The organism is uncultured Hymenobacter sp. (assembly GCF_964242765.1).
Taxonomy (GTDB): Bacteria; Bacteroidota; Bacteroidia; order Cytophagales; family Hymenobacteraceae; genus Hymenobacter.
In genome coordinates this window covers 1-57,671 of sequence record NZ_CAXTBM010000006.1, presented here as the reverse complement: position 1 = coordinate 57,671, position 57,671 = coordinate 1, and the positions used below count along the sequence as shown (strand labels likewise).

General features: G+C 58.1%; 48 protein-coding genes, 2 tRNA genes and 1 pseudogene (1 of these 51 running past the window's edge). 31 read left to right on the top strand and 20 right to left on the bottom strand.

Annotation, left to right across the window (positions count from 1 at the left end; genetic code table 11):
* From ACFE7X_RS03960 to ACFE7X_RS03950, 3 genes are all read right to left on the bottom strand, one after another.
* On the bottom strand, nt 1-203 hold the 5' portion of the coding sequence (locus ACFE7X_RS03960) for a DEAD/DEAH box helicase (RefSeq protein WP_375434360.1). The gene continues 1,180 nt to the left of window position 1, outside the view; the window shows 203 of its 1,383 coding nt (coding positions 1-203); the start codon lies at nt 201-203; its stop codon lies beyond the left edge, outside the window.
* Nucleotides 204-315: 112 nt separating this feature from the next.
* The gene (locus ACFE7X_RS03955; RefSeq protein WP_375434416.1) at nt 316-678 is read right to left on the bottom strand and encodes an endonuclease domain-containing protein; all 363 of its coding nucleotides are present in this window, start codon (nt 676-678) and stop codon (nt 316-318) included.
* 133 nt (nt 679-811) lie between these two features.
* Nucleotides 812-2,062: a class I SAM-dependent RNA methyltransferase gene (locus ACFE7X_RS03950; RefSeq protein WP_375434359.1), complete on the bottom strand. Its 1,251-nt coding sequence runs from the start codon at nt 2,060-2,062 to the stop codon at nt 812-814.
* A gap of 112 nt (nt 2,063-2,174) precedes the next feature.
* Here ACFE7X_RS03950 and ACFE7X_RS03945 point away from each other — a divergent pair, with 112 nt between their 5' ends.
* The 4 genes from ACFE7X_RS03945 (at nt 2,175) to murB (ending at nt 6,547) form a co-directional block, all read left to right on the top strand.
* Nucleotides 2,175-3,200 (top strand): hypothetical protein, encoded by a 1,026-nt coding sequence (locus ACFE7X_RS03945; RefSeq protein ID WP_375434358.1) that lies wholly within the window; start codon nt 2,175-2,177, stop codon nt 3,198-3,200.
* A gap of 168 nt (nt 3,201-3,368) precedes the next feature.
* Nucleotides 3,369-3,845, top strand: a complete 477-nt coding sequence (locus ACFE7X_RS03940) for a hypothetical protein (protein WP_375434357.1) — start codon at nt 3,369-3,371, stop codon at nt 3,843-3,845.
* Between the two features lie 152 nt (nt 3,846-3,997).
* Complete coding sequence (locus ACFE7X_RS03935; RefSeq protein WP_375434356.1) at nt 3,998-5,419, top strand: sugar MFS transporter; 1,422 nt, start codon at nt 3,998-4,000, stop codon at nt 5,417-5,419.
* Between the two features lie 114 nt (nt 5,420-5,533).
* On the top strand, nt 5,534-6,547 hold the full coding sequence (murB, locus tag ACFE7X_RS03930; RefSeq protein WP_375434355.1) for a UDP-N-acetylmuramate dehydrogenase: 1,014 nt from the start codon (nt 5,534-5,536) through the stop codon (nt 6,545-6,547).
* 114 nt (nt 6,548-6,661) lie between these two features.
* Here murB and rlmF read toward each other — a convergent pair whose 3' ends face one another.
* The 6 genes from rlmF to ACFE7X_RS03900 form a co-directional block, all read right to left on the bottom strand.
* Nucleotides 6,662-7,600 (bottom strand): 23S rRNA (adenine(1618)-N(6))-methyltransferase RlmF, encoded by a 939-nt coding sequence (rlmF, locus tag ACFE7X_RS03925; RefSeq protein WP_375434354.1) that lies wholly within the window; start codon nt 7,598-7,600, stop codon nt 6,662-6,664.
* Nucleotides 7,601-7,634: 34 nt separating this feature from the next.
* Entirely contained in the window at nt 7,635-8,276 is a 642-nt protein-coding gene (locus ACFE7X_RS03920; protein WP_375434353.1) for a Pr6Pr family membrane protein, read from the bottom strand.
* A gap of 148 nt (nt 8,277-8,424) precedes the next feature.
* Nucleotides 8,425-10,842: an endonuclease MutS2 gene (locus tag ACFE7X_RS03915; protein ID WP_375434352.1), complete on the bottom strand. Its 2,418-nt coding sequence runs from the start codon at nt 10,840-10,842 to the stop codon at nt 8,425-8,427.
* Nucleotides 10,843-10,947: 105 nt separating this feature from the next.
* On the bottom strand, nt 10,948-11,628 hold the full coding sequence (locus ACFE7X_RS03910) for a hypothetical protein (RefSeq protein ID WP_375434351.1): 681 nt from the start codon (nt 11,626-11,628) through the stop codon (nt 10,948-10,950).
* Between the two features lie 26 nt (nt 11,629-11,654).
* Nucleotides 11,655-12,413, bottom strand: coding sequence for a TIGR02757 family protein (locus ACFE7X_RS03905; RefSeq protein ID WP_375434350.1), 759 nt, complete (start codon nt 12,411-12,413; stop codon nt 11,655-11,657).
* 336 nt (nt 12,414-12,749) lie between these two features.
* The gene (locus ACFE7X_RS03900; protein ID WP_375434349.1) at nt 12,750-13,796 is read right to left on the bottom strand and encodes a LysM peptidoglycan-binding domain-containing protein; all 1,047 of its coding nucleotides are present in this window, start codon (nt 13,794-13,796) and stop codon (nt 12,750-12,752) included.
* Nucleotides 13,797-14,020: 224 nt separating this feature from the next.
* On the opposite strand from ACFE7X_RS03900, the gene kdsB reads away from it, so the two are divergent.
* The gene (gene kdsB / locus ACFE7X_RS03895; RefSeq protein WP_375434348.1) at nt 14,021-14,785 is read left to right on the top strand and encodes a 3-deoxy-manno-octulosonate cytidylyltransferase; all 765 of its coding nucleotides are present in this window, start codon (nt 14,021-14,023) and stop codon (nt 14,783-14,785) included.
* Here the strand turns inward: kdsB and ACFE7X_RS03890 are convergent.
* The 4 genes from ACFE7X_RS03890 to gap all read right to left on the bottom strand — a co-directional run bounded on the left by ACFE7X_RS03890 (nt 14,782) and on the right by gap (nt 17,985).
* Nucleotides 14,782-15,228 carry a DUF1622 domain-containing protein gene (locus tag ACFE7X_RS03890; RefSeq protein ID WP_375434347.1) on the bottom strand — a complete coding sequence of 149 codons (447 nt, stop codon included), beginning with the start codon at nt 15,226-15,228 and terminating at the stop codon, nt 14,782-14,784. The genes kdsB and ACFE7X_RS03890 overlap by 4 nt on opposite strands.
* 163 nt (nt 15,229-15,391) lie before the next feature.
* The gene (locus ACFE7X_RS03885; RefSeq protein ID WP_375434346.1) at nt 15,392-15,736 is read right to left on the bottom strand and encodes a translation initiation factor; all 345 of its coding nucleotides are present in this window, start codon (nt 15,734-15,736) and stop codon (nt 15,392-15,394) included.
* 102 nt (nt 15,737-15,838) lie between these two features.
* Nucleotides 15,839-16,705, bottom strand: a complete 867-nt coding sequence (locus ACFE7X_RS03880) for a diacylglycerol/lipid kinase family protein (RefSeq protein WP_375434345.1) — start codon at nt 16,703-16,705, stop codon at nt 15,839-15,841.
* A 272-nt stretch (nt 16,706-16,977) separates the two neighbouring features.
* Nucleotides 16,978-17,985: a type I glyceraldehyde-3-phosphate dehydrogenase gene (gene gap / locus ACFE7X_RS03875; RefSeq protein WP_375434344.1), complete on the bottom strand. Its 1,008-nt coding sequence runs from the start codon at nt 17,983-17,985 to the stop codon at nt 16,978-16,980.
* Nucleotides 17,986-18,235: 250 nt separating this feature from the next.
* Between gap and ACFE7X_RS03870 the strand changes: the two genes are divergently transcribed.
* Together ACFE7X_RS03870 and ACFE7X_RS03865 are read left to right on the top strand one after the other, a co-directional pair.
* Nucleotides 18,236-18,307 (top strand) — tRNA-Glu (locus tag ACFE7X_RS03870).
* A gap of 459 nt (nt 18,308-18,766) precedes the next feature.
* Entirely contained in the window at nt 18,767-20,941 is a 2,175-nt protein-coding gene (locus tag ACFE7X_RS03865; RefSeq protein ID WP_375434343.1) for a bifunctional alpha,alpha-trehalose-phosphate synthase (UDP-forming)/trehalose-phosphatase, read from the top strand.
* 101 nt (nt 20,942-21,042) lie between these two features.
* Here ACFE7X_RS03865 and ACFE7X_RS03860 read toward each other — a convergent pair whose 3' ends face one another.
* Together ACFE7X_RS03860 and ACFE7X_RS03855 are read right to left on the bottom strand one after the other, a co-directional pair.
* Nucleotides 21,043-22,827 (bottom strand): glycoside hydrolase family 15 protein, encoded by a 1,785-nt coding sequence (locus ACFE7X_RS03860; protein ID WP_375434342.1) that lies wholly within the window; start codon nt 22,825-22,827, stop codon nt 21,043-21,045.
* A 108-nt stretch (nt 22,828-22,935) separates the two neighbouring features.
* Entirely contained in the window at nt 22,936-23,061 is a 126-nt protein-coding gene (locus ACFE7X_RS03855; RefSeq protein WP_375434341.1) for a hypothetical protein, read from the bottom strand.
* On the opposite strand from ACFE7X_RS03855, the gene ACFE7X_RS03850 reads away from it, so the two are divergent.
* Nucleotides 23,060-23,758, top strand: a complete 699-nt coding sequence (locus ACFE7X_RS03850) for a TVP38/TMEM64 family protein (RefSeq protein ID WP_375434340.1) — start codon at nt 23,060-23,062, stop codon at nt 23,756-23,758. The genes ACFE7X_RS03855 and ACFE7X_RS03850 overlap by 2 nt on opposite strands.
* Before the next feature lie 66 nt (nt 23,759-23,824).
* A tRNA-Glu gene (locus ACFE7X_RS03845) sits at nt 23,825-23,896 on the top strand.
* A 100-nt stretch (nt 23,897-23,996) separates the two neighbouring features.
* Here ACFE7X_RS03845 and ACFE7X_RS03840 read toward each other — a convergent pair.
* The gene (locus tag ACFE7X_RS03840) at nt 23,997-24,506 is read right to left on the bottom strand and encodes a DUF421 domain-containing protein (protein ID WP_375434339.1); all 510 of its coding nucleotides are present in this window, start codon (nt 24,504-24,506) and stop codon (nt 23,997-23,999) included.
* Between the two features lie 642 nt (nt 24,507-25,148).
* Here ACFE7X_RS03840 and ACFE7X_RS03835 point away from each other — a divergent pair.
* The gene (locus ACFE7X_RS03835; protein ID WP_375434338.1) at nt 25,149-27,257 is read left to right on the top strand and encodes a hypothetical protein; all 2,109 of its coding nucleotides are present in this window, start codon (nt 25,149-25,151) and stop codon (nt 27,255-27,257) included.
* A 62-nt stretch (nt 27,258-27,319) separates the two neighbouring features.
* Here ACFE7X_RS03835 and ACFE7X_RS03830 read toward each other — a convergent pair whose 3' ends face one another.
* A complete protein-coding gene (locus ACFE7X_RS03830; protein WP_375434337.1) occupies nt 27,320-29,302 on the bottom strand; it encodes a PAS domain S-box protein in 1,983 nt (660 codons plus the stop codon).
* Nucleotides 29,303-29,697: 395 nt separating this feature from the next.
* Nucleotides 29,698-32,742 carry a chemotaxis protein CheB gene (locus ACFE7X_RS03825; protein WP_375434336.1) on the bottom strand — a complete coding sequence of 1,015 codons (3,045 nt, stop codon included), beginning with the start codon at nt 32,740-32,742 and terminating at the stop codon, nt 29,698-29,700.
* A gap of 227 nt (nt 32,743-32,969) precedes the next feature.
* Here ACFE7X_RS03825 and ACFE7X_RS03820 point away from each other — a divergent pair, with 227 nt between their 5' ends.
* The 11 genes from ACFE7X_RS03820 to ACFE7X_RS03770 all read left to right on the top strand — a co-directional run bounded on the left by ACFE7X_RS03820 (nt 32,970) and on the right by ACFE7X_RS03770 (nt 44,192).
* On the top strand, nt 32,970-33,977 hold the full coding sequence (locus ACFE7X_RS03820) for a chemotaxis protein CheB (protein WP_375434335.1): 1,008 nt from the start codon (nt 32,970-32,972) through the stop codon (nt 33,975-33,977).
* A 248-nt stretch (nt 33,978-34,225) separates the two neighbouring features.
* Nucleotides 34,226-34,492 (top strand): hypothetical protein, encoded by a 267-nt coding sequence (locus ACFE7X_RS03815; RefSeq protein WP_375434334.1) that lies wholly within the window; start codon nt 34,226-34,228, stop codon nt 34,490-34,492.
* A gap of 703 nt (nt 34,493-35,195) precedes the next feature.
* Complete coding sequence (locus ACFE7X_RS03810; RefSeq protein WP_375434333.1) at nt 35,196-35,636, top strand: hypothetical protein; 441 nt, start codon at nt 35,196-35,198, stop codon at nt 35,634-35,636.
* Nucleotides 35,637-35,787: 151 nt separating this feature from the next.
* The gene (locus ACFE7X_RS03805; protein WP_375434332.1) at nt 35,788-36,102 is read left to right on the top strand and encodes a hypothetical protein; all 315 of its coding nucleotides are present in this window, start codon (nt 35,788-35,790) and stop codon (nt 36,100-36,102) included.
* Between the two features lie 67 nt (nt 36,103-36,169).
* A complete protein-coding gene (locus ACFE7X_RS03800; RefSeq protein WP_375434331.1) occupies nt 36,170-36,409 on the top strand; it encodes a KGG domain-containing protein in 240 nt (79 codons plus the stop codon).
* 302 nt (nt 36,410-36,711) lie between these two features.
* Complete coding sequence (locus ACFE7X_RS03795) at nt 36,712-38,403, top strand: MFS transporter (protein WP_375434330.1); 1,692 nt, start codon at nt 36,712-36,714, stop codon at nt 38,401-38,403.
* Nucleotides 38,404-38,591: 188 nt separating this feature from the next.
* Nucleotides 38,592-40,379, top strand: a complete 1,788-nt coding sequence (locus ACFE7X_RS03790; protein WP_375434329.1) for an ABC transporter ATP-binding protein — start codon at nt 38,592-38,594, stop codon at nt 40,377-40,379.
* Nucleotides 40,380-40,649: 270 nt separating this feature from the next.
* Entirely contained in the window at nt 40,650-41,576 is a 927-nt protein-coding gene (locus ACFE7X_RS03785) for a membrane-binding protein (protein WP_375434328.1), read from the top strand.
* A 276-nt stretch (nt 41,577-41,852) separates the two neighbouring features.
* Nucleotides 41,853-42,752, top strand: coding sequence for a PhzF family phenazine biosynthesis protein (locus tag ACFE7X_RS03780; protein WP_375434327.1), 900 nt, complete (start codon nt 41,853-41,855; stop codon nt 42,750-42,752).
* A gap of 145 nt (nt 42,753-42,897) precedes the next feature.
* On the top strand, nt 42,898-43,728 hold the full coding sequence (gene mutM, locus ACFE7X_RS03775; RefSeq protein WP_375434326.1) for a DNA-formamidopyrimidine glycosylase: 831 nt from the start codon (nt 42,898-42,900) through the stop codon (nt 43,726-43,728).
* Between the two features lie 89 nt (nt 43,729-43,817).
* Nucleotides 43,818-44,192, top strand: a complete 375-nt coding sequence (locus ACFE7X_RS03770) for a hypothetical protein (protein ID WP_375434325.1) — start codon at nt 43,818-43,820, stop codon at nt 44,190-44,192.
* Between the two features lie 48 nt (nt 44,193-44,240).
* Here ACFE7X_RS03770 and ACFE7X_RS03765 read toward each other — a convergent pair whose 3' ends face one another.
* Complete coding sequence (locus ACFE7X_RS03765) at nt 44,241-45,269, bottom strand: SDR family NAD(P)-dependent oxidoreductase (protein ID WP_375434324.1); 1,029 nt, start codon at nt 45,267-45,269, stop codon at nt 44,241-44,243.
* Between the two features lie 350 nt (nt 45,270-45,619).
* On the opposite strand from ACFE7X_RS03765, the gene ACFE7X_RS03760 reads away from it, so the two are divergent.
* Nucleotides 45,620-46,114, top strand: a complete 495-nt coding sequence (locus tag ACFE7X_RS03760) for a hypothetical protein (RefSeq protein WP_375434323.1) — start codon at nt 45,620-45,622, stop codon at nt 46,112-46,114.
* Nucleotides 46,115-46,317: 203 nt separating this feature from the next.
* On the opposite strand, the gene ACFE7X_RS03755 is transcribed toward ACFE7X_RS03760, so the two are convergent.
* Entirely contained in the window at nt 46,318-47,085 is a 768-nt protein-coding gene (locus tag ACFE7X_RS03755) for a sulfite exporter TauE/SafE family protein (protein WP_375434322.1), read from the bottom strand.
* Between the two features lie 428 nt (nt 47,086-47,513).
* Between ACFE7X_RS03755 and ACFE7X_RS03750 the strand changes: the two genes are divergently transcribed.
* From ACFE7X_RS03750 to ACFE7X_RS03710, 9 genes and pseudogenes are all read left to right on the top strand, one after another.
* Nucleotides 47,514-49,088 (top strand): MDR family MFS transporter, encoded by a 1,575-nt coding sequence (locus ACFE7X_RS03750; protein ID WP_375434321.1) that lies wholly within the window; start codon nt 47,514-47,516, stop codon nt 49,086-49,088.
* A gap of 201 nt (nt 49,089-49,289) precedes the next feature.
* A complete protein-coding gene (locus ACFE7X_RS03745) occupies nt 49,290-50,336 on the top strand; it encodes an LLM class flavin-dependent oxidoreductase (protein ID WP_375434320.1) in 1,047 nt (348 codons plus the stop codon).
* A gap of 360 nt (nt 50,337-50,696) precedes the next feature.
* Nucleotides 50,697-53,282, top strand: a complete 2,586-nt coding sequence (locus ACFE7X_RS03740) for a TonB-dependent siderophore receptor (protein WP_375434319.1) — start codon at nt 50,697-50,699, stop codon at nt 53,280-53,282.
* Nucleotides 53,283-53,401: 119 nt separating this feature from the next.
* On the top strand, nt 53,402-54,682 hold the full coding sequence (locus ACFE7X_RS03735) for a PepSY-associated TM helix domain-containing protein (RefSeq protein WP_375434318.1): 1,281 nt from the start codon (nt 53,402-53,404) through the stop codon (nt 54,680-54,682).
* Between the two features lie 379 nt (nt 54,683-55,061).
* A complete protein-coding gene (locus ACFE7X_RS03730; protein ID WP_375434317.1) occupies nt 55,062-56,096 on the top strand; it encodes a bile acid:sodium symporter family protein in 1,035 nt (344 codons plus the stop codon).
* 101 nt (nt 56,097-56,197) lie between these two features.
* Nucleotides 56,198-56,371: a hypothetical protein gene (locus ACFE7X_RS03725; RefSeq protein WP_375434316.1), complete on the top strand. Its 174-nt coding sequence runs from the start codon at nt 56,198-56,200 to the stop codon at nt 56,369-56,371.
* An 84-nt stretch (nt 56,372-56,455) separates the two neighbouring features.
* A complete protein-coding gene (locus ACFE7X_RS03720; RefSeq protein ID WP_375434315.1) occupies nt 56,456-56,698 on the top strand; it encodes a hypothetical protein in 243 nt (80 codons plus the stop codon).
* A gap of 65 nt (nt 56,699-56,763) precedes the next feature.
* Nucleotides 56,764-57,216 carry an ankyrin repeat domain-containing protein gene (locus tag ACFE7X_RS03715; protein ID WP_375434314.1) on the top strand — a complete coding sequence of 151 codons (453 nt, stop codon included), beginning with the start codon at nt 56,764-56,766 and terminating at the stop codon, nt 57,214-57,216.
* A 208-nt stretch (nt 57,217-57,424) separates the two neighbouring features.
* A pseudogene (locus ACFE7X_RS03710) lies at nt 57,425-57,671 on the top strand (urease accessory protein); the annotation flags it as partial.

The window sequence follows — 57,671 nt, the reverse complement described above, 5'->3', positions numbered from 1 at the left end:
TTCTTCAAATCAACCTGTTGCAACAGGCCAAGACCATAGGCGGCCGTCTTGCCGGAACCGGTGGGCGCCTGGCCGGCCACGTCCTGCCCATCCAGCGTGAGGGGCAATACTTGCTCCTGCACGGGCGTGGGCGTAGTGAACTGGAGTTCTTCCAGGGCTTGCAGAAGGGCGGGCGCGAGGCCAAGGTCAGCGAAAGAGGGCATGAGGCTATATTTTTTGCAAAGGTACGCCCTTGCGGGGGACCTCACCCCTAGCCCCTCTCCAAAAGAAAGGGGGACTAGCTTTTAGTTTTTTATTTTTAGCTCTAACTGCTTCCTACCTGATAACCTCGGGTAGTTTCCAACTGCTTAGCTCTAGCTGTTGGCGGATAGTTTGCAGTACTTGCGGCAGAGCGTGGACAACCTGGTGATGGCTGAATCTTAGTGGCGCATAGCCTAACGCCCGCAATTCGTGCGTGCGGCCCGTGTCGTATTCCACTTGCTCGGCTTCTTGATGCACTTCGCCGTCAACTTTCACAATCAGCTTTGCGCTAAGACAGACAAAGTCCACGATAAACCCACTGATGGCGTGCTGCTGGCGAAACTTAAAGCCATTCAGCTTTTGCCCGTGTAGCTCCTGCCAAAGCAGATTCTCGGCTTTCGTTGACACTTTGCGGTTAGCCCGCGCATAAGTCTTCAGCTTTCCCGCCGCTTTATATCCGTCGTAAATACGTGCTCCTGCGCGCCAGACAGTGTTATTCTGGCTATCGTCGTTAGCGGTGATACTCCTGCTTACTTGTCTCTCGCTATAAAATAGTAATAATAGCAACCTCTTAGCCTGCGTCTGGCCCCCCCTCTCTTTTATTCCGCGCATCAGGCGGCGAAAGGGGGCCAGCCCCGGAGGGGTCCCGTGAGGTCCGCCGGCTGCCTTGGTACAGCTCGTACTTCAACAAGCGGCAATCGATGGGGCCGTTGAAGAGGGGAATACGGCGTGACGCTTTCAGGCCCACGCGCTTGGCGGCTTCCAGGTTGCCGGTGAAGACGTAGGCGTCGTAGCCGGGAAAGCCGGATTTGAGCGTATCACCAATGGTTTTGTAGAGGGCATCCATTTCCGCTTCTTCGCCAATTCGCTCGCCGTAGGGCGGGTTCATCACCACCAGGCCCGGTTCCCCCTTGGGGGCGGTGGCATCCTTCACGTCGCGCACAGCGAGGCGAATGAAATCCTCCAAGCCAGCCGCCGACACGTTTTCGCGGGCCAAATCAATGTACTCAGCGGAAATATCGGAGCCGACGATGAGGGCCTGCGGCTCTTCGAGGCGGGCTTGTTCGGCGTCGAGGCGCACGGAATCCCACAGGGCCTGGTCGAAATCCGGCCAGTTCTGGAAGCTGAATTTGCCTTGATGATACAGGCCCGGCGCAATACGTTGGGCAATCAGGGCCGCTTCGGTGAGAATGGTGCCCGAGCCGCACATGGGGTCAACGAGCGTTTTGTGGCCGTCCCAATCGGCGAGCAGCAGGATGCCCGCGGCCAGGATTTCGTTGAGCGGGGCCACGTTGGTTTGCTGACGGTAGCCGCGCCGGTGCAAGGAGTCGCCGCTGGAATCGAGGCTCAGTACCACCTCGTTTTCAATCATGTGCAGGTGCAACCGAATATCGGGGTTCTTCACATCCACGCTGGGCCGCTCGCCAGTGCGGTTGCGGAACTGATCCACAATGGCATCCTTGGTGAGCTGGGCCACGAAGAGCGAGTGCTCCAAGTTGGATTTGTTGACGACGGCCGTAATGGCAAAGGTCTGGTCGGGTTGGATGTAGTCGGCCCAGTTGATGCGGCCGGCTTCCCGGTAGAGCGTTTTCTCGTCGGGTGCGTAGAAGCCGGCGAAGGGCCGCAGGATGCGGATGGCGGTGCGGCACCACAGGTTGGCTTCGTAGCAAAGCTGCATGTCGCCGCTGAATTCTACGGCCCGCTGGCCTACTTTATCAATGGTGGCGCCGAGCTGGTGCAGTTCTTCCGCCAGTACTTCTTCGAGGCCAAACTGGGTGGTGGCCGTCATGTAGAACGGAGCGGAGCGGCGAGATGGGGCCATGCAAGTGCGTAGTGAGGTGAAGCCGCAAAGGTCGGTATTAGTAGCGGGCAACCTAGGCGTCAGGGCAGAAAACTCGTACTTGGGTGCAGTCCTGTTCCTGTTCCCTCCTTGTATGGCCCGCGGTTCTTTTCTCTTCGACCCCAACAAAAGCTCCCTGTTTTATCTGGCCTTGTTTGTGAGCTTGATGCTGCTTGGCCTCACGGCATCAGAAGCCATGGGCGGGCACTACTCTATTATTGGCAGCGTAGCTTCGTTTCTGGGGCTATTTGTAGCCTTCCAGAGCTGGAAAGCCGCCGACGACGCCTCGCGCAATGCCGACAAGGCGCTTGAAGAAATGCAGCAGCTGGCGCAGGAAACCCGCCAACTAGTGGAAAGAAGCACGGCAGTGGAAGAGCAAATCAAAACGGCCGTCACCACTATCAGCGACGCCACCCGCGAGCTATACAAAGGGTTTCAGCCGATTATGACGGAGGTTCGGAAGTTTTTAGCGGAAGCCGAAAACAGCAAGTATTTGGCCCTGATGACGGATTCGGCAGCCATTGGCACATTTTACGCCCGCCATCATCAGCCGGCGCTCAACCAGCGGGAACTGGACGCCCTCACCAACCAGATTCACGATTTGCTGCTCGCGCGTGCCCGCGATGCCCGCGAATTTTACATGGCCACGCTGGCCGCCGCCGAAACCCCCGAAGCCTTCCCTCCCGCCCAAGACCACAACGGTCTGTTTCATCACTACGTGCAGGGCGTGTGGCAGCAGTTTCACCCCGATGCGCCCATCACGGCCGACACCTGGGACGAGCACCGCGCGCAACACGTAGCTACGCTGCACCAGCTGCAAGAAACCTTCGCCTCCCTCTCCGACCACCGCGAGCAGAAAGCGGCCGGCCTGCCCTTGCACCGCACACTACCCGTGCTGCCGCTGCAACTCTTCATCCGCTTCAATGCCGAATCGCACGAGCCATTTCGGGCCCTGGTGGTGTTCTTAGGCCAGTATAACCTCGACCGGGTAGCCGATGCCCGCGCCATGCAAACCACCGACCCAGAGCTGGTCCGCACCTTCATCAGCATGTTCGAAAGCCTCACCAGCCTCGACGACACGCCCGCGTATCAGGCGTTGCGGAAGCAGTTTCCGCTGTGAGGAATAGTAAAGTAGTAGGGTTGCTCTGTCGTTTGTAGCGATGATGTCCGTTATAAATCATTGAGCCCTATGGATGTTATAACGGCGAATAAATATCTTGATGTGATTTCTTAACTGTGAAAACGACCTAGTAATTGAGCACACACGCTCTTTGGAATTCCTAGCTCTATGAACTTGTCAGAACAAATAGCAAAGCAATTCAGAGAGGTTTATTTCGGAGGAAACTGGACTGCCGTAAACTTGAAAGAGAGTTTGGCTAACGTAACCTGGCAACAAGCTACAACCAAGGTTCACTCGTTCAATACTATCGCCGCTCTCGTTTACCACACAACGTACTACGTAAGCGCCGTTCTGAAGGTACTTGAAGGAAAACCGCTTGAAGCTAAGGATGCCTACAGCTTCAACCACCTCCCAATTCTCACTCCCGAAGACTGGGAGAAATTATTAAGTGAGACCTGGACCGATGCCGAACACTTTGCCTGCTTGGTAGAACTGCTGCCAGAAAGCACGCTCTGGGAAAACTTCTCGGATCAGAAGTACGGGAGTTACTACCGAAATATTCAGGGTATTATCGAGCATACCCACTACCATTTAGGACAAATAATTCTGATAAAGAAAATGCTTTTACTGGCTGATGAGAATTGATATACTGCCTGCCACTGGCGCAGTTTCACCTATGGTCTGCGCTAGTGGCCTATTGATTATTTCGGGAGATTCTCCCCGCTGCCTCCCAAGCTATTTTCTTCTCCTGCGCTGGCCTAAAGCCAGCTTTTCTTTTTCCTGCCTATTTTGCCGGTATGGCTACTCCTCTCACCACCCCTTCTCCTACCGATACCTCCGCTCCCGCCCGCAGCTACGCGCTGCCGATGGTGGCCATGACGGCCCTGTTCTTTTTGTTCGGGGCCGTCACCAATTTCAACGATGTGCTCATGCCCTACCTCAAGGACGTGTGCCAGCTCACCGATTTGCAGTCGTCGGCGGTGCAATCGGCATTTTTTGGGGCGTATTTTCTGATGTCGTTGCCGGCGGGTTGGGTGCTGAAACGGCTGGGCTACCAGCGCGGTATTGTGGCGGGTTTGCTGGTCATGGCGGTGGGGGCGCTCTTGTTCGTGCCGGCCGCCAACACCCGCGCCTTCGGGCTGTTCCTGACGGCGCTGGCAGTGCTGGGCGCGGGTATCACGCTGCTGCAAGTGGCCGCCAACCCCTACGTGAGTGTGCTGGGGCCGGCCCGCTCGGCGGCGGCGCGGGTCAGCATCGTGGGCGTGGCCAACAACTTTGGCGGCGCGCTTTCGCCGCTGGTGGGCGGGCTGGTGCTGTTTGGCGGTTCGGTGGCGCTCAAGGCCCGGCTGGCGGCGCTGCCGCTGGCCCAACGCCTGGGAGAGGAATCACAGCTGGTAAAAGCGCCGTATCTGGGGCTGGCGGCGTTTCTGGTGCTGTTGGCGGGTTTGTTCTTTTTCGTGGTGAAGCTGCCGGAAATCGAGAGCCTGCCCGTAGAGGAAGAAACGCGCGGGGCTGAACGGGACGAAGAGGGTCATCTGCGGATTGTGCGCCGAAAAAGCGCCCTGGAGTTCCCGCATCTGCTGCTGGGCATTGGGGCTATTTTCGTGTATGTGGGCGTGGAAGTCGGGCTCGGCTCGTTTCTAATTCGCTACGGCGAAGCGCAGGGCATTCAGCAGCTTTCCGCTTTCACCCAAAGCCTGGTGCGCGGCTTGAACGTGGCCACCAACTACGCCATTACCCTTTTCGGCCAATCCCCGGCGCCCATTGACACCACGGCCGGTTTCACGAAGGCCGTGGGCGCGGTGCTGGTATCGTCGTACTGGTTTGGTTCGTTGGTGGGCCGGGTGGTGGGCATTCCGCTGCTCCTCAAGTTTCACAACCGCGCCTTGCTGGTGGCGGTGTGCGCGGCCGGCGTGGCACTGGTGGGGGCTTCCATTATGAGCAGCGGCGAAACGGCGCTGTGGCTTGTCGTGCTTTGCGGTTTGATGAACTCTATTATGTGGCCGGTTATCTTTCCGTTGGCCATTACGGGGCTCGGGCGTTTCACCAAGCAAGGCTCGTCGTATCTGGTTATGGCCATTGTGGGCGGCGCCATTATTCCGCCCCTCATGGGCTGGTTGGCTACGCACGGCGGCGGGCTCCGGGTAGCCTTTGTGGTGCCTTTGCTGTGCTACGCTTATTTGCTGTTCTACTCGCTGAGTGGATACCGGGTGCGGTAAGCCGTAGCGCGAAGCCTTGGCTTCGCGTATCATTGCCCGACTGTCGTTGCGCATAAACCACTTCAGCAACGCTACGCGAAGCCAAGGCTTCGCGCTACAGCCTATCTTTGCCTCATGCTCGAACACAACGTTTCCCTTCGGCCCTACAATACTTTCAATCTGGAGGTGAAGGCCCGGCTGTTTGCCCGCTTCACTTCCACCGATGAACTGCGGGCCTTGCTGGCCCTGCCCGAAGTGCAGCAAACAGAACAACTAATCCTTGGGGGAGGGTCCAACTTACTTTTCACCAAGGATTTCGATGGCGTGGTGCTGAAAAATGAAATCCGCGGCCTAGAGGTTATCAGCCAGGACGAGGACACCGCGCTGGTGCGGGCGCTCGCCGGCGAGTCGTGGCACGGGCTGGTGCAGTATGCCCTAGATCAGGAGTTGAGCGGCATCGAGAATCTGTCGTTGATTCCGGGTACGGTGGGCGCGGCGCCCTTGCAGAACATTGGGGCGTATGGCGCGGAGCTGAAAGACACCTTCGAGGAACTGGAAGCACTGGAAACTGCCACCGGCCAGCTGCGCACGTTTTCAGTGGAAGAATGCGGCTTTGGCTACCGGGAAAGCGTGTTTAAGGGGCCACTCAAAAACCAGTACATCGTCACGAGCGTGGTGCTGCGCCTGCACCGCCGGGCCCAAACCAACGTGAGCTACGGCGCCATTCAAACCACCTTGCAGGACCTAGGCATCACCGACGAGCCCACGCCCCGCCACGTGAGTGAGGCCGTCGTGCACATCCGCCGTAGCAAGCTCCCCGACCCCGCCGAAATCGGTAACGCGGGCTCGTTTTTCAAAAACCCGGAAGTTTCCCAGCACAAATACGACGAGTTGAAGGCGCTCTACCCCGATCTACCCGGCTATCCTGTACCCGGCGGCGTGAAGGTGCCTGCGGCCTGGCTGATTGAGCAGTGCGGCTGGAAAGGTCTGCGCCGCGGCCCCCACGGCGTCCACGACCGGCAGGCGCTGGTGCTCGTCAACCACGGCGGCGCGCAAGGCCAGGACATCCGGGATTTGGCCTTTGAAATTATTGCGTCGGTGCGCGAGAAGTTTGGGGTGGAGCTACATCCCGAAGTGAATATTATGTAGCGGGTTTTCGCAAGGCCTTCCTGCTGAGCCTGCTAGCTAGGCCCGCGTTGCTACCAGTAGCTCACGTAGCGTAACCGGCCGCGTAGCATCGGAACAGGCGCACTTCTTGAATGGTCAGGAAGCTTTTTGTTGCTTCCAGCGCCGTTCGCGCCACTGCTGTTGCTGTGTTTCGTCCTGAAACGTCCAGGCTACAAGGCGGCTAACTTTCTGACCCTGGCTCATATCTATCGTTTTTACGTCCACGGCGTTGGCTTGCTTGAGGAAGTGGTAAGCGCTCGGCAACGTCTCCTTTTTGGAAATAAGGGAGGTGAACCACAACACCCGTGCGGCCAGCGGGGCACTTTGCTCTACCATGTGCCGCACAAAAGCTTCTTCGCCGCCCTCGTACCAAAGCTCGGTGTTTTTGCCGCCAAAGTTGGGCGAAGGCTCCAGGGAGTGGGCATGCCCCAGGTTGCGGGTTTTGCGCTGGTTGCTGGCGGCGGCTTCTTCGGCCGAAGCATGAAACGGCGGGTTGCAGACCGTTAAATCAAACTCTTCCCGCGGCTTTACTATGCCCTCAAAGATGTCCTGCGCGTGATTCTGCAACCGAAAGTCGATGCGCCCGGCCAGCACCGGGTTGGCGGCCACCATGTGCTTGGCCGCTCGAATAGCCACCGGATCAATGTCGGAGCCGACGAAGCGCCAGTTGTACTCCCGCGTCCCGATAATGGGATACACGCAGTTGGCGCCCACGCCAACATCGAGCACGTGCACTGACTTACCGCGCGGCACCTCTTCCCCGTTGCGAGTTGCCAGCAGATCAGCGGCGTAGTGGATATAATCGGCGCGACCGGGAATGGGCGGGCAGAGGTAGCCCGCCGGAATATCCCAGTTCGCAACGCCGTAAAACTGCTTCAGCAGCGCTTTATTCAGGGCTTTTACCGCGGCCGGGTCAGCAAAGTCGATGCTTTCGTCGTTGTAGGTATTGCGCGTCACGAAGGGCGCGAGGTCGGGACTATGCGCTATGAGTTGCGGGAAATCGTAGCGGGCGGCGTGGCGGTTGCGGGTGTGCAAAATGCGGTTGGAAAAAGGTAAAATCAGTATCGGGCTACAACTGCGTGGCGGCCGGCTGGTTGCGGTGGCGCCAGTTGGCTACCGCCCCCAGGAGCAATGACAAGAGCAAAAAGACCAGCAGTACCAGCATGCTATTGACCAGCACCTGCCGGTATCCCAGCGCCTCCACATCCACAAACGGATACGGATAGAAACGAGTAGCCAGCCCGTGCCACAGCGTGTACGCCAAGTAAACTGCAGGATACACCAGCCAATACGGCAGCGTCCGCAGCTTCACCGGCCGCCCCGACACGAACCAGAGCCAGTAGCCCAGCATGTACAAAGGTACGAGGCCGTGAATGATGTTGTCGGCCACGCGCCCCCACTCACTTAACGGCACCAACCCGCGCAGCACCGCTTGGTACACCACCCCCACTACCAGAATATACACCGTAACGGCCGTCCCGACCTCGGCCCGACCAGCAAAACGCCCCAGTTTGGTGGTGGTTCCGAGGCTAGCTGCCAGGAAATACAGCGCCACCAACGCATTGGTGAGAATAGTGAAGTAGCTGAAAAACCGGATTACCGTTTCCAGCGCTGGCAGTTGCCGGTTGGCGAAGGTTAGGTAGAACTGCAAGCCGATACCCAGTAGTCCTAAAGCCGCGCCGCCCAGGGCTGGCATAGTTGTTCTACGCAACTCATTCATAGCTTATTATTGTCGCTAAGCCCTGCCACAAGCATTAATATAGACACAATTCAATACCTGCAAAAAAAGTCACCCCTCCACTTGCCTTAGCGAATGGAGGGGTGGCTTCAAATAGACGCTTATGTAAGCAAAAGGAAAGCTACTTCAGCACGGCTACCGTGGCGCCGTCGCCACCCCGGTCGGCGTGCTCGTCGGCTACGCTGGCCACCTGGCGGGTGCGGTGCAGGTAGTCGCGCACCACTTGGCGGAGTACCCCGTTGCCGCGGCCGTGCAGAAACTTGATTTCCGGCACGCCCAGCATCACGGCATCATCCACGTAGGCCATGACTTTGTTGAGGGCATCTTCGGCCCGCTCGCCGCGCAAATCCAGCGTCGGGCTGAAGTTCGACATCTTGCCAGTGGTATCGAAGCCGGAATACTGCGCCGGTGCCTTACGGGCCGCTTCCTTTTCCCGCTCCCGGATTTCGTTGCGCGTGAGCTTTTCGAGCTGGTTGACCTTGACGATGGTTTTCATGCCCCCGAAGCTTACCTCGGCCGTCTTGCCTTTCACGCTCATCAGTTCGCCGTAGCCTTCCTGCCCGATCAGGGCCACTTTGTCGCCCAGCTTCAGCGTGCCGGGTTCGGCTAGCTCCCGCGTGCCCTTGGGTTTGGGCGGCTCGATTTGCAGCTTTTCGCGCACGAACGTATCCAGCTTGCCGCGGGCTTCTTTGGTGCGCTCCTTGTCGGCCTGGCCCAGGCGGATTTCCTGGATGGTCGCTTCGATCTGCTGGTTGGTGTCCTTGAGCAGGGCCTTAGCCTTCTGTTTGGCATCACGCAGCACGTCGAGCGTGGTATCGTCGAGGTACTTCTTGAGGTCCTGGTACTCCTGCGCCGCTTTTTTGAGGCGCCGCTCCTGCTTGATGGCTTCGGCGGTGCGCGCTTCGAGGTCGGTTTTCTCTTTTTCGAGGCCTTCCAACAGCCGGTCGTAGCGGATCTTGTCTTTGCCGACGAGCTGCGTGGCCCGTTCCACAATCTGCTTGGGCAAGCCAATTTTGCGGGCAATTTCAATGGCAAACGACGAGCCGGGCTTGCCGATTTCCAAGCGGTAGAGGGGCTGCAACTGCTCGGGGTCGTAGCGCATGGCCCCATTCACGATGCCGGGCGTGCGCTCAGCGAAGTTCTTGAGGTTGGTGTAGTGCGTGGTGATGACGCCGAAGCTGCGCGTCCGGTTTAGCTGCTCCAGCACCGATTCGGCAATGGCGCCGCCTAGCATCGGCTCGGTGCCCGTGCCGAATTCGTCGATGAGCACCAGGCTGCGCTTGTTGGCCAGCGTCACGAATTGCTTCATGCTAAGTAAGTGCGAGGAATACGTGCTCAAGTCGTTTTCCAGGCTCTGCTCGTCGCCGATGTCGAGGAAGATGTCGTCGAACATGCCCGCCTCCGAGTTTTCGCCTGCCGGTATCAGCAAGCCGCACTGAAGCATGTACTGCACCAAGCCCACCGTCTTCATGGTCACCGACTTCCCCCCGGCGTTTGGTCCCGAAATCAACAGGATGCGCTGCTCGTAATTCAGCTCCATATCGAGCGGTACCACTTCGCGCGGGTCGTCTTTGGCGTGCTTCTGGAAAGTAAGAAACAACAACGGATGCCGCACCTGTTTCCAGTGCGCCAGCGGCCGGGCACTCAGCGTGGGCAAGGTAGCTTCTAGCTGCAACGCCAGCCGCGCCTTGGCCCGAATGAAATCCAGCAAGCCCAGATACTGGTACGCCTTGCGCAAATCCGGGATGTGCGGCCGCAACTGGTCGGTGAGGGCCGTCAAGATTCGGATTAGCTCGCGCTGATACGCATTTTCCAGGTCCTTGATGTCGTTGTTTAGCTCGAACACCGCCTCCGGCTCGATGTAGACGGTTTGCCCCGAAGCTGATTCATCGTGAATCAACCCCTTCACTCGCCGCTTATGCTCGGCAACGACGGGCAGCACAAGGCGGCCGCCGCGGATGGTGGGCTCGGCATCACCGGGCACCCAACCCTCCGATTTGGCATGGCGCAGGATGCCCGCAATCTGCTTGCGCAGCTGCACCTGCCGCGCAATCAGCTCCTGCCGGATCTGGCTCAGCAGCGGCGAGGCATTGTCGCGCACCGCGCCTTCGTCGTCCACTACTTTATCCAGGGCCGCCAGCAAGTTGCGGTCAACCTGCACGCCAATACCGAGCAGGCGCAAGGTCGGGTAGAGCTCTTCGGCCGCTTGGCTGAAGAAGGTAAGGGCCTGCCGAATCGTGCGCAAGCTCATCTTCACGGCGAAGAAAGCCGCTACATCCAGGTAGGCGCCGGGCAAACTAGCCCGCACCAGTTGCGGATTTACGTCGTGGTAGTGCTGGCTCGGAAAATCGGCGCCGCTGTGGAGCAGGCCGCGGAATTCATCGGTTTGGAGCAGGAGCTTCTCTAGCTGATCGTGCTTGGTTTGGAACGTCATCTTGGCCACAAACTGGCGGCCCAAAGCGCTCAGACACATAGATTCCAGCATCTCGCGCAGTTGCGCGAAGCCTATTTTCTGCTCGAAGTTGGTAGGGAGAATCAAATCAGGTAGTTGGTAACAGGTAAGCGGTATTCAGATTAGATTGTAAAGATAAACAGTTGAAAAGGCGGGAAAGATTCAGTGGAGTTAATAAACCTCGCCCTACACTCATAGCCACACTTTGCTTCTGGCTCGTCGAGCATTCCACCAGGCGCTCAAATAAGCAAGGCCATTTCCATACATCATAAATACTGAGCCTGTCTTTCCAGTTTTGATTCCGCGCAGTAGTAGATAACCAGTGAGATATAGCAACGACACCACAACTATCCAACCCAAGATGTTAGCTATCGGTTTCTCGAAAAAGGTCTTTTCGCGCTTGATAATTACTTGATCTGATGCGTCAACAGTAGAAAATAAAGCTATTCGCTGCATTTCAAAGTCAGCCGCCAATACTTCTATATCATCTTTTGCGCACAAAGCACCTTGGTGTCTTAATACTACTTTCTGACCTGAATGAAGGCGAAATATCAAATGTTTGTTTTCATTGTAATTATGATAAGCATAAGAGGCAATCTGATTCAATGGAATCTGCTGAACCGCAACTGACGGAGAGGCTTGGATAAGCAATGTTTCTGCCGTTAAAGTCACAATAAGTTTCTTCCTCGCTACTTTCTTTAGCAAATAATAACCAAGAGCACCACAAACGCTAGTCCAGGCTAGGAGGAATATTATGGGAACACCAATGGTTTTACGCACTAATACTATACCACCAAAATACAGGAGCAAACCACCAACAAGAATTGCAATAGATATCCACGGTCGTATGAACCGAATTGTGTAGTTCTTCATACATAGTTAGTTGTCCCCTATTAATATTACATCTCGCCTTCCACTCCTAGCCCGAATAGCGCGAAGTCGTACTTCACGGGGTCGGTGGGGTCGAAGGTGCGCAGGTGGGCGGTGAGGTCTTCGGCGGCCAGCCAGTCCATCTGCTTGCGTTCCAGCAAACCCAGGCGGCGCGCCACGCGCTCCACGTGCACGTCGCAGGGGCAGATTAGCTCGCTCATCGGCAGGCGGGTCCAGAGGCCGAAATCAACGCCTCGGTCGTCTTGTCTTACCATCCAGCGCAAATACATGTTCACGCGCTTGCAGGCCGAGCCGCGGGCGGGCGTGGCCACATGCTTGCGGGTGCGTTGCGGCGCGTCGGGCAAACTGAAGAACAGATTATGAAAGGTTGAGAGCCGCTCCTTTTGCGTGTTGCCGATGAGGAAGCCGTCTTCCAGCGTGTCGTGGCTGGTGTAGAACCAGCGCAGCCAGTGCACGAAGTACAGCAGGTCGGTGTCGCAGAAGGTGCGGTGGCAGAAACCGAGCAGGCGCTTCAGGTCCTCGTCGGAGTGCTGGGTGACAAACTGGTAGGGCGCATCATCCATGCGGCGCATCAGCTCGTGGCATTTGCTGATGATGGTCGGCCGCCGACCCCAGGCTAGCAGCGCCGCAAACAACCCGCTGATTTCCACGTCCTGCCGCTGCGTGAAGCGGTGCGGGATGCTGATAGGGTCGTTGACGACGAAGGCCGGGCGGTTGTAGTGGTCGTACTGCTCCTCCAGCAGAGTACGAACCTGAGCGTGGTTCATTGTTGAAAGCAAGATAGAAGTGAGGAGGTAAAATAGTCAGTGACGACGTGGTGTCAAGAAAGCCCGTTCAGTACTATTTTTCTTTGTTAGGGCTCTGCAAAGGCGCAACTAAACTCATCGGTCATGCTGCGCGGGGTTGAAGCATGAGAGATACTTTGGCAACGTGAGCAGGCGAGATACTTCGGTAAGCAGACGCCGGAGCAAGCAGGACGACCTTGCGTTTTAGGACGCAGCCCAACAAAGCAAAACCAGTAAGAGGTGAAACCTGCGTTCTGGAAGCTAGTCAAGCGTCAGAACGAAAGGCTCACCTCTTACTTCTTGCAACTTATTTCTCGGCTACGGCACGTAGCTGGTTTCGACGCGGAAGCGGGCATCGGGCGTGGCTAGGCGCTGCACGGCGCGGGGCGAGAGACGCACCAGGATGTTGTTGTTTTCGCCGGTGTTGGGCAGCACCCCAATCACGCGCACGTACACCGACTGTCCGTTCATGATGTTGCGCACCTGCATAATGGTACCCACGGCCGCCGTTTTGTGCAGGGCCAAGTACTTGTCGGTGTTGCTGTTGGCAATGCTGGTCGCTAAGCCGCTCTCCGTTACCCGGCGCACAATTTCACTGGCCCGCTCCGGAGCCCGCTCTTCCTCTTTCTCGGGGAGGACAGGCGCTACGGTTGACGTGGTAGCGGTATCCCGGGGACGCTCATTCTGGGCGGACTGCTCTGGGCGAGTAGGAGTTGGCCGAACGGGCGTAGGCGTAGAAACCGGCGCGGGGTTTGGCGCGGGATTGGCGGGTGCCGCTGCTACTGCGGGCTCCCGGGTAACGGGTGCGGCGGGCTTAGGCGCGGGCGTTGCAGGGCGGGCTGGTGCCGCCGCAGCGCGCGATATGAAAATCGTTTGGCCTATGCGCACGTTGTAGCTGGGGGCGAAACCGTTGAGCTGTGCCAGCGCCTGCGGCGTGGTGCCGTATTGCCGAGCAATAGAAAACAAAGTTTGGCCGGCAACTACTTTGTGCACGCGGTTGCCGCGAGTAGCAGGGGGCAATGTGCGCACGGCACCGGTTGCGGCGGGCGCCTTGGCTGGGGCGGCCTGCTTGGGGGCGGCTGGGTTGGGCATTACGGCCCGCTCACGCGGCACCAGCACCACCTGCCCCGTTACCAGAGCGCCTTGGAGGCCAGTGTTAGCTTCCACAATTTGCTCGACGGGCACTTTATAACGGCGCGACAGACCGTAGAGCGTTTCGCCGGGCGCCACCCGGTGCTTGATAAGCATTTTGTTGTTGCGGTACTCCACCCCAATAGAATCGGGAGGAGCAACGAAACCCGGAATTGCCAGAGCCGAGAAACCAGAAAACACAAGCGCGACGGACAGCAAGGAAAATCGAAACATAAAACAAACCAGCCGAAGCCAGCGGCAACCAGAAAAATCCAAAGAAAACCATGCAAAGCCGGGAGTACCCCGGCGTGAGTTATAATCAGCCAAAAAGCCTAAACGCCCTGGCGCAGAAACTCTGCCGAAAGTTAGGGATTCGGGCGCAGTCCTGTGCCTGGATATGACGACGGAAATTTTTTATTGCTTGTTTTGCTGATTATCCTGCTCTTCTTCCTCTCCTCATGCACGCCATCGGCATTATTCCCGCCCGTTACGCTTCCACCCGCCTGCCCGGCAAGCCGTTAATTGACTTGGGCGGTAAGTCCATGATTCGGCGCGTAGTAGAGCAGGCCCGCCGCTCTAGTTTAAGCCGGGTGGTAGTGGCCACCGACGACGAGCGAATTCAGCGCCACGTAGAAAGTTTCGGGGGCGAGGCCTTGCTCACGGCCGCCAATCACCCCAGTGGCACCGACCGAGTGCGCGACGCTTACCAGCAGCTTGCTGTTTCGGCCGACTGCATTATCAATATTCAGGGGGATGAGCCGTTCATCCACCCCGCTCAGATTGATGCCTTGGTGCAGCTTTTCAACCGTTCCAACCCGCCGCAACTAGCCACCCTAGTAAAACCAGTGGTCAGCGACGAAGAGCTGTTCAGCCCGCACCTGCCTAAAGTTGTGCTCGATACGCAGGGCTACGCCATGTATTTCAGCCGCCACCCGCTGCCCTATCAGCGCCAGTACCCATCCGCCGACTGGCTGCTGCATCACCGCTACCTGCGCCACATCGGGCTTTATGCCTACCGCCCCGACGTGCTGGAAGAAATCACGCAGCTTTCCCCTTCGCCGCTGGAGCTGGCCGAAAGCTTGGAACAGTTGCGGTGGCTGGAAAACGGCTACCGTATCCTGACGGCCGAAACCGAGCTAGCGACCCTCGGCATCGACACCCCGGAGGACGTGGAGAGAGCCCTCATGCAACTGAAAGCAAACGGCGAGGAAGTAAGCAGCTAGTTGTTCAAGGGCTGCCCCGCCGATTGCAGCTCAACTGTATCCTCATTGCTTTCGGCCTTTCGTGCTACGTGCTGCTCAGCCGTGTCGCGCTGCTCTTCTTGCATTTCCTTGGACAGAAAGAAGTTGAGGGCTGTCCGAATGACAGCTACTGCCCCGAGCTTGCCGATCTGGTCCCAGCTGGGCGCAATGGCCGTGGAGAGAATGTCGGCGCCCAACTGAAATTCCAAAGCCAGCGCCAGATACCGGGCCAAGGTGAGGCGGATGGCCGTGAAGTCGGCGGTGCGGCGCGCCAGCAAGGCTTGCGTGAAAAGCTTGGCCGCTAGCAAAATGCCGATGGCAATGGTGAGGGCACCAATGGTTTCCACTCCCAGCTTCAGCCATTGCACCACCGTTACGACGCCAGTTTCGGCCTGAGAAAACAAAGTAACGGGCTCAGTGGGCATGTATTTCCGGAAAATGACGGGAGCAGGAAGTGTTGCTGAGTAACGAAGACAAGCTACTATATATAGATACCTAGAGCCTCGCCACAACTCGGCTACTACCACTACCCACCAGCAACGCATACGCAGCCGACCGTGACGAGGTAATGCGGAGCACCAATCTGTTCTACCCGCCGGCTTTCTTGGCTTTGTATTTCTGCTCGAGCAGTACGGCCAGCACTTTGTCGCGGAAGTCGCCTTGAATCAAAACTTCGCCGTCTTTGGCATTGCCTCCCACACCGCACTTGGTCTTGAGCAGCTTGCTCAGCGCCTGCAAATCGGCATCCTGCCCCACGAAGCCGGTAACGAGCGTTACTTGCTTGCCGCCTCTGGATTTCTTGTCGAGCTGCACGCGCAAATTCTGCTGTTGCGGGGGCAGCGTAGTAACTTCCTGGTCGCCGGTAGACTGGTATTCGAAATCTGGATTAGTGGAGTACACCACTCCTTCCCGGCGGTTTTTATCGGCTTTCATGAGTGAAGTTGTGAAGGATGAAGTTGCAAAGTTGCCGTTTAATCGGTGCATACGGACTAATAGGCTACCGGCAACTCACAAATTCGCCTTCGCACAAGTTCGCTACACCGCTACTTCCAGGGCCAGTGGCGTCAGCTTCACTTCAAAGGCGGTGGCATCTTCTATGTAGTCACCATCGATGTGGAAGCCAATGGGCGCAGTGGAGCGCACCAGAATGTGGTGCGAGGTATGATAGACGGCCCCGCCGGAAGTAGCCAGCGTGCCCAGTGCCAGCCCCAGTCCCACCCGCACGGCCCGCGTCAACGACAAGCCATCAATCAAGCACACATCGAGCAGGCCATCCTCGATGTTGGCGAGGGGCGCGATGTAGGCGTTGTTGCCGTATTGGGCGGCGTTGGCGAAAGCCAGCACGTAGCAACTCGTATCAATAATTTGGTTGTTGAGTTCCACCTGGATGGGGGTCGGCCGGAACCGGCGGTACTCGCGCAGCGCCACCTTCACGTAGGTACTTAGGCCCCGGGTGCCGGCTTGGGCAAACATCTTGCTTACGTGGGCGTCGAAGCCTAACCCGGCCGTGCAGAAAAAAGGCCGACCATTGAGGTAGCCCACATCAATACGCTGAAATGCAGGGCGGCAGGCCCGGCGTACGGCGCCGGCAATATCGAGCGGAATCTTCAGGTGGCGGGCCAGCCCGTTGCCGGAGCCGCGGGGCACCACGCCCAAGGCCGCCGCCGTGCCGAGCAGTCCCCGCCCTACTTCGTTCACCGTTCCGTCGCCCCCCACGGCTACCACCACCCGAAAGCCCTCGGCCGCGGCCTGCTGGGCCAACGTTTCGGCGTGGCCGGCAAACTTGGTTGGCCAGACAGCAAACTCCGCTCCGGCCTCCGTGGCATAGCGCGTTAGCAAAGCCAGCACATCTTGCGTGCGGTTGGTACCAGAAGTTGGATTCAGAATAAAGCAGATGCGCACCTTAGAAACGAATAACAGAGTGGCGAAACAGCTAAATAAGCCGTTGGACTGGACAAAGGTACGGCTGCTAGCTGCCGGAGTAGCATCTTTCGACAGCATGCAGCCTGGCTAGAGTCAAACCAGCCCGGCAGCTGCCAGTCACCCATTGCTTGCGTGTTTGTTTCTGCCAGCTACAAGTAATGGAGTATAACCGCAAAGCAATACTATTCAGCCTAACAACAAAAAAGGCCTTCCTAGTAGTAGGAAGGCCTTTTTGATGATCTTGAAACAGCTTAGCCGTTCATCTTCTCGCCTAGTTTCTGGATGAGGTCGGCGGTGCGGGTGCTGTAGCCGAACTCGTTGTCGTACCAGCCGACCACTTTCACCAACGAGCCGTTGCTCGAAGTCAGCTGCGAGTCGAACACGCACGAGTGGGGGTTGCCCACGATGTCGATGCTCACCAGCGGGTCGGTGCTGTATTCCAGGATGCCTTTCAGCGGGCCTTCAGCAGCGGCTTTCATGGCGTCGTTGATTTGCTCTTTGGTTACTTCCTGCTTCAGAATTACGGTTAGGTCGGTCGTAGAGCCATCCGGAATAGGCACGCGCATGGCAATACCGTCCAGCTTGCCCTTCAACTGGGGCAGCACCAGCCCTACGGCTTTGGCAGCACCGGTACTGGTCGGGATGATGCTATACGCAGCGGCCCGAGCCCGACGCAGGTCTTTGTGCGGCGCGTCTTGCAGATTCTGGTCGGAAGTATAGGCGTGCACCGTGGTGATGTAGCCTTTCTCGATACCGAAAGCATCATCCAATACCTTGGCCATCGGGGCCAGGCAGTTGGTGGTGCAGCTGGCGTTGCTGAGGATGGTTTCGCTGCCGGTCAGGATGTCTTCGTTCACACCGAGCACCACGGTTGGGATGTTGCCGGTTGCGGGAGCCGAAATAACCACCTTCTTGGCGCCGGCCGTGATGTGCTGACCTGCGCCCGCCTCATCCACGAAACGGCCCGTCGATTCGAGCACTACGTCAATACCCATCTCACCCCAGGGCAGTAGCTTGGGGTCACGCTCGGCCAGGGCCTGAATGCGCTGACCGTTGACGGTCAGGCTGTTCTCGTCGTACGCTACCGTGCCATTAAAGCGGCCGTGTACCGAGTCGAACTTGAGCAAGTGAGCCAGCGTCTTGTTGTCTGTGAGGTCGTTGATAGCTACGACTTCCACGTTGTCGCGCTCGAGCAGCGACTTGAACGTCAGACGGCCAATCCGGCCGAAGCCGTTGATGGCGACTTTGATTTTAGCCATATTGTTAGGGGAATGGGGTGTTTAACGGCCTGCAAAGGCCGGGTGAAAAACGCGCAGCGAAGGTACAGGGCTCGGGGTACTTCGCCAAATCACTAAGCTTTCTACGATAGATTCAATTCAAATGAAAGTTTTTTCTCTTGACAATCAATTGGTTTACCTTCCCAAGCCAAACTTTTTAGTGCCGGGTAGTTGCCCAGAAGAAGGCAACCTCTATCTTTGCACCACCAAAACGGAAAACGCCTTCTTATCTGGTCCGTTCGTCTAGGGGTTAGGACAGTAGATTTTCATTCTACCAACAGGGGTTCGATTCCCCTACGGACTACTCGCCTCCCGTTTTGGCTTTCTTTTAAAACCCGCTTATCAACTTGATGAGCGGGTTTTTTGTTTACCCTCCCTCATGGGAAAGTTCGCTCCAACTATACGGCCCCAGCTCCTCACGACGTAGGTACGGCAGCTTAGTGGTGGATTTCGCCATCAATATTGGCTCTTGACTGCTTGGCTGATGGTAGTTGCAGGCGCTAGTGCCACTCAGCGCGGCTTTCAAGCAGTCGAGAGGCCATAAACTCAAGCTCTCTTCCATTTCGAGCACCGACGTTTGGGAGTTACCGGCAACTCCTGGCAAACGCTTAGCATTGAATGGATTGTCTTCTCAGAGCTTAGGTGCAAAAGGGCAATCCGAAGCTTAACTGAGCGCCCTTTCTGTGGAGATGCGCTAAAAAAATAATGTCTGTGCCTGGTTTTCTCTCGTAAACCAAGAAGTGTATCATCTGAAAAACGGCTCATGTCCCGCACCATTATTGTTTCCAACCGACTCCCTACCAAAATATTACGCACTGAAAACAGCCTTACATTCCAGCCTAGTGAGGGTGGCTTGGCCACGGGCCTAGGCTCCATCTACCAGCAAGGCGACAATGTGTGGGTGGGCTGGCCAGGATTGTTCGTTGAAGACGAAACAGAAGAACAACACGTGCAAGAGGAACTCCTGAAGGACAGCATGGTGCCGGTATTTCTGACGGAAGCAGAAATCCGGGATTTCTACGAAGGCTTCAGCAATTCCACGCTCTGGCCCACTTTCCACTACTTCACCCAATACGCCACCTACGAGCAGCAGCATTGGGACGCCTACGTGGCCGTCAACGAGAAATTCTGCCAAGCCGTGCTAGAGCAAGCCGGCCCCGAAGACACCATCTGGGTGCACGATTATCAGTTGCTGCTGCTGCCGGAACTACTTCGCCAGGCCCGACCCGACTGCACCATCGGCTTCTTCCTGCACATCCCGTTCCCTTCCCACGAGTTGATTCGGGTGCTGCCTTGGCGCAACGAGTTGCTGCAAGGCATGCTGGGCGCCGACTTGATTGGCTTCCATACCTACGGCTACATGCGGCATTTCTTGAGCGCCGTTTCGCAATTGCTCGGGCTGAACTCGCAAAACGGTCAAATTCAAACCCCCACCCGGACGGTGTTGGTTGATGCCTTCCCCATGGGCATCGACTACGACCGGTACGCTAGTGCGGCGGCCTCAGAGGCAGCGTTAACCCACGAGGCCCAGTATCGAGAGGCGTTGCGGAGTTCCCGCGTTATCCTTTCCATCGACCGGCTCGACTACACCAAGGGCATTGCGCAGCGGCTGCGGGCCTTTGAGGTGCTGTTGCAGCGCTACCCCGAGTGGCGCGACCAAGTAAGCTTGATTATGGTGGTGGTGCCCTCGCGCGACCAAGTGGCGCAATACGCGGCGTTGAAAGAAGAAATCGACGAACTGGTAGGCCGCATCAACGCCCAGTTTAGCTCTATTTCCTGGACGCCGATTCACTACTTCTACCGCTCGTTTCCGCTGGAAGAGTTGGCCGCCCTCTACCGGCTGGCGGAAGTGGCGCTGGTAACACCCATGCGTGACGGTATGAACCTGGTAGCCAAGGAGTTTGTGGCCAGCAAAGCCGACCAAAAAGGCGTGCTCATCCTGAGTGAGCGGGCCGGTGCGGCGCGCGAGTTGTCCGATGCTCTCATCATCAACCCCACCGACACTGGCCAGCTAGCCGAAGCCATGCACGATGCGCTGGTGATGCCCGAAGACGAGCAAATGCAGCGCATGGCCGCCATGCAAGCCTTGGTGCAGCAATACAACGTATTTTCGTGGACCAAGCTGTTCATGGACCGACTGTCGTACGCGAAAATCAAGCAGCTCACCCTGGCCACCGAAACCCTGGACGCGGTTACCGTAACGCAGCTAACCACCGAATACGAAGCCGCCAACAGGCGCTTGTTCCTGCTCGACTACGATGGTACGTTGGCCGGCTTCAACACCAACCCGCAACGCGCCAAGCCCGACGAGGAAATGCTGCTGCTGTTGCAACGCCTGGTGGAAAACCCGCGCAACCGGGTGGTTATCATCAGTGGCCGCGACCGAACCACGCTGCAAAAATGGCTCGGACATTTGCCGCTCGAATTCATTGCCGAGCACGGGGTGTGGCTGCGGCGCAAAGATGAGGACTGGACCTTGTTTCAGCCTCTGCGCAATGATTGGAAAGGCGAACTGCGGCCCATTTTGGAGCTGTACGTTAGCCGCACGGCAGGCTCGTTCATTGAAGACAAGGAGTACTCCCTGGTTTGGCACTTCCGGCGGGCCGATGCTGAGTTAAGCGCCATGCGCGCCCGGGAATTAGTCAGCCACCTCACGTTCCTGGCGTCCAACACCGATTTGCAGGTAATGGAAGGCAACAAGGTGATTGAAATCAAGAATGCGGGCATCAACAAAGGCACCGCGGCCTCGCGCTGGCTGACTGAGTACGAGCCGGACTTCATCATTGCCATCGGCGACGACCGCACCGACGAGGACACCTTTGGGGCCATGCCACCCGAGGCGTACACCATCAAAGTAGGCAGTGCCACCCGTTCCTTGGCGCGCTTCCACGTACGCGGCACCAACGATGTGCGGCAGTTGCTGCGGAAGCTGCTGTAGCAAGAAGTATTGCAAAGTAAAAAGGGCAGCGAATCTTGATTGATTCGCTGCCCTTTTTACTTGAAGTTAAGTGAGTTCTAAGCTCACGATTCCCATGTACGCTACACGAAGTTCGGCCGGTCCAGCTTCTTGGCAATGCGGTAGGCGGCATTCACGAGACCGACGTGGCTGTAGGCCTGCGGGAAGTTGCCCCACTGCGAGCCGGTTTTGGCGTCTACGTCTTCGCTAAGCAAGCCCAAGTGGTTGGTGTAGGTAAGCAGCTTCTCGAACTCCCGGATGGCATCGTCGAGGCGGCCGACGCAGGCCAGCGTTTCCACGTACCAGAAAGAGCAGATCAGGAAAGTGGTTTCGGGCGTACCGAAGTCGTCGGCGTGGCGGTAGCGGTAAAACAGGCCCTCGGGGGTCATCAAGTCCTTTTCCAGGGCCCGCAAGTGGGTGTGCGCCCGCTCGCTGGTGGGGTCGAGGTAGCCCATCATGATGAGCTGCAACGTGCTGGCGTCGAGGTGCGGCGAGCCGATGGCGTTGGCGTAGGCCTGGTGCTCTTCGTTGAAACACTGCTCGATGCGGCGCTCGGCTTCTTGCATCAGCTTGGCGGCCAACGCTTCCATGTCGGCGTTGCCGAGCGAATGGGCCACTTTGCGGGCGGCGTTGCTACCGGCCCAGTGGAACAGATAGGTGTAGCAGTGGTACTGCGCAATATGGCGGAACTCCCACAAACCGGCATCGGGCTGGTCCATGGTGGCCTGAATCATGTGCAGCGTTTCGTAAATCAGCTTGCTCGGGTTGGTGCGCTCGGGGTCGAGGAAGCGGCAATCCACGTAGAGCGGCAGCAGCGCCACCAGCACCTGCCCGTACACGTCGTTTTGGATGTGGGTGTAGGCGTCATTGCCGATGCGCACGGGTTGGTTGCCGAGGTAGCCGGCCAGCGGCAGCTCTATTTCGGTTAGCTCTGAGGCCCCACTGATGCCATAGAGCGGCTGGTACTTGCCCACCACCTTCGTGGAAATGTTGGCGATGTAGTGAAAATACCGCTCCATCTCCTCGAAGTGCCCGATGTTATTGAAGGCCGTGAGCGTGTAGTAGGTGTCGCGCATCCAGCAGAAGCGGTAGTCCCAGTTGCGGGTGCTGCCGGGCGCTTCGGGCAAGCTGGTGGTGCTGGCCGCAATGATGGCGCCGGTATCCTCGTACTGGTGCATTTTCAGGGCCAGCGCCGACCGAATAACGGCGCTCTGGTGGAAGTTGCTGATGCTGGTGCTCTTCACCCATTTGCGCCAGTAGTCCACGGTGCTGCGCAAAAACCGCTCGGCCGTGCTTTCCAAGGAAGCTTCGAGCGGCGCCCCGTACGTGAGCACGAGGTAGCGCGGCATGTTGAGTACAAAATCCTCGTCTTCAAGAATATACGTGAGCGGAATATCGGTGGTGAGGCGGATTTCCTCTTCGAGACCTAAGAAAGCAATATGGTTGGAGCTGCGGCGTCGGCTGAGCTGCTTTTCGCCGTATTCGCCTACGGGGTTGCAGGTTACGCGCACGCGGGGCGTGCCTACCAGCGGCTCCAGCTTGCGGATAATCATCAGGGGCTTGTAGTACCGCTCGTGCTGCTCGAAACGGGGCGCAAAGTCGGTGACGCGGTAGCGGCCTTCCTCGTTTTCGATTTCGGTGCAGAGCACATTGGTATTGGTTTGGTAGTATTGGCGCGTCTCGTAGGGGCCGCTCGCACCGGGCCGGACGCTGAACTCGCCGCCCTTGGTGGTATCGAGCAAGTCGCCGAACACGAAGCTGCTGTCGAAACGGGGCCAGCAAAGCCAGGCCACAGAGGTATCCTTGCGAATGAGGGCGAGGTAGGCGCAGTTGCCAATCAGGCCCATGTCGTAAGTGTGCTTGATCATCAGGAAGTGGTGTAGTTGTGAAGTGTGAAATTGAGAGATTGGGATAGTGAAGTCGAGGTTCTGGCCGCGCAAGTGGTGTAAGCCGCGCATCAACTTCCCTTTTCAAAATCATTCAATTTCACCACTAAGTACCCCATCGGGGCCGTTGGGGTTGCCGTAGCCTTCGGGCCAGAACCTACGTAGAGGAGCCGGACGGCCTTGCCGCTCGATTCTTTCCGCTGCTAACTTGCTCATGCCTAGCTCTTCGCCTCAACGCTCCAATCATACGCCACTTTACATCACCCTCGCCTTACTAGCTGCCCTAGTGGGCGCTTATTTTCTTTGGCCCGCCTTTCAGGAGGCGGCGCAAGAAGGCTTCGCAGTGCTGAAGAGCGGCGAGCAAAAACGCATTGCCGCCTGGATGCAGCAGTTCGGGTATTGGGGGCCAGTGGTGCTGGTACTACTGATGGTGGTGCAGATGTTTCTGTTTGTGGTGAACGTGGTGGCCCTGATTTTGGTGGCCATACTCGCTTATGGGCCGTGGTGGGGGTCGTTGCTGGCATTGGGCGGCTGCGTGGTGGCTTCCACGGTGGGCTATGCCCTGGGCCGTGCGCTCGGCGAGTCGTTTGTGAGCCGACTGCTGGGCGAGAAAACCGAGAAAAAGGTTATCGACGTGGTGCACCGCTACGGGGTATGGGCCATCATCATTGCCCGCCTCTCCCCCGCCCTCTCCGACGACGCCATCAGCTTTGTGGGCGGCGTGGCACGCATGGGCTACCTGAAATTTATTGCCGCCACGGTAGTGGGGGTGGTGCCCCTGATTGCGCTGCTGGCCTACCTCGGCGAAGACAGCAACCGCCTGAAAACCGGCCTGCTATGGGTGTCGGGAGTAAGTCTGTTGCTGTTCGGGGCGTACGTGTGGTGGGACCGGCAGCGGCAAAAAACCACGTAAATCCTTGCCAGGAACTTGCAGGGTATCTTTTCCATGCTTTATCTTTGCACCACCAAAACGAAATCCGGTCCGTTCGTCTAGGGGTTAGGACAGTAGATTTTCATTCTACCAACAGGGGTTCGATTCCCCTACGGACTACTTTTTTAAAAGGCCTCTACGATACCGTAGAGGCCTTTTACTTACCGTTCACTCCCTAGCGCATTGTAAGCTTCGGCAGTTGCTTTCCGGCACCACAGCTTTAGTCCGCCTGTTTTTTCACCACGCTGATTTTACCGCTGCGTTCTAGGTGCATCGACTCGACTTCATCCACCGACTTGACGTTGGCTGTTTCGCGCAGCCCTTCCAGTAGCTCCTTCTCGGTTATTTCGCTCTGGCGCATTTGGTCGCGCAATATCTGCCCTTCCTCCGCGAGCATTGTGGATTCTCCTTTGATAAGCCAACTAAACCATTCGTAACGGTACGCCACCATAGCCAGCAGGCGGTGCAAGCCCACAAAAATGGCGCAGGCCAGGAGCGTCGACCACAAAGGCGACGCCGCCATCACGGCCCGACTAAGCAGCGAGCCGAGCGTAATTTTCAACACCAAATCGAAAGCCGTGCCGCGGCCGAAAGTGCGAGGGCCAGCCACCCGCAGCATGGCCAGTGCGGCGCAAAAAACGAGCACGGCGCGCGCGGCAACCTGCGAGGCGGTGATGGTATTGGCCTCGGCATGTAAGCCCAATAAGTCTATAAAAAAGCTGGTGTTCATTCCTGGTATCTAGTCAAAGTAGAAAATAGCACCTACTGCAAGAGGCAACACTTAACACGCATAAGGGGATAAGAGAATGGGGAAGAAACTGCCGAGTCTTTGCCAGGGCAGCGAACAAGCCCTACGGCAAGCCAGTCAGTAGCAGACGCCTGTTCGTCTTACGGCCGGAGGCAGTGATGGTTGGCATTTACCTCAGGGACAGAGGCGGTAGTGCGAAGCTCAGGCTTCGCGTATTGAAGAACAATTAACGCCGCGCCGCCGCACTAACCTTGCTCAACGATACGCGAAGCTCAGGCTTCGCGCTACTGCTTCTGCCCCCGAGGTAAATGCCAACCGATTTTCGCACTACACTCCGTGACGAGGATAGAAATGCCACAAAACTGCATTTCGACCTGACTACAAAGCTGCGCGCCTAGGTGCAAACTGCTTTGGTTGGATTTTTTGTTGCGCTTGCGCGGATCGACCGCCTTAATAAGAAAAGTACACCTTCCTACTTGTCAAAACGCCTCAGCAACTAACTTTGTGCACTTAAAGTACCGTTCTTGATCTAGCCGGTGCTATTTCTGCTTGGCTTCTGACGCTGTTTGCTCCGTGCGCTTTCCTTTCAGCCTTCGTTTCGTTCTTGGTTTTGCAGCCCTGTTCTTGGGCTGTCTACTGACTACCCTTACCTCTCAGGCCCAAAACGGGCCTTTATTGCGCGAGTTGGTGGTGCGCACCGACACCACTCGCTACCAACTCAGCCGCAACACCGTAGCGGTGCAGGGCGAACAAAATTTGTACTTCTACTACCGCCAGGAAGACGAAACCGCCGAGCTGGAAGTGTACCCGCTGCAACTGCGGACGCCCCTGCGCCTCGTGCGCTCCGCCGACTTCACCTTGCTCGACTCGCTGACGGCGGCCCCGAACGGGCAGTTCTACCGGGCCAAGGTGCGGTTCAAGGAGTTGTCGGCGGTGCGGTTTCTGCGGTTCACTTTCACCCAACCCTCCGACTCGACGGGCCGCCCGGCCCTCACCCAAACCGTAAACCTGCTGCCCGTGACGCGCACCACGCTGGAACTGCGCCCGGCGGATACCGAGCTCTATGTAGGCGAGGAAAAGGTGTTCGAGCTGAGCACCAACAACGTGAAGAACATCCGGGCCGGGGCCGACTGGACCAAGGGCCAGGATATCGACTACCGCATCACGCAGGAAAAAGGCAGTTTGCGCCTGCACGTGGTGCCCAACGCCCTGGGCAGCCGGGTGCTTACGGTACGGCCCCAAACCGAGCGGCCCTTCCTCACCGACAACAACCGCCGCATCAGCTACGCGCTGCCACCTATCCGGCAGGAATTCACGGTGAAGGCGTCGCGGCTGCGCTTTCTGAACGTTGATAAAAAGGAAGTTACGATAGACGATATTTCGCAGCGTAAGGGGGTGGAGCTGATTCTCGACAACGGCCGCACCTTCGAGCTGAAGCGCACCTACCGCATCGAGGAGCAGGAAGAAGCGGGCGGGGCGCTGATTGCCGAGCTCTTCACGCGCCAGTACCTCACCAACGACCGGGTGCTGTGCTGGTTGCGCGTCTACAACACGCACCGCCTCACCGACAGCTACCTCTACATCAAGGAAAACGACCAGGCCAAGTACATCACCAACCTCAACATCTCGCCCAAAACCACCGTCACGACGGTGAGCGTGCGGCACCGCGGCGGCGACTGGAGCAACAGCCCTAATGTAAGCCCCGGCGAAACGGTGGACGTGCGGCTGGAAGGGGTGTCGTTGCAGCGGGCCCGGTTTCACTTCGAGGACGTGCAGATTGTACCGTCCGATTCCAGCGTGCGGACCGATGCGGTGGTGGTGTACCGGGTGCAAATCCCGCTCACCATCGACAAGAAGCGCATTACCATCTACAATGTGGGCCAGCCGACGGGCTTCAACTTGTCGGTGAAGGAGTTTCAGCGGCCGCACCCGCTCGATTTTGTGAGCGTGACCTTCGGGGAAGCGCCCCGGCCCCTCACGCGCTTGAATGGCCCCGTGCTCTACGACCGCACCGTCCGCGACGTGGTGTTCAGCTTCAACACCAACGGCATCGACTCCGACAAGCAGCTCTACGGCAAGCAGTACCTGACCTTCGACATCCGGACCCAGAACAGCAAGGGCGAGCTGATTGAGATGCGCACCGTTGATAACGTGGTGGTGTGCCCCGGCGAAAACTCGGTGCGGGCCGCTTTCTACCAAGACAAGCAATGCCAAGTGGGCAACATCAGCCTCAACAGTTTGCTTAACGCCCGCAAAACCTACGACCTCGACGACTGGAGCACCATGCTAATTACGGTGAAGCACACGGCCGCGCAGTACCAGGAACCGGGCTTCTCGCAGAAGCTGGAACTGGTGTTGCAGCGCCGCGTGAAATTCGATATCGACGTGAGCTTCCCGGCGGGCCTGCTCACCAAGCGCCAGGGCGAAACCGGTTACGGCTCGTTTGGGGGCATTTCGCTGGCCATGCTGGCGCAGTTCAGCTTCTACCACCCCGAGAAAATCAACCGCCTCCGGCCCTATAAAGTGGGGGCCGGCTTCGTGGCCCTCAACGCCTTCAACCTGAGCAACGACGATGCCGACAACCGGGACCTTGGCATTGTGATTCTCGGCTCCGTTTACCCTACCCGCCGCGAAGCCCGCCTTACCTTCCCCCTCTACCTAGGCGGCGGTTACCTACTCGCCAAAGGCAAGTGGTTTTATTTGTTGGGCCCCGGCATCGGCGTACGGCTTTAGGTGAAAGCGACCAACTAGCAGGCCGTCCTGCTGAACTGGCCGAAGAGTGCTCTGGTACGCCTCTATTTCACGGGCAGCTCGATGCTGACAATGGTGCCCTGGCCGGGGCGGGAGTTGATGGTCAGGCAACCGCCGAGCAGCCCTACCCTATTGCGGAGGCCGGGCAGCCCAATGCCGTGCCGGGGCGAGTAGTCCGGGTCGGGCTCGAAGCCCTGGCCGTTGTCTTCCACTGAAATGGCCAGCTTATCGTCTTCGCGCACGACGTGAACGAAGGCTTCTTGGGCCTGGGCGTGCTTGATGATATTGTTGAGCAGCTCCTGCACAATGCGGTACACAGCCACTTCCATCAGCTTGGGCAGCGGCTGCTCTAAACCAACCAAGTGCAAATGCAGCGGCAAGCTCTGGCTCGGAATCCGGCGCAACAACTCTTCCAGCGCAAACTTCAACCCGAAATCTTCGACGATGCCGGGCGTCAGCTCGAACGAGATGGTGCGCGTCATCCGAATGGCTTCGTCTAGGAGCGAGTGCACCTCGTCGCGGGGGCGGCCGGGGCCCGAACGGTTGTGGAGGTGCAGCTTGGTGGCGTAGAGGAGCTGGCCTACGCCGTTGTGCAAAGCCTCGGCAATGCGCTTGCGCTCGGCTTCCTCGGTGGTCAGGATGGCCGACAGCACCTCTTGCTGCTGGCTTAGGCGCAGACGAGTGGTTTCCTCGATCAGGCGGTTGCGCTCGGTCATGTCGCGAACGACGACCAGCACCCCGTTGATTTCATCTTGCAACTCGCCGCGCAGCGGCACGAAGTAGACGTCGTAGTAGCCGGGGCGCACGATGAAAGGAACTCCGCTTTGTACCACCCGCTCGCCGCTGCGCAGCACCTGCTCGAATAGCTGCCGCCACTCCGGCGTATCCAGCTTCGGAAACACGGCAAACACTTCCCGGCCGAGCACTTCCGCCTCCCGCATCCCCGCGTACTTCTCGGCTTCCCGGTTCCAGGCCGTGATATGGCCGGCGCGGTCGAGGGCAATAATGCCGTCCACGCTGTTGTCGAGCAGGCTTTCCGAAAATTCTTTTTCGGCCCGCAGCTGCTCGCGGGCCGCCCGCTGCTTGGTAATGTCGCGCCAGACGGCGTGCACCAGCTGCTCGCCGTCCACGTCGATATACGTCAGCACTATCTCCAGCCATTTGCTAGCGCCCGTGAACGTATGCCGAAACCACTCGAAGCGGTGGGCATTCTTGCGGCGCAGCAGCGCGTAGTGTTGCTTGATGAGGTCGGCGGAGCGGCCGCCGCCGGGCTGAACCTCGGGCACCAGCAGGTCGATAGACTGCGCTACCACCTGGCTTTTGTCGGTGGCCTCGAGGAGCCGCAAAGCCGCCATGTTGCAGTCCACGATAGTTAGGTTACGAATAAGCACCACGGCATCGGCGCTTTGCTCGAACAGTTGCCGGAAGCGGGCTTCGCTCCGGGCCTGCGCCTCAAGAGCCGCGCGGTAGGCACTGATGTCGGTCATGGCCAGGCGCAACTGCGGCGCCTGGCCTGGCGTGTTTACCCGGTAGCCGGCGAGTTGCACGTAAATTATTCCCTTGTTGGCGCGGGCAAAGCGCAGCTCACAGGTTTGCCGCTCGTCGGTGGCCAGCAGCGTCTTCAGGAAGCGGCCGAATACCACCCGCTCCCACTCGGCCATAAATGTTTCCAGCCGCTTCCGCACCAAATATTGTCGCTCAACGCCCAGCAGTTGCGCCGCGCTTAGGTTGAGCTGCTGTATGATGCCGTTGGCATCAAGCGTGAGGTAGCCGATGGGCGCGAAATCGTAGAGGTCCACGTAGGCGGCGCGGGCTGTTTCGGCTTCGGTTTGTGCCAGCAGCAGCTCCTCGTACTGCATTTCCAGCTCTATTTGGTGGGTTTGCAGCTCCTGTATCAGTCGCTGCATCACGTCGGGGGTCTGGTCGTTGGCCGCGCGCGTCACCAGCAGGCGCCGCCGCTCGGCCCGCTCACGCAGGGCAATGAGGGCTTCTTGAGGACTTGGCTGGTGGTTGGGCTCGGAACTCATAGCGAAAGGAATAGCCTATAGTACAATATAACTGCGTATCTACGCAGACTTTCGTTGGCACGGACAGAATAGATGGAATAATACGCGCGGCTACTGCGCTTAAGCTGCGCAGTAGCCGCGCAGGGCCAACAGGTGAGCAGCAACTAGTTGAGCGCCTATTGAAAGCCAGATAACTAGCCAGCTAGGAGTTGTCATTCCGCGCATCAACTTGTTAGTGGAACAGCGCATCCGTAATTGGCTGTGCGGCAGGTGTTTGGGTGGCTTCTCCTTTCCCTAAAAATAAACCTACCGCCCGCTGCGCTTACGGCGTGGCGGGCGGCAGGTGAGGAATCCTACAGAAACAAACGGCTACTGAAGCGAGCCGGCCGCCGGCCGTGCGATGCTGGCGGGCAGTGCTAGGCAGGGACGCTATTGAAGGCTTGTACGCCCAGCAGCAGGTGGTTGGTGCGGTGGCCTTGGCTGAGCAGGCGGCGGCCGTAGAGCGTGACGCGCCGCCGCCCCACGCCGGGAAAATCAGCCTCGAACTGGAAATCATCGAAGGCCGTTTCCTCCTCGAGCAGCGCGTGCAACATTTTGTGCAACGCGGGTTGGCTCCAGGCACCGCCGCCAAGCAAAGTCAGCGGCAGCCTCTTCACCCCAGCAACCGTCACGCCAAAGGCGCTGGCAAACGGCGCACTCACGGTGAGCACGCGCAACTCGCCGTCGAGCACCAGTAGGGGCTCGCGCACCGTCTCGACGATGCTTTCGGCGAAGCGGCGGCTGGCTTCAAGCTGTTCTTCGAGCTGCTTGCGGCTGGTAACGTCGGTGAAGGTGATGACGGCACCGCTGATGTAGTTGTCGAGGGTGCGGTAGGGCATGATGCGCATGGCGTACCACTCGCCGCTAAGGGCCTGGATGGTGGCTTCGACGCTCACCAACCGGTCGAGCACCTGCGCCACGTCGGCGGTTAGCTGCTCGTAACGCAGGTTGTTGGCAAAGTGCGTGACGGGCCGGCCCACATCGGTGGGCAGCAGCGGAATAATGCGCGTCACGGGCGGCGTGAACCGCTTGATGCTCATATCGTTGTCGAGGAAGATGATGGCTATTTCGGTGGCGTCGAGCAGGTTCTTCATGTCGTTGGCGGCATGGCCCAGCTCCTCGGTTTTGTGCAGGTACTGCGTGTTGAGGGTCATCAGCTCCTCGTTCATGCTCTGCATTTCCTCCCGGTTGGTCATGGCCTCCTCGTTGGTGCTTTGCAGCTCCTCGTTGGTGCTTTGCAGTTCCTCGTTGGTGCTTTTGAGCTCCTCCAGGCTGCTTTCCATTTCCTCGATGGTGGTTTGGAGGCGGTGGCGGGTGTATTGCAGCTCTTTTTCGAGGGCCACAATGGGCGAATCCTGGCTGGAATCGGCGGGCCCGGGCGGCGCCCGCCGCACCCGGCGCGCGGTAGCCACATCTTCGAACACCACCAGCAGCAAGCCCGCCAGTTGCTCGGGTTCCGCCAGGTATTTCACCGTGAGGCGCAGCAGTTGATAGCCCGCCTCGGTTAGCAATTTTACGTCTTCACTTACTATCGTCGTCTGCTGCTGCACGGCGCGGTGCACGGCGGTGCTGATTTCGTAGTGCAGCTCTTCGCGGGCCATGTCGAGGAGGTTGAGCCCGCTCAGGCCGGGCGCGGGCTCCAGGTACTTGCCGGTGCGGCCATTAACAAACAATATCTCGCCTTTGGCATTGATTACCACCGCCGGCGGGGCGTAGGAAGCGAGCAGCAGGCGCTGAATATGGGCCACAAACGTGTTGTCGCGGTGCGGCGCGGCAGAAGTAATCATGCTGCTGGAAGGGGAAGGTGAGGCGTGCTGCCCCGACACAAAAGGAAAGTTGGCCACCCGCGCCAGTTGCGAGGCGGTTTCGTTGGCCCGCGAAATTTTCCATTTCACGTCCAGGGGCGCAAACAATTCCTGGAAGCCGGTAATGTTCTCCGATGGCCCCAAAAACAGAATACCACCCGGCTTGAGAGAGTAGTGAAAAATGGGAATCAGATTTTTTTGCAGCTCGGCCGACAAATAAATCAGCAGGTTGCGGCAGCAAAGCAAGTCGAGCCGGGTGAAGGGCGCGTCTTTGTTGATGTTGTGCAAGGCAAACACCACCGCATCGCGCACGTCTTTCCGGATCTGATAGGAGCCGTCGATTTTGATGAAGTAGCGCCCCAGCCGCTCCGCCCCCACGTCGGCCGCAATGTTGGCGTGATAGACACCAATCCGGGCCAAGTTGATGCTTTCGGCGTTGATGTCGGTAGCGAAAAGCTGCAAGCTCAGGTTGCGGTCGGGCTCGGCCTCGAAGCATTCGAAAATAGTAATGGCCAGCGAATACGCTTCTTCGCCGGTCGAGCAGCCCGGCGCCCACACCCGAATGGTGCTGCCGGGCTCTTGCTGCCGGATCAGCACCAGCAGGTGGCGCTTGAGCACGGCGTAGGCTTCGGGGTCGCGGAAAAACTTGGTAACGCCAATCAGCAGTTCCTTAAACAAATACTCCACCTCCTGCGCGTTTTCCTGGAGGTAGCGCACATAGTGCGTAAACTCCTTGATTTGGTGGGTGTTCATGCGGCGCTCGATGCGCCGGAACACGGTGTTGCGCTTGTAGTAGGAGAAGTCGTGCCCGGTTTGGTTGCGAATCAGAATAAAGATTTTCTGCAAGGCGTGGGTCGGGAGCGTGGTCGACGAATCGGGGTCGGCGGTGGCCCGCTGGGGGCGGCGCATCAGGGGCCGGTGCACGTAGTCGAGCAGGCGGGGCACCATGTGGGCAGCGGGCAGAATATAATCCACAAACTCGGTGGCAATGGCGGCGCGCGGCATACTGTCGTACTCGGCCGTGGCGGGGTCCTGCACCATCACCATGCCGAAGTTTTCCATTATCATCTTCAGCCCGATGCTGCCATCGGAGCCCATGCCCGAGAGAATAACGCATACGGCCCGCTCGCGCACGTCCTTGGCCAAGCTTTGCAGAAAGTAGTCGATGGGCAGGCGGCGGCCCGGGGGCTGCGTGGGCTCGAAGAGGTGCAGCACGCCGTGCAAGAGCGACATGTCCTTACCCGGCGGAATCACATACACTTGATTGGGCCGCACCTGCATCCCGTCGGTGACTTGCAGCACGGGCACGGCAGTGAAATGCTGGAGCACCTGCCGCAGTTCGCTCTCAATGCCGGCCATCTGGTGCGTTACCACGATGTAGGCGAGGTTGCCGTTTTCGGGCACCGCCCGCAGAAATTCTTCTAGGGCGCTGAGCGCGCCCGCCGAGCCGCCCAAGCACACAACCGGGAAGTTGATGGGGTTGCGCACCAAATTGACCCCTAGCCGGTCGGGGCCGGATTGGATTTCAATGCCAGCCGCAGGAGCCGCGGGCGCAACGGGAATAGCAGGTGAGGCAGGGCCCGCAAGGGAATTCTGCCCCACAGATTTTTTTTTCATAGCAACAGGAGCAGCCTTTTAGCAAGGGCGGCGAAGAGAAATCCGGAAGTCTGCTTTCTCAAAAGTAAGCAGAAAGAATTGGGCGCCCCGGCTTTACGAAACGGTTGAGTTGCTAAAATAACCGGTTCGATGGGCAGCTAAATGGTATTTTTGTACGTAAACTTTTTCTTTTAAAGCCGGCTTGTTCCACTGATTCAAGCTCTGGTATTCGTTTTTAACTTCCCTTAGTGAAACCGTCCTACATCATAGTCGTCGGCACTTCCGCTGGTGGAATGCTGGCCCTCACGCAACTGGTAGCCCAACTGCCCGCCACTCTACCCGCCGCCGTGCTGGTAGTGCAGCACTTGTCCCCCGAATCGTCGGGGGAGCATTTGGTAGCGCGCCTGAGCACGCACACCAAATTGCGCTGCCGCCTGGCCGCCCATCAGGACCTCATCGAATCAGGACACTTGTATCTGGCGCGCGCCGACCGGCACCTGCTGGTGCACGACGGCCGGCTGCTGGTTACGAAAGGTCCGCGCGAAAACAACTTTCGGCCCGCCGTAGACGCTCTGTTTCGGGCCGCAGCCGTGAACTATGGCGTCACCGTTATTGGCGTAGTGCTCACGGGTATGCTGTACGACGGCACCGCCGGCCTCGATTTTGTTAAGCGTTGCGGCGGCCAAGCCATCGTGCAAGACCCCCAAGACGCTGAATTTCCGAGTATGCCCTACACAGCGCTCCGCAACGTCGAAGTCGATTACGTGGTGCCGCTCTCCCATATCGGAGCCCTTTTGCAGGAGCTGACGAGCCAAGCGCCGCCACCTCCAAAACTTATTCCTGACGATTTAAAAGCGGAGGCCGCTATTGCGGAACGAGTTGTGGGAACCACCGAAGACATCGACCGAATAGGTGAGCAAGTACCGCTCACGTGTCCCGACTGCGGCGGCGCCCTCTGGAAGCTGGAACATGGCAACGTGCTGCGGTTCCGCTGCCATACCGGCCACGCCTTCACCGCCGACGCGCTGTTTGAAAGCTCGAAACACGCGCTGGAAGAAACCCTGTGGGTGGCGCTGCGCATGATGGAAGAGCGCAAAAACCTACTGAGCAGCATGGCCATCCGGGGCGAAGGCCAGTGGAGCATGCAGCAGGAAGAGCGCCTCGAAGAAATTAAGAGCCACATCAACCGCCTCCGCGAATTTCTGCTCAACGGCACGTCGGGCGCTACTACGGCGTCGGAGCAGGAGCAAGCGTAGCGCCTTACTTGTATTAACTGTAGAAAGCAATGTCCTGGCCAAACCGTATGCATACGGCTTGGCCGGGCATTTGTATTTAGTACGCAAATTAAATACGTATTAACACCAATATATTAAGGGTTTATACGTAGATAAAATTGTGTTTTTATTTGAACTATTGTAACGTAAAGCGAGGGAACGTATCGGAAGCCTGCACAAGCTTACTGTTTTCTTCTATCCTGCTATCTGAGGCGCCGTGCTTCCTCTATATGCCACCGTTAATGTCGCGCCTTACCTCTGCACAACTTCGGGAAGTAGGTTTTCGCCCCTGTTCGCACCCGCCGCACGGGTGGCAGCACGCCGGCGACGTATACATGCGAGAGTTGCGCAAAGGCTCGGCCTACGTGCTGTGCGTAGAGCACTCAGAGGAAGTGGAAGCCTTTATTGGGGACTGGATGAACCCCCTGGCTTATTTCTACTGGCCCGTTGCCGACATGCGCAAGCTGGAAGGCCTGCTGAATCTGGCTCCGAACTAAACCGCTAGTCCGCTACTATACAAGCTTCGGACAGCACCATTTTGCGGTTGCGCAGTGAGCTGACTTTGATATATTTAAAGTCTATAGCCTATGGATTTAACTACCAACTAGCGCCTTACCAAGCGCCCACAACAATTCTATCTTGTTTGGGCAACTTGTTGTACGGTTCTCTCCGGCTTGGGCTATGATAGGGTAGCGAAAGAACGTGCAGCTGGCACCGCAAACTCGTGCCGAACCGACGCAGTACTTGGGGCCGCTTATAGCAAGGCTGGCCCCCACCCGAACAACTACTTGGGATATACACTCCCTACCTCCTGCCTTAGCTACAGACTCGTTGGAGTTGGTAGGGCAAGACCCCTCGTAAGCGGATGCTAGGTGTACTTAAATCGGTACGTATTTGAAAAATACGTGCTTTCAACAGGACTATTCCGTATTAATCGGGTCACTTTCGAGGGGAATGGTTGCGTTAAAGGACAGAGCTAGCTGCCCAACCGAAATGCGGCCGGAGTAGCAGTTTCTCGTCACCACGGGCAGCCGGCTGCTGATAGTTGGAAAGGTTCCTGAAGAGTTGCCCCTCTATCTCCCTCTCCGCCGCATTTCATTGCCGTAACCGTTGCGGGTGCACCGCAAGTAATGGCCGCGGATTAATAGCCCTGCTTTTTCCGCGGTCTTTTCGGCCTCTTTGTAGACTTCTTCTTTCGCCATGTCTTCACTTTATTTTGCCCTTTGGCAGTCTGCCCAGGCACACATGAGCCAGCACTTAACGCTGTTTGCGCAAGTTCCTGCTGACGGGGATATGGATGGAGCCTTAGCGCATTGGGTGTTGCCCGAACTAGGCAACCACCGGCTAGCGCAGCAAACGCACTCGTTGCTGGTAGAAACCGCGTATCTGCCCCCGGCAAGCTACTTGCTTGATATAGGACGGTGCACGCTGGTTACGGGAGAACTGCCCCTGCAAGCCGAGCAGGAACGGCTGTGCTTCGGCTTTGAAGGCCGAACGTTGCGGGGCTACTTTGCCTTGCTGCGGCTGCGGCCGGGCAGCAGCCGGTGGCTTTTCGGACGGCTCCAGTATATGCCCGACAAGTTTGAGCAAGGTCCGCAGGTGGCGCCCCTGTGGCCCATCACGCAAACAACCTCGGTATAAGTTGCTAGTGTGCAGGTAGTAATACGCAAAGATTAAATTGGTCATTACTACGCAGTTAATCTAGCAAAAGCACTTTTAAATTTGCTTCTGTCTTGCCACAACGGCTTCACCGACAGCTTATTTCTATTCTTCACTGTCCATCCCCTGCCCTATGCTCGACTTCTCTTCACTCAGTGACCCCGCTGCCCGCGTTTACACCATCGACCTCAATCAAACCGACCCGGTGCGGCTGGCTAGTCGGCTCTGTCAAGTCAATCCGCAGCAGCGTCCGCAACTGCTCATCGACTGCCAACACCTGGAATGCCTGCGCACCCGCGGCGTGAGTTACTTGGCGTCGCAGTTGCTGCTTACTCGGCAGGCGGGCGCCGATATACTGCTCTACAATGTGAGTTCCGTACTGTGCCGGGCGCTGCATTTGCTTCGGTTGCATCAGCTTTTCCGGGTGATACCGGCTCCTAGTGCTTAACCTGTTTTCCGTTCTGCTTTTCCTTTCCATAACCCAATACCTTCCACTTTCTTAAATTTCTTTCGCTATGGCTACTTCCTCCACAAGTGCATCATCCAACCGCGCAAAATCTGCTTCGGCGCCTAAATCCAACCCCCGTGGCTTTGCTGCTATGGACCCTGCCACCCAGCGCCGCATCGCCAGCGAAGGCGGTAAGGCTTCCCACGAGAGTGGCCGGGGCCACCAGTGGACGCCCGAAGAGGCGCGCGCTGCGGGTCGGAAGGGTGGCCAAGCCAGCCGTACGAGCCGCACTTCCGCGACTAGCTAAGTAAGTAGGCGCCGGCAACCCGCCGGTTGATTCGAGCTTATTGGTAAGCTAAAAGCCCCGGAGTTGCTCCGGGGCTTTTTTGTTGGTAGACGGGACGGCGAGATGCTTCGGCTGCGCGGCTGCCAGATCAAGCGTAAGCGCAACCTAATGGGTTGGATAAACAACGTGCTTGCAACCAGCCCTAGCTGCTGCGCTGAGGCTAGAAGGCAATTTCCTGGCTTTCTGGCTTACTCGCCTGCTGGCGGATTAGCCGAAAGACGGAGGTGCTACGTAAGCAATGCGGTTTCTGCTTTTGTTTGCTTATGTCTGTTACTGCTACGCTGGCGCCGTCGGGCCCCGTTTCGCCGATGGCGCCCCTCCGGATTCCGTTTTTCCGGATGCTTTGGATTGCCTCTTTCGTTTCCAACATCGGCACCTGGATGCAAAACGTGGGCGCCGTCGGGCTGATGACCGATCTGACGACCTCGCCGGTGCTGGTAGCCATGCTGCAAACAGCTTCGGCGCTGCCCGTATTTCTACTGAGCTTGCCCGCCGGTGCCCTCGCCGACCTGGTGGATCGGCGGCGGATGCTGCTGCTCACCCAATCCTGGATGGCGGGGGTGGCCTTGGTGCTGGCGGCCGTTACGCTGCTGGGTTTCACAACGCCCTGGCTCTTGCTGCTGCTTACGTTTCTGCTGGGGCTGGGCGGCGCCCTCAACAACCCCGTGTGGCAAACCGTAACGCCCGAGCTGGTACCGCGCGAGCAACTACCCCAGGCCCTGGCCCTCAACAGCGTGAGCTTCAACCTGGCCCGTTCGTTTGGGCCGGCGCTGGGTGGACTGCTGATTGGCAGCTTCTCGGCCGGAGCCGCGTTCTTGCTGAACGGCCTGTCGTTTCTGGCTACTATTTATATGGTGTGGCGCTGGAAACGGGAACCGCAGGCCACTTCTACGCTGGCCGGCGAACGGGTGCTGGCCGCCATTCGGGGCGGCGTGCGCTATGCCCGTTTCGCGCCGCCGGTGCAGCACATTTTGGTGCGGGGCGTGAGCTTCACGTTCGGGGCGTCGGCTCTGCTGGCGCTGATGCCGGCCGTGGTAGCGCGGCGGCTACTGCTGCCTACTTCGTTTTATTCGGTGCTGCTTTCGTGCATGGGTGCGGGGGCCGTGCTGGGGGCCGTGCTGTTGCCTAGCCTCAACCGTCGCCTCACCATCAACTGGCGCGTGACGCTGGCCACGGTGACTTTTGCCATTGGGCTGCTGGGGTTGGCCTTCGTCGACAGCCAAGTGGTGCTTTCGGCGCTGCTGGTGCTGGTAGGGTTGGCCTGGATGCTGGTGCTCAACTCGTTTAGCGTGGGCGTGCAAACAGTGGTGCCGCGCTGGGTGCAGGCCCGCACCATCAGTCTGTACCTGCTTACTATTCAGGGCGGCATGGCACTGGGCAGCGTGGTGTGGGGCTCGGTGGCCAGCAATTGGGGCCTGCCCGTGGCCCTGACGGGGGCGGCTATCTGGCTGGCACTAAGCACGCTGCTGGTCTTGCGCTTCTCGCTCATCAACAACACCGAAACCCTGGACTTCACCCCCGCCCGGTTGCGCCCCGAACTGGTACTAGCCGCGGAGCCGGCCCCCGATGCTGGTCCTATCATCATCACCACCACCTACCAGGTGGACCCCGCCGACCGCCCTGCCTTTGCGAGCCTTATGGAGCAGCTCAGCCGCATCCGTCGCCGCGAGGGGGCCATCCGGGTCGGCCTCTACACCGACCTGGCCGACCCGACCCGCCTAGTCGAGTATTTCATGGTGGAGTCGTGGGAAGAGTACGAGCAACTGCACGACCGGGGCGTGAGCCGCGAGGAAGCGGATGTGAAAGCCCTGGCCCGCCAACTGCATCGGGGCCCCGACAAACCCGTAGTGGCCCGCCTACTAGCCGAACACGCCGGCGAAGCCACCACCCAAGCCCCTATGGTGCCCGGCAGCACCCGCTTAGTAGCCAGTACCGCCGGCGAAACAGCGAGCTAGCGTTAAAAGCTGTTCTCTTGGGAAAGCTAGGAGAGCTAAGTTTTTCGGCTGCTTAGCGGCCAACTTGTTGTGCTACTTTCTTTTGCTGGCTGCTCTGTAGACCCAACGACAAACAATTGCCGGGAGTCTGTAGCTGAACTGAAACCTTCTACCTTGCCGGACGCTTTCCTTATGAATACTCTGTTCCTATGAAACTGCTCTACGGCTATCTGCGCAATTATTGGGGCTTGCTGGTGCTGGCCCTGGTACTGGCGGCCATCAACCAGGTTTTCTCCCTGCTTGACCCCTGGATTTTCCGCAAAATCATCGACCAGTACGTAGTCAAGCCCGGTGGCGCGCTGCACGACGTCAACTTCCAAACCTTTCTGAGTGGGGCGGGCTTGCTGATATTGGCCGCTATGGGCGTGGCCATGGTGTCGCGCATTGCCAAGAACTTCCAGGACTACTACGTTAATGTTATCACCCAGCGGCTGGGCGCGCAGCTGTATTCCGATGGGCTGCGCCACTCGCTGGAATTGCCGTATCAGGTGTTTGAAGACCAACGCTCGGGCGAGACGCTGGGCAAGCTTCAGAAGGTGCGCACCGACGTGGAGAAGCTGATTGCCTCGTTTGTGAACGTGCTATTTGTAGGGCTGGTGGGCATCATTTTCGTGGTCGGCTATGCCCTGACGGTGTACTGGGTTATTGCGCCGGTGTACTTCCTGACCATTCCGCTGCTGGGCTTCTTGAGTTCGGTGCTCAGCAAGAAAATCAAGGTGGTGCAGCGCACTATTGTGGCGGAAACTACCGCATTGGCCGGTGCTACCACGGAAAGCCTGCGCAACATCGAACTGGTGAAAAGCCTGGGTTTGGCCCAGCAGGAAACCGAGCGGCTAAACGCCACTACCAACAAAATCCTGAAGCTGGAACTCAAGAAAGTGCGCTACATCCGGTCGTTGTCGTTTGTGCAGGGCACGTTCGTGAACTTGCTGCGCAATGCCATTCTGCTCTTGATGCTGTACTTGGTGGTGCAGGGCCGCATTACGGTGGGCGAGTTCTTTTCGCTGTTTATTTACTCGTTTGCCATTTTCGGGCCGCTACAGGAAATGGGCAACATCATCAATATCTACCGCGAAACCGAGGCTTCCCTAGCCAATTTCGAGCAGATACTGGCCACCCCGCGCGACGTGAAGCCCACGCACCCCAAAGACATCCAACAAATCCAAACCCTGGCCTTCGATGAGGTGCGCTTCAAGCACGTTTCGGCCAGCAACGCGGCGCTGGATGGTATTTCCTTCGACACCAAGCTCGGCGAAACCATTGCTTTCGTCGGCCCGTCGGGCTCCGGCAAAACCACGCTCGTCAAGCTCCTGGTGGGCCTCTACCCGCCGGCCGCCGGCCAGATTCTCTACAACGGCATCCCCGGCACCGAAATCGACTTGGACACGTTGCGCGAACAAATTGGTTTCGTAACCCAGGACACCCAGCTCTTTGCCGGCACCATCCGCGAGAACTTACGCTTTGTGGCCCCCAATGCCACCGACGAGCAGTGTCTGCGCGCCCTGCACGACGCTGCCGCCGATTCGCTGCTCGCCCGCGCCCCCCAGGGCCTCGACACGGTGATTGGCGAAGGCGGCGTTAAGGTTTCGGGCGGCGAAAAGCAGCGCCTCAGCATTGCGCGGGCCTTGCTGCGGCGCCCGACGCTGCTCGTATTCGACGAAGCCACTTCGGCGCTGGACTCGCTCACGGAAGAGGAAATCAGCCAGACGGTGCGGGAGCTTTCGGGCTCGCGCCAGCACATTACCATCCTCATTGCCCATCGCCTCAGCACCATCCTGCACGCCGATAAGATTTTCGTGCTGGAGCGGGGCCACATCGCCGAACAAGGCCGCCACGACGAGCTTCTCTTACAAAAAGGCCTTTATTACGCCATGTGGCGTCAGCAAATCGGCGAACGGCCCCTGTCCTCTATTGCCCCGCAACTGGTGCAGGCTTAACTGCTGATAGAAGATAGTCTTGCTCCCTAACCACGGCTCTGAATTAGAAGAGCTAGGTCTCGACGCGGGATGCCTGGTCGGGTAGATAGCAGATCAAACAGGACGGGTTTGGCAACAGTAAGTATCTCAGCGAAGACCAACTACTAGTAGCAAAGCGCCTCGGCCGTAGCAGCCTAAGAAGCCTTACTGCGCGGGCACTAAAAGATGAGGGTGCACGTTATTTAGGCACGATTCCTGACTATCCAGGTTTCTCATCCTACCGACATTTCCATGACGCTTCAGCCTCGCTTTTTCCGCCATTTCTCCGGCTTACTGCTGGCTGCGTGGCTGCTTCTGGCCGGTTCGGTCAGTGCTCAATCTTCTACCACCAACACCAAGCGCGACGTACTGCGCGAAATCACCGACGTAGTGGGTCTTAAGCCCCGCTTCGAGCTACAAGCCACTTCGGCCGTGCAAAACGCGGCAGCCGTGGTGTACAGCGGCAAACGCTTCTTGCTTTACAACCCTGACTTTGTAGCTGCCGTGAACCGCGCCGGCCGTTCCGACTGGGCGGGCATCAGCATTCTGGCGCACGAAATGGGCCACCACCTCAACGGCCATACGCTGAAGACCGGCGGCTCCAACCCCACCGACGAGCTGGAAGCCGACGAGTTTTCGGGCTTTGTACTGCGCAAGATGGGCGCCAGCTTAGCCGAGGCCCAGGCAGGTATGGCCGTGGTGTCGGACGAGGAGGCTTCTCCGACGCACCCAGGCCGTTCCACTCGCCTCAAGGCTATTAATGAGGGATGGCAGCGGGCTAGCCAGCAGATTGTAGCCAGCAACCGCAGCACTACCCCTTCCGCAGCGCCGGCCATCGTGAGCAATTACCCTGCTATGACGCCCAGCCAGCCTCGGTCTAACTCCAGCGCTAATGCGCCGGTTGTGATGGCCAGCAACGGCAAGATGAGCCTAGTAGGCAAGATTACTTTCCGCAACAAGCCCAACCAGCCATTTTACCTCACCAACCGCCTCAACGTCATTCGCCTCGATCATGAAGAGCACACGGCGCAGGTGGTGGGCCGCATCACCCGCTCCAACAACGAAGACTTTCCCTTTATCTTGGTCGACGACCAAAATCGCCGCCTCTTAATTGATGCTGCCGGTGCCGTATACGACGACAACGGCCGCCAAGTAGCCATGGTGTCGGACCCATCCTAAGCAGTTACAAGTTCGAGCGTTCGACTTTACATTAGTTGAACACTCCCTCATTCGATGATAAATGAAAGGTCCTGGCTGTTTGGCCGGGACCTTTTTGTTTGCACAGTAAGCAAAGAGTTAACACTACCAGCAGTAACCGCACCACTTAAGTTGCTTGCGCTGCTAGCAGCTTCGGTGTTAACTGATGTAGCAGGGTCTGGGGGGGCCATCTGCCAGAAGCCCGGCTTTGATAGGCGCCCCCTTTACCTTTGCGGCAGCTTTACCTGATATACTCCTATGCCTACGCTCCCTTTTTTGCTCGTTGATGCATTCACCGAAACCCCGTTGGGCGGCAATCCGTGTGCGGTAGTGCTTGATGCCGATGGCCTCACCGACGAGCAGATGCAACGCCTGGCGCAGGAGTTCAACCAGTCGGAAACTGCCTTTGTGCGCCGCTCCGCCGAAGTGGAATTTGGGGTGCGGTTCTTTACGCCGGCCGAAGAAATTCCGCTGGCCGGGCACCCCACCATTGCCACCATTACCGCCCTGCTGCATGCGGGCCGCTTGCAACTCACTGGCCCGCGTACCACGTTGCAGCTCGCCCTGCGCGACGGCCCCATTCGCATCGACGTGGACGCGCCAACCACCGCAGGGGAGTTGCCCCAGATTTCAATGACGCAACGCCCGCCCGTGTTCGGCCAATTGCACGACCCGGCCGTGGTGGCTCCGCTGTTCGGTCTTACGCCGGCTGATGTGTTGCCCGGCGCGCCCGTGCAAACCGTGAGTACCGGCACGCCGCAGCTGATGATGCTCTTGCGCGACCATGACGCCTTGCGCCGGGCCACCCCGCCCGAACCCGCCGCCTACGCCCGCTACCGCGCTACCTCCGATTTTTTCAGCCCCCACCTGTTCTGCTTGGGCGGTGCTACCCCGGCTGGCCACACGTTTGCCCGGCAGTTCGGTACGCCCCCCGACCTGCCCGAAGACCCGGTTACGGGTTCGGCCACCGGCGGCATGGCGGCGTATCTGTGGCATTACGCCTACCTCGCCCAACCCGATTTCATTGCCGAGCAAGGCCATTGGCTCGGTCGGCCGGGCACGATAACGGTGCACGTGGCTGGTCCGCGTGACGCCATTGAGTTTGTGCGGATCGGCGGCACGGGCGTCGTGCTAGTGGAAGGCAAGCTGATGATTTAGGTAGTGAAAAAGAACTACCTGGAAGCGGCAAGGAGCCTGCTTGAACTGGCGAGCCAGCATGACCGAGAACATGGTTTTGTTGCAACTCTAGGCCCGCTGAAGCTGTTGAGCAACTGAACTGTGTTGTACTTACTGCTTTTATTCCGTGCCTGAACTACCCGAAGTTGAAACCTACCGCCGCTTCCTCGACGATATCATTCTGCATCAAATCATTACGGCGTTTGAAGTGAAAGACGCCCACGTCCTCGCCACCGACGAAGACACGTTGCGTAAGGCCCTGGTAGGCCGCCGCGTAACAGCCACCCACCGCCTTGGCAAGAACTGCTTTCTGGAGCTAGACAACAGCCAAGTTGTAGTTTTGCACTTCGGCATGACTGGCGACGTGGGCGCCTACCGCGACGACCACGACGCGCCCCGCTTCACCCGCGTAGCCTTCCACCTCGAAGACGGCTTGCGGGTTGCTTTCATCGACCCGCGCAAGTTCGGCCGCATCCGCCTCGTGGAAAGCGTAGCACAGTACCAGAAAGCCAAGAAACTGGGTCCCGATGCGCTGAACGTAACGCCCGAGCATCTGCAAGCCGTGCTCGGCACCAAGAAGCCCATGATCAAGCCGCTGCTTCTCGACCAGGGCATCACGGCGGGCCTCGGCAACTGGATTGTGGACGAGGTGCTATTTCAAGCCAAGATTCATCCGGAGCGGCGGGCGCATACGCTCAGCACCAAGGAGTTCAAGGTCCTGCACGAGGCCATTCAACTGGTGCTCACCACCGCTATTCAGCACGAAGCCACCTACCGGCATTTCCCCGCCTCGTTCCTTATCCACGCCCGCGAGTGGGATGACTCCGCCACGCCCGGCACCGACGCCCATACCTTCTGCCCCCGCCACCCCAAAACCTCGATTGCCAAAGGTTATGTGGGCGGCCGGGCCACCTATCACTGCCCCCGCTGCCAGCCGACTCCCGCCGCCGTGGAGTAGATTTAAAACAGCTAGGATAAAGTAGTTGCAAGGTGAGTGCGTCTTATTCGCAAGCAACTCCGCTTGAAGCCTGACTTGTTTAGCCACTTATGGCAACTCAGCGCCCTTTACTGCCAGGCAAAGACCAACCAGTGATGGATAACTTGTTGAACGCCTTGCGCGCTGACGGCCATACCGTTGAGAGAACTGTCAACTTAAATACCGTTTATCAGCAGTTCAACGCCCGCTACTTTACGCTTATTGGGCTTGGGGGCGGCTTCAACGACAAGGAGCGCAAGCAACTTCAACAGGAGTTTCAGTTGCAGAATCTAGGGGCCAGAGTGGAAGATATAGTTGGGCCGGTGGGGCGCACAGCTCAGTTTTCTGCTAAGCCCAGTTGCCCACCAACCGGTGCTCGAACAGTTGATGGTGTCACTGGCCGCGGCGCAACCTACAGTACACCTGCTTACCCGCCGCCCAAGTGAAGCCACGAAGAAAAAGCAGCCCGGCAGTGAGTGCCGGGCTGCTTTATTTTAACGCTGTTGGTTGTTGGCTTTTTCGGCTTTGCGCGTGAGCGTGGTGAGCCAGGATTTGGTGATGGCCGATTCGCTTTCGTGACCGTAGCGGCGGGCGTCGCCTTGCTCGCCGGTAGGGCTGGGCAAGGCGCGATTCACCCAGCTCAGCATGTCGGCGGTGGTGCCGGGGGCCAGGCCGTGGAAGGCAGAAAGCAGCTTGGCGGGCAGCCCAATGATAAGCTCAGCGTCGCCGCGGCGGCAAGCGTTCCAGATTTGACGAGCCGCCGAATCGGCTCCTACCGTAATGGCCGGCATGGAATCGGCGATGGTAAACCAAGCGTACTCTTTGACGTGCTGGCCCTTGATGATGGCATGCGGCGGGCTGCCGGTGCGCAGCAAGCCGGGGCAAACGGTGGTAACCTGAATGCCGTATTGAAGCAACTCCGAGCGGAAGCTCTCGGAGAGGCCTACCAGCGCGAACTTGCTGGCGCAATACGGCGCTAAGTGCGGCACGGGCACCTTGCCGCCCACCGAGGCAATGTTGACGATGCGGCCTTCGCCCCGCTGGCGCATATCGGGCAGTACGGCTTGCATGGCGTGCAACGGCGCCCAGAAGTGGGTATCCATCGACTCCTCGTACTCGCGCAACTCCATGTGGTCGAGTGGGCCGCCCGTGATGATGCCGGCGTTGTTGATTAGCACGTCGATGGGCCCCAGCTTTTCTTGCACCTCTGCTACCATGGTGCGCACTTCGCCGGGCACCATCAGGTCGCGGGAAACAGCCAATACCTCGGCTCCGCCAGCGGCCAACTCTTGCCGGGCGCGTTCCAGCTCATCGGCGTCGCGGGCGCAGATGGCCACCTTGGCTCCTTCGGCCACGGCTTGCCGCGCCAGAATAAGGCCCAGGCCGCGCGAGCCGCCCGTAATCAGGACCACCCGGCCCTCCAAATTGTAAGAGCCACGACGGTTGCTCCACAATGTGGCGGCCGCTAGCAACGCGCCGGCGCCGGCTACCACCAGCCAGTTGTTACGTTTTTCGGGTTTCATATAATCGGATCTGAGTTTCTGATTGCTGAATTCCAGTTGCTTGTTAGATACTCGTTGCGTGCTAAAGATGTTTGGCAAGGCCTTTCACTAGCCCGTTGCTTGCTTCGCTTCAAGCACAACGGTAGGCTCGCGGGCAACAACTCGCCCGCCTGACAGCCTCGGGGTTCAAACCAGCTAACAGATTGGAAATCGAGGGCAGAACCGTGCAACTTGAAACCAGAAACTTCCCGCCAGACGTTATGGGCGCAGCTTTCACGAATTGGCATCATATTTACGTGTCAGTTTTAGCTCCTAGCTCGTTGCTTGGTCCAGAGACGCTATCCGTCCACTGGCATCTTCACTTACTACGCATGAAAACCTTTTTTATGGCCGCGCTGCTGGCGACGGCTCCTACCCTGCTGCTAGCCCAAACTGCTGGCAAGCCCAAGACCGCAGTGGCCGGCCCCAACGGAGCCACCAAACCCAAGCCTTCTGCCCCGGCGACGCCCGCTCGCCCCGCGGCTGCGCCCCCCGAAACGCAGGTGGAAGCTCGCGCCAATGCCCTCACCAGCAACATGCAAAAAGCCCTGGTGCTGAATCCTGAGCAAGTAGAGAAGGTGCGGCAAATCAACCTGGTTAGTGTGCGCGGCGTCGAATCGGCCCGCCTCAACTACCGCCAAAACATGCGCAAAATGGCCTCCGTTGTTGACGACATCGGCCAGGCCCGCATGAGCGCCCTGAAAAACGTATTATCTCCCGCCCAGTTCGATAAATACCAGCGCAAGCGCGAAGAGAAAATGGGCGTCCCCAACACCCAAGGCAATCAAGGCACGCCCGTGCCCGGCCTGCCTCCGCAAGGCGAGTAAGTGCTGAGGTGAACGGGGAAGTTGTCATTGCGTCGTCCTGCGCCCTCGCAATGACAACTTATCCTCGAAGATTTATCTTTCCTGAACAGACAAGCCCTTGACATTCGCAAAGCTGTCAGGGGCTTGTCACGTTCTAGGCTTGGGGCAATTAGAGGAAGGATTGCGTCGTCCTGCGTCCTCGCAATGACAACCCACCCGTTTACTCACCGAAACGTTTCCCATCCTAGCTTGAGGATGATGCCGCTAACGACCACCAGAAACAGCACCCGAACGAAGCCAGTACCTTGTTTGAGGGCCATTTGAGCGCCTAGCGTGGAGCCTATAATGTTGCACACGGCCATCGGCAAGGCCACCATCCAAAGCACTTGTCCGGTGTAGGCGAAGTAGGCCAGCCCGGCCAGGTTGGTCGCCACGTTCACGAGCTTAGCCGAGGCAGAAGCGGTTAGGAAGTCGTAGCCAAACAGACCCACGAACGTGAAGAGCAGGAAACTGCCCGTGCCAGGGCCGAAAAAACCGTCGTAGAAGCCGATAACGGCTCCCATGATGATGGCCACCCACACTTCGCGGCGGGGTGAGAGGCGCGGCGCGTGGAGGGTCCCCAAATCTTTGCGCCAGAATGTGTAAAGAGCAATTACCACCAGCAGCCCCAGCACCATCGGCCGCAGCAACTCCCGCGGAAACAAACTCACCACCCGCGCCCCCAGAAACGCGAAAGTGCCCGCCACCAAAGCGGCCGTACCTACTGCCCGCCATTGAATGGGCACCTGGCCCGCATAGCGCCGCAGCGCCGCCGCCGTGCCCATCAACGATGACACTTTGCCGGTCCCGAAAATGGTAGGCTCCGGCACGCCCTTAAGCAGCAACAGCATGGCTGGCAGCTGGATCAGCCCGCCACCGCCGACCATCGAATCAATAAAACCCGCCACAAAGGCGAACAAACACAGCAGCGCGAGGGTCAGCGTAGTAATCACGGCGGCGAAAGTAGCACCTAGCCCGGTAGAATACCGCTGTACCTGTCAGTTTGCCGCATAAATGCTGAAGTTATTCTTCTCTTCGATTCGCCTAGGAAGATTATCAGAAAAGCTAAAAAGGCCGCCTGCTACCCGCAGCCAAAGCAAGACCAGGACGGGCTGAATAAACAAAATGTCTGTTTTCACCTACCTTAAGCTGTGTGGCCCGTGAGCAACAAGAACGTTCTGCTTGATCTGGCGCCCGCTTGTCGAAGCAAAACGTTCGATAGCGGTACAAAAGCGTTTTTCTTCACTGGCCACAGACCCTACTTCAGAATCAGCAAATAGCCCTACTGCGCAGCAACCGCCTTGTTGGTTGCAACACAGATTGGCGCCTCCTTCAATCTTCGGGCGGCTATTCCCGTACAGTCAGGCTCACCTTGCTTCTCATGACTTCAACCCTTACTCAGCGGCAGAAGATGTTCACGTTTGCGGGCATCCTGCTGGCCATGTTTCTGGGCTCCCTCGACCAAACCATTGTCAGTACTGCCCTGCCGCGCATTGTGGCCGACTTACACGGGTTCGACCGGTTTACGTGGGTGGCTACGGCGTACTTGGTAGCCAGCACGGCGCTGGTGCCCATCTACGGTAAGCTGGCCGATATGTATTCGCGGCGCAAGATTGAGGTGGTGGCCGTGACCGTTTTTCTGGTGGGCTCGATGCTGTGCGGGATGGCCGGCGAGTTTGGCTCGCTGCCCCTGCTCGGCGACGGCATGACGCAGCTAATTGTGTTTCGGGCCATTCAGGGCCTGGGCGGCGCGGGCTTGTTTGCCATGGCCTTCATCATTATTGCCGACCTGTTTGCGCCCGCCGAAAGGGGTAAGTACCAAGGGTATGTGGGGGCAGTATTCGGCACTTCGTCGGTGCTGGGCCCGTTTTTGGGTGGCTTCCTGACCGACAAGGGCACTGGTCTGATTCCGGGCGTGGCGGGCTGGCGGCTGGTGTTCTACGTGAACCTGCCGCTGGGCTTGCTGGCGCTGTGGTTTATTCTGACCCAGATGCCCGCCCTAAAACCGCGCACTGCCCCCAAACCCCTCGACCTGCTCTCGGTCGTGCTGCTGATGGCGGGACTGGCGCCGCTGGTAGTGGGCCTACAGCTCAATAAAACCGTGTATGGCTGGACCTCGCCCATCACGCTCGGCTTGCTTGCCACGGCGGCGGTAGCGCTGGCCTTGTTCGTACGCCGCAGCCTGCGCTCCGACAATCCGATTCTGGACTTCGGCTTGTTTCGCAACAATGTGTTTCGCTGGGCCAATGCGGCGTTGTTTCTGCTGGGCGGGGCCTTTCTGGGCATTATCATCTTCGAGCCGCTGTTCATGGTGAATGTGCTGGGTACCACGGCCACCCGCGCCGGCATCAGCTTGATTCCGCTCTCGATGGGGGTGGTGTTTGGCTCGATGCTGGCGGGGCGCATGGTATCGCGCTTCGGGCACTACAAACGCTGGATGATAGGGGGCCTTCTGGTGTTGCTTGGTGGCCTATCGTTGCTGGCTACTATGCCCGTAACGGTTAGCTACGGGCAGGTGCTGTCGTATCTGCTGCTGTGCGGCCTCGGGCTCGGCCCTACTATGCCGCTCTACACGCTGGCCATTCAAAATTCCATTGCGCCTCACCTGATGGGACAGGCCACGTCGGCCAGCCAATTTTTCCGGCAGATTGGCGGCGCCATCACGGCTTCGGTGTTAGGTGCCGTGCTTACGCTCACGCTGGCGCAAAACCTGCCTGCTACCACGGGCCGCGGCCTTGCTGTCAGGCCGGTAGTGCTAGCGGAAGGGCCTGCTATATTGACGGAGGCCGCTGGCCCGGCTTCCCCAGAGCTACGGCTAGCTTTCTCGAAAGCCATTTCCCGCATGTATCTCTTCAACATTGTTTTGGTAGCGGGCGGCCTGCTGATGACGCTGTTTGTGCCCGAACTGCCGCTACGCAAAAGCAACCAAACTGCTCCACCCGCTGCGGCGGAATAAGTTTCAACCCAGCCCAAGCTACTAGCCTATTTCTCTTAGGCAATTGCAAGAGGCGAGCAAGCCTAGCCAACCCAATCAGGTAAATCAGTAGGCAGCAGGGGGAACGACTTGGCAGCAAACTAGTTGTTGGCTGTTGCTGTTGTAGCAGCTACCACGCGCCGCGTCCGTGCGGCTGTTCCTCTTAGCTTACCTTCTGGCATCATGTCAACTTCCAATAAATTACACCTGAGCGTCCTCGACCAGTCGCCGGTGCGGCAGGGCGGTTCGGCCCGGCAGGCACTACAGGAAACTATAGAATTAGCGCGCTTGGCCGACCAACTTGGCTATACTCGTTTTTGGGTATCGGAACACCATAATACCGGAACGCTGGCGGGCTCGGCGCCGGAGGTGCTGCTCGCCCGGCTCGGCACCGAAACCAAACGCATTCGGTTGGGCTCGGGCGGCGTGATGCTGCCTCATTACTCGGCCCTGAAGGTGGCCGAAAACTTCCGGCTGCTGGAAGCCCTCTATCCCGGCCGCATCGACCTCGGCATTGGCCGCGCCCCCGGCACCGACCGGATTACGGCCCACGCCCTCAACCCCCACAACGCCTTTCGCGACGAGGATTTTGCCGAGCAGCTCATGGATTTGCGCGCCTTCCTGCGCGACGAGGTAGTGCCCGACACCATCCACGCCAAAGTAAAAGCGGCGCCTTTTGTGGACACCGTACCGGAAATGTGGCTGCTCAGTTCCAGCGGGCAAAGCGGCTTATTTGCGGCGCACGTAGGAGCGGCATTTTCCTTTGCGCACTTCATCAACCCCAACGGCGGCCCCGACATGGTGCGCCTCTACAAAGAACGATTCCGCCCTTCGCCCGAATTGGCGGAGCCCCTCGCCAACGTGGCCATCTTCGTGCTTTGTGCCGACACCGAAACGAAAGCCCAGGAATTGGCTGACGCGCTGGCCCTGCAAATGCTGAAACTGGAAACCGGCGACCGTACCCCCATCAACTCCGCCGACGCCGTACGCAACTGCCCCCTCACGCCCGAGCTAAGCGCCCGCCTCGACTACCATCACCAGCGCATGGTGTCCGGCAACCCCGAGCAAGTGCGCGCGCAACTCGAAAAGCTGGCCGCCACCTACGGCGTAAACGAAATAACGGCCGTCACTATCACCTACGACTTCCAGGATCGGCTGCGCTCCTATGAGTTGCTAGCCGAGATATTCGACCTCAACCCCGTGGCCCAATTGCTAGCACAAGCTCACTAACCCAATAGCAGCAAATAAGTTAGAGCAAGAAAAGCAGAAGTGGAGCCTAGTAGAACTCACGCATGGGAGGTCAGGCAGGGCGTTACTATTTCGTTAACACCTTATCAGTTGGCAAACCATAATATTGGAAGGCGTCTAAGCATATCTTGCTGCGGTACAGACCTTTAATACTGGGCTAGCGCACCACCCACCCCGATTCTTTGCAGCACGGACCCAGAGGGAATCTTTTGGGTCCATGCCGTTTGTATGCCTTTACTATTAGCTGGCAAAAATATTTGTTAACCTATTTTGAATTCATCTAAATAGAGGCGTGCTTTGCATTGTTTTTAATCAGTCTAAACAAGGCAAGCGTTTTATTCGATGTCCCGACCTGCTCTACTGCTACTTCTATCGTTGCCGCTTAGCGGCCTTGCTCATGCCCTTCCTTTATCTGTTGCTACCAACTCAACTGTTGCTTCTGCCCTCATCGGGGCCGATGATCCGGTTCGGCGGGGTTGGCTGACTGGTAGGGTGAGCGACGGCACGGGCAAACCGGTGGAAGGCGTGACAGTAGCGCTGAAGGGCACCACGTTCGGCACGAGCACGGCCGCTGATGGTAGCTTCCGGTTGTCGGCGCAGGCGGGCTCTTACCAGTTGGTTGTAAGCAGCATTGGCTACATCGCGCAGGAGATACCCGTAACCGTAACGGGCGGCGAAAGCACGCCGGTACCCGCCTTCACGCTAGCCGTGAGCAACCAAAACTTATCGGAAGTAACCGTAACGGGCGCTAAATCCTTGAATCAACGGACCGTATCCGTGGGCAAACTTCCGGTGGCTACCCTCGACTTGCCCCAAAGCGCCGTAACGGTAGAGCGCGAAGTGCTAGAACAACAGCAAGTGCTGCGCCTCTCCGATGCCCTCGTGAACGTGAGCGGCTTGTACGTAACGAGTACTACGGGCGGCACGCAGGAAGAGCTAGGTAGCCGCGGCTTTGCTTACGGCAGCAACAACACCTTCAAAAACGGGGTCCGCTTCAACAACGGCGTGATGCCGGAAGCCACTTCCTTGGAGCGCATGGAAGTGCTGAAAGGCAGCGCCGCCATCTTATACGGCAACGTAGCGGCCGGCGGCGTGCTGAACCTAGTTACCAAAAAGCCGCAGTTCGAGAAAGGTGGCTCCGTTGGCCTGCGCATAGGCAGCTTCGGCCTGTGGAAGCCGATATTCGACGTATACGGTGCCGTGGGCACGAGCGAGAAAGTTGCTTTCCGCCTGAACGGCACCTACGAAACCGCCAACAGCTACCGCGACGAGGTGGAGTCGAGCCGCGTGTACGTGAATCCTTCCCTGCTTTTCGAGCTGACGCCGAAAACCACGCTGATTTTGGAAGGCGACTACCTGCATGACAACCGCACACCCGACTTCGGCGTGGGCGCTATCGACTACAATGTGCTAGAGTCGCGCAGCCGGTTTCTGAACGTGCCGGGCGCCAAAAACGCCACCACCCAAACCAGTTCCACTGCCACCCTCACGAGCCGCCTCAACGATACGTGGCAGATCCGCGCAGTAGCTGGCTTCCAGCGCTACGACAACGAGCAGCGCACTGGCAACCGCCCATCAACTATTCGCAACGGAGTGCTTCTTGGCAGCCCAGCAACCGCCAACCGGCCTGCTATTCCTGAGCGCTACAAAGAAAGCCTCTACGGCAACTGGGCACGCACCCTGAGCCGCACCGAAACTTCCGAAAACTATTACCTCGCTCAACTGGACCTCACGGGCAAGGTTCGCACCGGCTTCCTGGAGCACACCGTGCTGATTGGCGCCGATGCCGACCAGTACAACACGCAGGCGCTGACTTTCACGGCGCAGCCTTACGACTCCATCAATGTGTTTGACCGCAGCCGCACGCTGGCCCAGCCCGCCAACAGCGTGCGCAGCTTCGACGCGCTGTATCGCAACACCCGCACGTTGACTAACACGCGCCGCGCTGGCTTCTACGTGCAGGATTTGATGAGTATTTCCGAGAAAGTGAAGCTGCTGGCAGGTGTGCGGTGGAGCTACCAAGAAACGCCGAGCGACGTGTACACCTACGCTGCGCCTACTGCCGCCGACCAGAGCCTGAAAGTAACGCAGCAAAACCGTCGCTTTGATAACGCCTTCTCGCCACGTCTGGGGCTGGTGTATCAGCCGATCAAGACAACATCGCTGTTTGCTTCCTACGCCAACTCGTTCCAGCCCAATACCGGCCAAGATGTTACCGGCGTGGCTTTGGCACCCTCTACCTTCGACCAGTATGAGGTAGGCATCAAGAACGACTTGTTCCACGGACTGCTGTCGGCCAACGTAACGGCTTACCGCATTGTAAACAGCAACTTAGCGCAAACCTACTTGGGTCCTATCACTGACGCTAACGGCAGAACGATTGACAACCTGAACACCAACATCAAGGAGCTAGCCGGTGAAGTAACCAGCAAAGGGGTGGAGGTAGACGTGCAAAGTAAGCCGATGATGGGCTGGACTTTTATTACGGGCTACAGCTACAACCATACGGCCTATACCAGAAGCAACATCTACGAAGATGGCAGCCGCCTGCGCTACAATCCCGCGCATACGGCTAACCTCAGCCTCTACTACAACTTTGGCAACAGCTTTGGTGACAACAGCTTTCTGCGCGGCTTAACGGCTGGCATTACCTCGTACTATGTGGGCGACAAACTGGCGGGCCGCAACACGCGCCTCTACGACCCTGCTACGGGCCGGCCCTTTGTGGCTACCGACGCCTTCCGCCTTATCAGCACCCCCGACTATGTGCTCTTTGATGCTTCGCTCGGTTACACTTACGACCGGTTTTCGGTGCGGGTGAAACTGGCCAACATCCTCGATGAGCTGAGCTATAACATGCACGACGACAACAGCGTGAACCCCATTGCGCCGCGCAACTTCGCGGCCACGGCCAGCTACCGGTTCTAGCAAGCATAATGGCTTGATGAAGGTGAGTGAAGAAAACCCGGAAAGAGCCAGCTGCAACTGGTAGCTTTCCGGGTTTTCTGCCGAAATTTATTAGTGGAATAAATTTTACTTTGGAAAGCATGAAAACCTTCTTTCGCAACATTCACCTCTACCTCAGCTTGGTTTCGGGCCTTATCATTGCCGTGGTATGCTTTACGGGCGGGGTGCTGGTCTTCGAGAAAGAACTAGAGCAAGCCTGGCACCCCGAGCGCTACTTCGTGACGCCGACCATCACCCCGCGCCAGCCCCTGGCGCAACTCACTGAAGCCGTGCGAGCCTACAAGCCGGACGCCAAAATCACGGGCGTGAAAGTGTACGCCGACCCCGCTCGGACCGTGGAAATCAGCTTGGCCGGAGCACCCGGTGGGCCGGGTGGCGAGCGGAAAGCAGAAGGCGGTGGCCGCGAAGGCCAGACCGGGAAAAGCCGAGAAGGCAGCCGCGCAGAAGCCGGAGTTCAACCTGGAACGCAGGCAGCCGGCGGCAAAGGCCAGGAAGCCAAAGGCGGCAAAGGTGGCGGCGAAGGTGGCCGTGGCCCAACCGTGTTCGTGAACCCCTACACGGCGGCCGTTACGGGAGAGCTGAACTACCGCGAAACTTTTTTCTTCACGATGATGGCCCTGCACCGCGGCATGGTGGGCGGCGCTATTGGCAAGCTGATTGTAGGCGTGAGCACGCTGCTGTTCCTGTTCATTATCGGGACGGGGATTGTGTTGTGGTGGCCGGCCACGCGCAATGCCGTGCGGCAGCGGTTGCAAGTGAAATGGAGCGGCGGCTGGAAGCGGCTCAACCACGACTTGCACATCGTGCTGGGGTTCTACTCGGCTTTGTTTCTGTTTGTGTTTGCCTTCACGGGGTTGGCGTGGTCGTTTGAGTGGTTCAACAAAGGCATCTATGTGGTGACCAACTCGCCTATGCAGCGCCCCGAGCCGCCTACTTCTGCCACGCCAGCCGTAACGGACGCCGCGGCTCTCACGCCAGATGCTGCCCTGACCTTGGCCCGGCAGCAGGCTCCCACCGCCGAATATTATTCGCTGCAACTACCCAAAGATCTCACCAGCAGCATCCGCGTAGCTACCCTGCGGCCGGGTGCCAGCTACGAAAACGCCACCGACGAAGTGTACCTCGACCAGTACTCGGGCAACGTTATCAGCAAGCAGACCTACGAGCAACGCAGCTTAGGCCAGCGCGTGCGGGGCATGTTCAAACCCGTACATACGGGCTCCGTTTTCGGCTGGCCTTCCAAGATCATCAGCCTTGTGGTGTGCTTGCTGGGTGTTACCTTCCCTATTACGGGCACCATCATGTGGCTGAATCGGCTGCGCAAAGCCAAAAAGAAGCAGCGTAAAATGGTTGCGGCGTAAGGGGAAGTAACAAGCAAGATATAAGTAGCAAGTACCTAGAGTTGAGAGGCGGGTCGCGTTTAGAGAAGTAAGTGGGTTTCACCACATCTAACTACTTGCCACTTGCTACCTGTTGCTTCTCTGCCTGGAAACCCGAGGCAGCCCTAACCGTAAGACTTTGAAGCGTCAGGCAGCTATAGCCTGACGCTTTTATTTTGTCTGCTTCTGTTAGTTAGGGCCAGCAACTTGCCGTCAGCAAATGGCAATACTAGTAAGCTTCTGCTTCACTGCGTGTTAACTACCTAAAGCCGCGCCGCCACAATTCTATTGTTCGGTGCGGTATAGAAGCTTCAGACTACAACCGCCACCTCACGTACTTTGCTACCACCAAACCGCTTCTATGTCGTCGTCTACTACTTCCAAGCCTACTGCTTCTGAAAACCTCTTGGTAGCCCTGCTCCGCCGAGCTGGCCTGCTCGACTGGTTTTTGCTGGGACTGGTGGGAGCGGTGGCATTGGCGTATCTGGTGCCGGGCGTGGGCAGCAAGGCGAGTCCGGTGCCGTGGAAGCAACTGACTACAACCGGCGTCGCCTTGATTTTCTTTTTCTATGGGCTCCGGCTGAACCTGGAAAAGCTAAAGTCCGGGCTGCGCAACTGGCAGTTGCACACAGTGGTGCAGCTTACCACGTTTGTTGCATTTCCGTTGCTGGCGCTAGCCATGCGGCCTTTTTTTGGCAGCGAGAAGGCGGACTTGCTCTGGCAAAGTATCTTCTTTCTTTGTACGCTGCCGAGCACGGTTTCCACATCGGTGGTAATGGTAGGCATTGCGGGCGGCAATTTGCCCGCGGCCATCTTCAACGCCAGCATCAGCAGTTTACTTGGCATCTTCCTCACTCCTATCTGGACCAGCCTTGTCCTGCACACCGGCACCGGGGGCGGCCACCTTTGGGGGCTGGCGCTCGACCTTACGTGGCAGGTGGTGCTGCCCGTAGTAGCGGGCGTGCTACTCAACCGCCGCTTCGGTGGCTTTGCCGAGCGGCACCGGCAGGCATTGCGCACCTTCGACCAAGTTGTTATTCTGCTTATCGTCTTCACCTCGTTCTGTGAGTCGTTTGCTGAAGGTGTTTTCCGCAGCTATATCCCCGCCGATGTGCTGTTGCTGGGCTTAGGTATGGTGGGGTTGTATTTCCTGATTTTTGGGCTGGTGTGGGGCTTAAGTGCTCTGCTCGGCTTCTCGCGCGAAGACCGAATTGTGGCCTTGTTCTGCGGGTCTAAGAAGTCGCTGGTGCATGGCAGCGTCATGGCGAGCCTGCTGTTTCCGGCCACGGCCGCAACCGGGGCGCTGCTGCTGCCGCTTATGCTCTACCACGCACTGCAAATCATTCTGGCCAGCGTTATGGCGCAACGTATGGGCCAGAAAGTGGCAGTTGCGTAGCGCCAGCGGATAGTATTATTCAGCAATAGCAACAGACCTATACGTTGTGCATTATGAGGCAAATCAGCCTCCTTACAAGAATTACACTTTTCTTCGCCAGCGTGCTAGCTACCAGCTACTTATCGCCGGCCACTGCCTCCGTACCCCAGATGAAGGCTCTCGGCTACGGGACCGTCACCAGCTACCCCGATTACGCCGAAATTTCGGTGGAGGCGTCTTCAACCAAAGACAAGCTCAAGGACACGGTTGCCGAAGTTCAGACCGTGGTGGATTAGGTACTAAAGCTTTCCGCCACGTACGCCCGCACTTCGCAGGACGGGCGCCTGCGTAACGTATCAGCCAACAAGGGATACAGTGTTATGGCACTGCAAGACGCGCTTCACACCGTAGACCAAATGTGCGTTGCCATGCACGCCAAGCGGGAAGCCGTACTCGAAGTCACTACTTACAAAGACTTTAGCGGGGCTCAGGATTACCACGGCTGGGAGGAGCCACAAGAAGTGGAATTATACGGTAAAGGGTTTGGTGGTCGAGGTTTCAAGCTTACGCCAGAACTACTTCGCTATTCAGCCAGCACCCGTATTATAGCAGCCGTGAAATAGTGTTTTTTCTGGTTGACTTGCTATATTTGAAGCTAGCACTTACTTCAAAAAGTCAGTTTCTCGGCATGAAAAAACTTCTTCTCGTTATTGTTTTATTTTCAGGTTTTGCTACGGTCACCTTGGCTCAAACGCCTACCCAAAAGATATACGCGGCGGTTGTAAAAAATAAGCCTGCGGACGTGGAGGCCTTACTTAAGGCTGGCGCCGACCCCAATGCGCCCGTTGAAATGATGCCGGGTTTTCCAACCAGCTTTCTTATCCTGGCAGCCGGCCGCAACCAGACGGAAATTGTGAAGGTGTTGCTTCAACACAAAGCCCAAGTCAATAAGCCCGATAGCTTCAATGCCACTGCCCTCATGGCCGCGGCTGGCGAGGGCAACATGGAATTGGTAACGCTCCTACTGGCCGCCGGCGCCGACCCTAAGCTCAAAGACAACGATGGCAAAGATGCTGTGGCCAGCGCCAAGGAAAGCGGCAATGCCGAAGTATTGAAGCTCCTGCAAACTAAAAGCAAGTAGCGCCGGGCACCAACCACATCACCAATAGCACACCGCAAAAGCGGCCGGGCAGCAATGTCCGGTCGCTTTTGCAGTTTAGTGGCGCCGGGCCCGTATATTTCAAGCGCCAGCCTGCTCCCGAGTAAGCTGACGTTTCGCCCTGCCGCTGCCCGCCCCACCCCGGTTTCTCTACCTCAAACCAGCAAGCTCAGCCTCGATCTGCTTCTGCATGGAGAACCTGTTACCTATTTTATTTGCGTCGGTGGCCGGGGCGGGCCACGCTTTCGAGCCCGACCACCTGCTGGCTGTCAGCACCATGGTGTCGCGGCGCGAGAGCACCGTGCTGGCTATGAAGGACGGTTTGTATTGGGGCCTCGGGCACACCACCATGATAGCGCTGGTTGGGTCGGTGATCTTACTGAGCCGGGCCATCTTTCTGCAATCCAGCTACTTTGAAGCGGCGGTGGGCTTGATGC

Coding starts and splice junctions, on each gene's coding strand:
- ACFE7X_RS03950 (WP_375434359.1), bottom strand. CDS start 2,062: ATGGCCCCATCTCGCCGCTCCGCTCCGTTCTACATGACGGCCACCACC.
- ACFE7X_RS03945 (WP_375434358.1), top strand. CDS start 2,175: ATGGCCCGCGGTTCTTTTCTCTTCGACCCCAACAAAAGCTCCCTGTTT.
- ACFE7X_RS03940 (WP_375434357.1), top strand. CDS start 3,369: ATGAACTTGTCAGAACAAATAGCAAAGCAATTCAGAGAGGTTTATTTC.
- ACFE7X_RS03935 (WP_375434356.1), top strand. CDS start 3,998: ATGGCTACTCCTCTCACCACCCCTTCTCCTACCGATACCTCCGCTCCC.
- murB (WP_375434355.1), top strand. CDS start 5,534: ATGCTCGAACACAACGTTTCCCTTCGGCCCTACAATACTTTCAATCTG.
- ACFE7X_RS03910 (WP_375434351.1), bottom strand. CDS start 11,628: ATGAAGAACTACACAATTCGGTTCATACGACCGTGGATATCTATTGCA.
- ACFE7X_RS03905 (WP_375434350.1), bottom strand. CDS start 12,413: ATGAACCACGCTCAGGTTCGTACTCTGCTGGAGGAGCAGTACGACCAC.
- ACFE7X_RS03900 (WP_375434349.1), bottom strand. CDS start 13,796: ATGTTTCGATTTTCCTTGCTGTCCGTCGCGCTTGTGTTTTCTGGTTTC.
- kdsB (WP_375434348.1), top strand. CDS start 14,021: ATGCACGCCATCGGCATTATTCCCGCCCGTTACGCTTCCACCCGCCTG.
- ACFE7X_RS03890 (WP_375434347.1), bottom strand. CDS start 15,228: ATGCCCACTGAGCCCGTTACTTTGTTTTCTCAGGCCGAAACTGGCGTC.
- ACFE7X_RS03885 (WP_375434346.1), bottom strand. CDS start 15,736: ATGAAAGCCGATAAAAACCGCCGGGAAGGAGTGGTGTACTCCACTAAT.
- gap (WP_375434344.1), bottom strand. CDS start 17,985: ATGGCTAAAATCAAAGTCGCCATCAACGGCTTCGGCCGGATTGGCCGT.
- ACFE7X_RS03865 (WP_375434343.1), top strand. CDS start 18,767: ATGTCCCGCACCATTATTGTTTCCAACCGACTCCCTACCAAAATATTA.
- ACFE7X_RS03860 (WP_375434342.1), bottom strand. CDS start 22,827: ATGATCAAGCACACTTACGACATGGGCCTGATTGGCAACTGCGCCTAC.
- ACFE7X_RS03850 (WP_375434340.1), top strand. CDS start 23,060: ATGCCTAGCTCTTCGCCTCAACGCTCCAATCATACGCCACTTTACATC.
- ACFE7X_RS03855 (WP_375434341.1), bottom strand. CDS start 23,061: ATGAGCAAGTTAGCAGCGGAAAGAATCGAGCGGCAAGGCCGTCCGGCT.
- ACFE7X_RS03840 (WP_375434339.1), bottom strand. CDS start 24,506: ATGAACACCAGCTTTTTTATAGACTTATTGGGCTTACATGCCGAGGCC.
- ACFE7X_RS03830 (WP_375434337.1), bottom strand. CDS start 29,302: ATGAGTTCCGAGCCCAACCACCAGCCAAGTCCTCAAGAAGCCCTCATT.
- ACFE7X_RS03825 (WP_375434336.1), bottom strand. CDS start 32,742: ATGAAAAAAAAATCTGTGGGGCAGAATTCCCTTGCGGGCCCTGCCTCA.
- ACFE7X_RS03815 (WP_375434334.1), top strand. CDS start 34,226: ATGCCACCGTTAATGTCGCGCCTTACCTCTGCACAACTTCGGGAAGTA.
- ACFE7X_RS03810 (WP_375434333.1), top strand. CDS start 35,196: ATGTCTTCACTTTATTTTGCCCTTTGGCAGTCTGCCCAGGCACACATG.
- ACFE7X_RS03805 (WP_375434332.1), top strand. CDS start 35,788: ATGCTCGACTTCTCTTCACTCAGTGACCCCGCTGCCCGCGTTTACACC.
- ACFE7X_RS03800 (WP_375434331.1), top strand. CDS start 36,170: ATGGCTACTTCCTCCACAAGTGCATCATCCAACCGCGCAAAATCTGCT.
- ACFE7X_RS03795 (WP_375434330.1), top strand. CDS start 36,712: ATGTCTGTTACTGCTACGCTGGCGCCGTCGGGCCCCGTTTCGCCGATG.
- ACFE7X_RS03790 (WP_375434329.1), top strand. CDS start 38,592: ATGAAACTGCTCTACGGCTATCTGCGCAATTATTGGGGCTTGCTGGTG.
- ACFE7X_RS03785 (WP_375434328.1), top strand. CDS start 40,650: ATGACGCTTCAGCCTCGCTTTTTCCGCCATTTCTCCGGCTTACTGCTG.
- ACFE7X_RS03780 (WP_375434327.1), top strand. CDS start 41,853: ATGCCTACGCTCCCTTTTTTGCTCGTTGATGCATTCACCGAAACCCCG.
- ACFE7X_RS03770 (WP_375434325.1), top strand. CDS start 43,818: ATGGCAACTCAGCGCCCTTTACTGCCAGGCAAAGACCAACCAGTGATG.
- ACFE7X_RS03765 (WP_375434324.1), bottom strand. CDS start 45,269: ATGAAACCCGAAAAACGTAACAACTGGCTGGTGGTAGCCGGCGCCGGC.
- ACFE7X_RS03760 (WP_375434323.1), top strand. CDS start 45,620: ATGAAAACCTTTTTTATGGCCGCGCTGCTGGCGACGGCTCCTACCCTG.
- ACFE7X_RS03750 (WP_375434321.1), top strand. CDS start 47,514: ATGACTTCAACCCTTACTCAGCGGCAGAAGATGTTCACGTTTGCGGGC.
- ACFE7X_RS03745 (WP_375434320.1), top strand. CDS start 49,290: ATGTCAACTTCCAATAAATTACACCTGAGCGTCCTCGACCAGTCGCCG.
- ACFE7X_RS03740 (WP_375434319.1), top strand. CDS start 50,697: ATGTCCCGACCTGCTCTACTGCTACTTCTATCGTTGCCGCTTAGCGGC.
- ACFE7X_RS03735 (WP_375434318.1), top strand. CDS start 53,402: ATGAAAACCTTCTTTCGCAACATTCACCTCTACCTCAGCTTGGTTTCG.
- ACFE7X_RS03730 (WP_375434317.1), top strand. CDS start 55,062: ATGTCGTCGTCTACTACTTCCAAGCCTACTGCTTCTGAAAACCTCTTG.
- ACFE7X_RS03720 (WP_375434315.1), top strand. CDS start 56,456: ATGGCACTGCAAGACGCGCTTCACACCGTAGACCAAATGTGCGTTGCC.
- ACFE7X_RS03715 (WP_375434314.1), top strand. CDS start 56,764: ATGAAAAAACTTCTTCTCGTTATTGTTTTATTTTCAGGTTTTGCTACG.